The sequence below is a fragment of the Pseudomonas sp. L7 genome (assembly GCF_046605565.1).
In the GTDB taxonomy this organism is placed as follows: Bacteria; Pseudomonadota; Gammaproteobacteria; order Pseudomonadales; family Pseudomonadaceae; genus Aquipseudomonas; species Aquipseudomonas wayambapalatensis.
The window spans coordinates 3893811-3949535 of record NZ_CP176784.1 but is presented as its reverse complement, the minus strand read 5'-3'; the positions used below and the strand labels follow the sequence as shown (position 1 = coordinate 3949535).

Genomic DNA, 55725 nt, shown 5'->3' with positions numbered 1-55725 from the left:
GCGTGGGGTCTTGAGTGTGAGCGATCCGTTGCGATACTCGCCTTCACCTTGCAAGAAGTCGCCGGATTGCACCGTGAGTCTTGTCATTGTGTCGTCCTGTCAGTGGAAGGGCTGTGACCAGCACCTACTGAGCGCCGCACCCCTCGGCAAGTCAACGAGCAGGCGACGGAGGGTCATGCGACCGGTTGTCGCGACATCCGCGCCAATAACGAATGGCCTCATTGAAACACCAGCACTCCGTCGCCTTTTCATAATAAAACTTCCCCGTCCTGAATATTAAACCGATCAGTCATTATCTGGATTGGGGGTATTCACTAATGCAATTGATCGATAACAGTTTGCGCAAATAACAGCGATACAGCAGATGATGATTCACGCAGAAAAAATGACGTCAAAAAACACTGGACAGAAAGTTTCAGGATGTGTCAGTTTTTTTGCGCCTCACAAGGGCGAGTTACAGGATGCTCTCGCCGAAAGTTTGAGCGTTCCTGTCGAACATCAACTATTCCGCAAACAAGGAAGTGTCTGCATGTCGAAAGTCAAAGCAAATGCTGTTGTTTCCGCCGCCTCGGTGTTGCAGCCGAACGGGCCGAGTTCGGCCTTCGGGCTGATCAACAACTTCGCCCACCAGTACGATCGCGGTGGCGCGAACATCAATGGCAAACCTTCGTTCACCGTCGACCAGGCAGCCACCCAGCTGCTGCGCGACGGGGCGTCCTGGAAGGACTTGAACAAGGACGGCACCATCAGCCTCACCTACACCTTCCTGACCAAGGCACCGGCGGACTTCGTCAGCCGTGGCCTGGGCAGCTTCAGCCAGTTCAACAACCAGCAGAAGGCCCAGGCCAAGCTGGCCATGGAGTCCTGGGGCGATGTGGCCAAGGTGACCTTTACCGAAGCCGCTTCGGGCGGCGACGGGCACATGACCTTCGGCAACTTCAGCGCCAGCAATGGCGGGGCGGCATTTGCCTACCTGCCGTTCGATGGCCGGGGTTCGCACAAGGGTGAGTCCTGGTACCTGATCAACAGCGGCTATCAGGTGAACATCAACCCGGACACCGGCAACTACGGCCGCCAGACCCTGACCCACGAGATCGGTCACGTACTCGGGCTGTCCCATCCCGGCGACTACAACGCCGGCGAAGGCAATCCGAGCTATCGTGACGCTTCGTATGCGCAGGACACCCGTGGCTACAGTGTCATGAGCTACTGGAGCGAGAGCAACACGGCGCAGAACTTCGTCAAGGGCGGCGGGCAGTACTATGCCTCGGCCCCGCTGATGGACGACATCGCCGCCATCCAGAAGCTCTACGGCGCCAACTACGCCACCCGCTCGGGCGATACCGTGTATGGCTTCAACTCCACCGCCGACCGCGATTTCTACTCGGCTACCTCGGCGTCGTCGAAGGTGGTGTTCAGCGTGTGGGATGGTGGTGGCAACGACACCCTGGATTTCTCCGGGTTCACCCAGAACCAGAAGATCAACCTCAACGAGGCTTCGTTCTCCGATGTTGGCGGCATGATCGGCAACGTCTCGATCGCCAAGGGCGTGACGGTGGAGAACGCCATCGGCGGTTCGGGCAACGACCTGCTGATTGGCAACGCGGTGGCCAACGTGCTCAAGGGCGGTGCCGGCAACGACATCATCTACGGCGGTGGCGGGGCTGACACCCTCTGGGGGGGAAGCGGTGCGGATACCTTCGTCTATGGCGCCATCAGCGACTCCACGGTCAGTGCGCCGGATCGGATCATGGATTTCGTCAGTGGTCAGGACAAGATCGATCTGTCTGCGATCTCGGCGTTTTCCCAGGGCAAGCTGCCGTTGGAGTTCGTCAGCGCCTTCACCGGACATGCCGGCGAGGCGGTCCTGAGCTATGACCAGGCGACCAACCTGGGCAGTCTGTCCATCGATTTCACCGGAAACAGCCTGGCTGACTTCCTGGTGACCACGGTGGGTCAGGCCGTCGCCACGGATATCGTGGTCTGATGGGCCGGGAGCGGCTCACGCTGTATTGCATGGGTCGCTCCCAGCCACGTGAGGTGGGTGGATGCGAGCAATCAAACGAATGATCGCGCTGGCCGCGATTTCCCTGATGTCGATGACCGAGGTAGGTATGGCGAGCAGCCTGCTACTCCCCAACGCCGCGCAACTGGCCGGGCGCTGGCAGCTTTATGCGCAACCGCAGCAGGCCAGCGCCTGCAGCCTGAACCTGGCCGCCAGCGAGGGCGCGCTGGACGGCGACCTGGCCTGCGCCGAAACCTTGCTCGGCGTGCGCCCGGGCAGTTGGCTGGTGACCCCCGACACCTTGGCCCTGGTGGGCAGCGATGGCAGCACGGTGGTGCATTTCAGCCGCCAGGGCGCCGGTCGCTATACCTGGACGTCTGCTGCCGGCAGTGCAGTGGTGCTGGAGCGTGTGGACAACTAATTACCCGGCCAGGTTATAACGGCCATAAGGGCGAAACATGAAACTTCCGAGCAACAGGCCCGGCGCACTTCTGTGGGCGGCACTTGGCGAATTCAAATCGACGTTGATCAGCGTCGGTTGTTTTACTGCGTTGATCAATATTCTCATGCTCGTGCCATCGATATATATGCTGCAAGTGTACGACCGTGTACTGACTTCGCAGAATGAAACCACCTTGTGGATGTTGACCCTGATGGTGGTGGGTTTCTTCGTCTATATGGGCGTACTGGAGGCGGTGCGCAGTTTCATTGTGATTCGAGTCGGCCATCGACTGGAGCAGCGCTTCAACCTGCGGATTTATCGCGCCGCGTTCGAGCGTCACTTGCGCCAAGGTGATGGCGCCGCTGGCCAGGCTTTGAACGACATGACCCAAGTGCGTCAGTTCGTCACCGGCCCCGCGTTGTTCGCCTTCTTCGATGCACCGTGGTTTCCGGTGTATCTGGCGGTGATCTTCCTGTTCAACGTCTGGCTGGGTGTGCTCGCCAGTGCCGGAGCCTTGCTGTTGGTGCTGCTGGCTGTGCTCAACGAACGCCTGACCCAGCGCCCGTTGGCCGAGGCAAGCAGCCTGCAGCAGCAGTCGAGCAGCCTGGCCGGCAGCCAACTGCTCAACGCCGAGAGCATCCAGGCCATGGGCATGCTCGGTGCGCTGCGTCAGCGCTGGTTTGCCTTGCACGGACGCTTTCTCGAGTTGCAGAACCGTGCCAGCGACACGTCGGCAGTGATCACGGCCACCAGCAAGTCCCTGCGCTTGTGTTTGCAGTCGCTGGTGCTGGGCCTTGGGGCGTTGCTGGTGATCGAGGGCCAGATGACGCCGGGCATGATGATTGCCGGCTCCATTCTCATGGGCCGGGTGCTGGCGCCAATCGACCAGCTCATCGCGGTGTGGAAGCAGTGGAGCGGTGCCCAGTTGGCCTACAAGCGTCTGGAAACCCTGCTGCAGGAGCACCCTGAACCGGCGCTACCAATGCCGCTACCGGCGCCTGGCGGCCAGTTGTCCATCGAGCAGGTCAGCGGCGGGCCACCGGGGCGCAGGGTGGCTACCGTGCAGCAGGTCAGTTTTGCCCTGGCACCCGGTGAGGTGCTGGGGGTGCTGGGGGCTTCGGGCTCTGGCAAGTCGACCCTGGCCAGGCTGCTGGTTGGCGTCTGGCAACCACTGGCGGGCCAGGTGCGCCTGGATGGCGCCGAGCTTTGCCAATGGGACCGCGATGCGCTTGGTCCGCATATCGGCTATCTGCCGCAAGGCATCGAGCTGCTGCGCGGCAGCATCGCCGAGAATATCGCCCGCTTCGGCGAACTTGATGGCCACAAAGTGGTGGAAGCGGCGCGCCTGGCAGGTGTGCATGAGTTGATCCTGCGCTTGCCGCAGGGTTACGACACACGCCTTGGCGAGGGCGGCGGCGACCTCTCCGGAGGCCAGAAACAACGCATTGCCCTGGCGCGTGCGCTCTATGGCAACCCGTGCCTGATCGTGCTCGACGAACCCAACTCCAACCTCGACAGCCTTGGCGAGGCGGCGCTGGCCAATGCCATCGTTCAGTTGAAGGCGCTGGGACGCACTGTGGTGCTGGTGACCCATCGCAGTGCGGCGCTGGCCCAGGCCGACAAGCTGCTGGTGATGAACGACGGGCGTGTGCAGGCGTTTGGCCCTGCGCGGGATATTCTCCAGGCGCTGGGCCAGGGCACCACGCAGCGGCCGCTGCAAGCCGGAGGTGGCGCATGAGCCGCACGACAAGCGATGCGCGTTTTTATGTCCGCCTTGGTTGGCTGCTGACCCTGCTGGGGTTTGGCGGGTTCATGGCCTGGGCCAGCCTTGCGCCGCTGGATCAGGGCGTGGCGGTGCAGGGCACCGTGGTGGTGTCGGGCAAGCGCAAGGCAGTGCAGTCCATGGCTGCCGGGGTGGTCAGCCGGATTCTGGTCCGCGAAGGGCAGACGGTGCGTCAGGGTGAGCCGCTGTTCCGTCTCGACCGTACCCAGGTACAGGCAGATGTCGAGGCGCTGCAGGCCCAGTACCGCCTGGCCCTGGCCAGCCTGGCGCGTTGGCGCGGTGAGCGTGACAACGCGGGGCAGGTGCAGTTTCCTGCTGAGCTGATGGATGAGTCCGACGCGCAACTCGGCCTGGTTCTTGAAGGTCAGCGCCAGTTGTTCGACAGCCGTCGCCAGGCCCTGGCCCGTGAACAGGGCGCGGTGTCGGCCAGCATCGAAGGCTCCCAGGCCCAACTGGCCGGCATGCGCCGGGCACGGGGCGACCTGCAGGCCCAGGCCGACTCCCTGCGCGAGCAGTTGGACAACCTGCGCCCGCTGGCTGGCGAGGGCTACATCCCGCGCAATCGGGTGCTCGAATACCAGCGTCAGTTGTCCCAGGTGCAACGTGACCTGGCGCAGAACGCGGGCGACAGCGCGCGCCTGGAACAGGGCATCGTCGAGGCTCGGCTCAACCTGCAGCAGCGCCGTGAGGAATACCAGAAAGAGGTGCGCACCCAACTGGCCGAGGCCCAGGTCAAGGCCGCGACGCTGGAGCAGCAGCTCAACTCGGCGCGCTTCGAGTTGCGTCACAGCGAGATCCTCGCGCCAGCCGACGGCATCGCCGTCAACCTGGGGGTACACACCGAAGGTGCAGTGGTGCGGGCAGGCGACACGTTGCTGGAGATCGTGCCGCAAGGTACGGCGCTGGAGGTGGAAGGGCGCCTGCCGGTGAACCTGGTGGACAAGGTCGCGCCGCAGTTGCCGGTCGATATCCTGTTCACAGCCTTCAACCAGAACAGCACGCCACGGGTCACCGGCGAAGTGGCGCTGGTGTCGGCCGACCAGTTACTCGACGAGCGCAGTGGCCAGCCGTACTACGTGCTGCGCAGCACCGTCAGCGAAGAGGCGCTGGCGCGTTTGCAGGGCTTGGCGATCCGCCCGGGCATGCCAGCCGAACTGTTCGTGCGCACTGGCGAGCGCTCGCTGCTCAACTACCTGTTCAAGCCCCTGCTCGACCGTGCAGGCAGCGCCTTGACCGAACAATAAGGACGCGCTGATGAACACATCTGCAACCAGGCTGCTGCTGGCCTTCGTGCTGCTGCCGACACTGGCCCAGGCCAGCATGGGGCCGTTCCAGGTCTACGAGCAGGCGCTGCGCCGCGATCCGACCTACCTTGCAGCCTTCAAGGCCCGTGAGGCGGGCCAGGAGTACCGGGCCATCGGCCGCGCAGGCTTGCTGCCCAACCTTTCCTACAGCTACAACAAGGGCCGTAACGATTCGAAGGCCAGCTACCTCGGTGATTCGCGTCGCTCCAGCGAAGACAGGCGCTATGACAGCTATGGCTCGACCTTCATCCTCCAGCAACCGTTGTTCGACTACGAAGCCTATGCGGCCTATCGCAAAGGGGTGGCCCAGGCGCTGTTCGCCGACGAAAGCTTTCGCGACCAGAGCCAGCAGTTGCTGGTGCGAGTGATGACCAGCTATACCCAGGCCCTGTACGCCCGAGACCAGATCGCTATCAGCGTGGCAAGCAAGCAGGCCTACCGCCAGCAATTCCAGCAGAACCAGCGCCTGTTCCAGGCCGGCGAGGGGACGCGCACTGACATTCTCGAGGCCCAGGCGCGTTTCGAACTGGCCGATGCCGAGGAAATCCAGGCACGTAACGACGAGGATGCCGCCCTGCGTGAACTCGGCGCGTTGATTGGCGAACCGGCGGTGCAGATCGACATGCTCGCCCCCCTGCGCAGCGGCTTTGCCTTGCCGCAGGTGATGCCCAGCGGTTACGAGGCCTGGCAATCGCTGGCCCTGGCCAGCAACCCGCAGCTCGGCTCGCAGCGCCATGCGCTGGAAGTGGCGCGTTACGAGGTCGAGCGCAATCGTGCCGGGCACCTGCCCAAGGTCAGCGCCTTCGCGACTTCGCGGCGCCAGGAGTCGGACAGCGGTAACACCTACAACCAGCGCTACGACACCAACACCGTCGGTATCGAAATCAGCGTGCCGCTGTTTGCCGGTGGTGGCGTCAGCGCCTCGACGCGCCAGGCCAGCCGGCATCTGGAGCAGGCCGAGTACGAGCTCGACGGTAATACCCGCAGCACCTTGATCGAGCTGCGCAAGCAGTACAACGCCTGCGAGTCCGGTGCCAGTCGCCTGCGCGCCTACGAAAGGGCGCTGCAGGCGGCCGAGGCTCTGGTGGTGTCGACGCGCAAGAGTGTGCAAGGGGGCGAGCGGGTCAATCTGGATGTGCTCAATGCCGAACAGCAACTGGCGACCACCCGGCGTGACTTGGCGCGGGCGCGCTACGACTACCTGCTGGCCTGGATCAAGCTGCATTACCAGGCGGGGACCTTGAGCGAAGCGCAGCTGGCGCGGGTGGACGAAGCCTTCGTGGCGGCCGGCGGATAGGGGCGGCCATTGGGCCGCTCCCTGTCGCCATGGCCTCAGGCGGCGAACCCGCCATCGGCCAGCAGGCTGGCACCGGTGATGTAGCCAGCTTCCGGGCCGGCCAGATAGGCGACGAAGCTGGCGATTTCATCGGCATGCCCGTAGCGTCCGATCGCCATCAGCGGGATCAGGCTGTCGGCGAACTCGCCGTTGGCCGGATTCATATCGGTGTCCACCGGGCCAGGCTGCACATTGTTGACGGTGATGCCCTGGGGCCCGAGGTCGCGGGCCATGCCGCGGGTCAGGCCGACCAGCGCCGACTTGCTCATGGCGTAGGGCGCGCCGCCTGCGAACGGCATGCGTTCGGCGTTGGTGCTGCCGATGTTGATGATCCGGCCGCCCTGGCCCATGTGCCGGGCCGCAGCCTGGCTCGCTACGAACACGCTGCGCACGTTGATCGCCAGCATGCGGTCGAAGTCGTCGAGGTCGAATTCGGTCACTGGCGCCACGGCCAGTACACCGGCGTTGTTGACCAGGATGTCGAGGCGGCCGAAGGCTTTGACGGTATCTTCCACCGCTTGCTGCACCGCACTGGCATCAGCGCTGTCGGCGCGCAAGGCCAGGGCGCGGCCCCCCTCGGCGTTGATGGCATCAGCCAGGGCCTGCGCGGGGGCAGCGGAGCTGACATAAGTGAAGGCGACTTGCGCGCCTTCGCGGGCCAGGCGCCGGACGATGGCGGCGCCGATGCCGCGGGAACCGCCCTGGACCAGGGCGACTTTGCCTTCGAGGTTCGATACGTGGGACATGCTGCTCTCCTGAAGCGAGCAAGGCGGTGTGCCTTGGATGAGCCCAGTATCGGCTGGGTATTACCTGCTGATAAGATGGCAATCGCTATCGTCAGAGTGAACTTCTGGTTGGGAATCGCCCATGGAATCCTTCAGCAGCCTCGAGTGCTTCATCACCAGTGCCGAGGTCGGCAGCTTCGCCGAGGCCGCCCGGCGCTTGTCGATCACGCCTGCGGCGGTGGGCAAGAACGTCGCCCAGTTGGAGTCCCGCCTGGGTGTGCGCCTGTTCCAGCGCAGTACGCGCAAGTTGACCCTGACCGAGGCCGGGCAACGCTTTCTCGGTGAAGTGAGCGAGAGTTTTCGCAGCATCCAGTACGCCGTCGCCAACCTGGCCAGCAGCGAAGGCCAGCCGGCCGGGGTGCTGCGGGTCAGCATGGGCATCGTGTTCGGGCGTTTGTACGTGCTGCCGTTGCTGGGGGAGTTCCTGCGCCGATACCCGGCAATCACCGCGGACTGGCATTTCGACAACCGCCAGGTCGATCTCATCGGCCAAGGGTTCGATGCCGCTATCGGCGGCGGCTTCGACCTGCCGCCGGGTGTCGTTGCGCGCAAGTTGGCGCCTGCACACCGGGTCTTGGTAGCGGCGCCTGAGTACCTGCAGCGGCACGCGCCGATCCAGATGCCGGAACAACTACCCCAGCACGACGGCATCCTGATCCGTTCGCCGCAGACTGGGCGAGTGCGTTCCTGGCCCCTGACCAGCCGCGGCCAGGAGCAGCGCCCGCTGCAATTGCGCCAGGCGATGACCATGAGCGACTCGGATGCAGCCTGTGCTGCGGCGGAGCAAGGGTTGGGGATTGCCTTGGTGAGCATGCCGTTCGCTTTGCCGTACTTTGCCAGCAAACGGCTGTGCAGGGTGTTGCCGGACTGGTATGTGGACGATGGCAGCGTCAGCGTCTACTACGCCGAGCGCAAGCTGCTGCCGGGCAAGACCCGCGCGTTCATCGACTATCTGGTGGCGTGTTTCGAGGCGCAGGGGTTGGCGAATCAGTTCGATGCGATGGCAGGCGTCTGAATCCTGCCGTCAGTCGACTTCGACTACGAACTGCACCTGCGCCACCCCGGCGAGCATCAGGCTTACTTCGTCATCGAGTTTCTTGCCGATCAACTGCTTGCCAAGCGGCGAGCGCGGGGTGATCACGGTCACCAGTCCAGGGCCTTCGCCGATTTTCAGTCCGGCGCCCTCGGGGCCGAGAAACAGCAACTGCTGGCGACCTTGCTCGTCTTCAAGCGTTACCCGGTTGCTGAGCTGGATCCCCCGCGCCGGATCGTAGTCGCGCAGCAGCAACTGCTGGTAGCTCAGCAGCGCTTGGCGGATTTCCGCGGTACGGCGCGCCTGGCCGGTGGCGAGGTAGGAAGCTTCGAGCCCCAGGGTGTCGTACTTGTTCTCGGCGATGTTCTCTTCGGCAGTGGCGGTTTCGTAGGCGGTCTGGGCGGCGCGTCGCAGCACCTCCATGTCGTGCACGAGGGTGTCGATGATGCGTGCGAGCAGGGTTGGCTTGTCCATGGTCAGCGGCAGAACTCCAGCACGTTGGCCTGGCTCTTGTCGGTCGGTGCATTGCGGTTCTGCTGTAGCCAGAACTGGCATTTGGGGTTGTTCAGGTTGCGCGGGTTGGCCTCGATGGCCTGTTGGGCCTGCTGTGTATTCAGGATTTCCTTGTAGCGCTCGAACATCGCCTGCTGCGCGTCGGCCGGTTGCGGCGGGGCAACCGGGGCGGGGGCGGTGCGTGCCGGGGCCACTGCCTGGGCCAGTGGTGCGACCTGCTGCGGCCACAACTGCCAGGCCAGCCACAGGCTCAGGGCGATGGCCACGGCGCCGAGCCACAGGCCGATGGCCACGCAGACAATCAACTGCAAAGGGTTCAGGGTGATCTTCAGTTCGCGGCGACGGGGCATCGTGGCCTCCTGGCAGGGGTCGATTAAGGGGCCATTGTCGCATGGCTGTGCGATTTGTTTTATTGCCGGGTTCGGGTAGCGCTTTTGTCGGTGCCGGTTTATCCGCACAATCCATGGTTTTCTGCGCTGCGAGGGGAGTGGTCGTGAAAGCCACCTGGGACATTTTCTGCACGGTCGTCGACAACTACGGCGATATTGGCGTCACCTGGCGCCTGGCGCGCCAGCTCGCCGATGAGCATGCGTTGACCGTGCGGCTTTGGGTGGACGACCTGCAGGCGTTCGCACGCCTCTGCCCGGAGGCTGATCCACAGGCCGAGCGGCAATATCAGCAAGGCGTCGAGGTATGCCATTGGCCGGTCGATTGGCCCGCATGCGAAACCGCCGAGGTGGTGATCGGTGCCTTCGGTTGCCAACTACCGGCGGCCTATGTCGAAGCCTTGGCCGAGCGCTCGACACCGGCATTGTGGCTGAACCTCGAATACCTGAGCGCCGAGGACTGGGTCGAGGGTTGTCATGGGCTGCCTTCGCCACAACCCAATGGCCTGCGCAAAGTGTTTTTCTTCCCAGGCTTCACCGCCAATACCGGCGGCTTGCTGCGTGAAGGCGAACTGCTGGGCAAGCGTGCTGCGTTCGAGGAGGATGCTGCCGCGCGCAAGGCATTCCTTGCCGGCCTCGGCGTGAAACCTGCGCCCGAGGCGCGACTGATGTCGTTGTTCGCCTACGAGAACGCACAGTTGGGCCATTGGCTGGAAGCCCTGGCGGCAGACGATCAGCCCACCCACCTGTTGGTCCCCGAAGGTCGAATCCTGTCCGACCTGCATGCGTGGCTGGGTGAACGACTGGCCGTGGGCGAGGTGCGCCAGCGCGGGGCGCTGACCTTGCAGGTGCTACGATTCGTCAGCCAGGACGACTACGACCGTATCCTCTGGTGCTGCGACTTCAATGCCGTGCGCGGCGAGGATTCCTTCGTGCGTGCCCAGTGGGCCGGGCGCCCTCTGCTGTGGCACATCTACGTGCAAGAGGAGAATGCTCACTGGGAAAAGCTCGAGGCTTTTCTCAAGATCTATCGACAGGGGCTGTCGGACGATGCCGCAGATGCGCTGGTGGCGTTGTGGCGTGCCTGGAACATGGATCGTGACATGGGCGAGGCCTGGCGCGGGGTGCTCAAACACTGGCCGCAACTGCAGACGCACGCCCGGCAATGGTGTCTGGAACAGGCCACTCGGCCGGACCTTGCCACAGCGCTGGTACAGTTTTACCGAAATTGGATATGATATGCGGCCTCGATTTTTATAAATCCATCCAGATTCGGATACTTCGTAATGAAAACTGGTAAAGAGCTGAAACCCGGTACCGTACTGCGGATCGACAACGACCCGTGGCTGGTCCAGAAAGCGGAATTCACCAAGTCGGGCCGTAACAGCGCGATCATGAAGACCAAGCTGAAGAACCTGCTGACCGGCTACAAGACCGAAACCGTCTACGGTGCGGACGACAAGCTGGACGACGTGATCCTGGATCGCAAAGAAGCGACCCTGTCGTTCATCAGCGGTGACTCGTACACCTTCATGGACACCACCGACTACACCATGTACGAGCTGAACGCCGAAGACATCGACGCCGTTCTGCCGTACATCGAAGAAGGCATGGAAGATGTCTGCGAAGCCGTCTTCTTCGAAGGCCGCCTGGTATCGGTTGAACTGCCGACCACCATCAGCCGTCAGGTTGTCTACACCGAGAACGCTGCTCGCGGCGATACCTCGGGCAAGGTCATGAAGCCTGCCAAGCTGAAGAACGGTACCGAGATTTCGGTAGCTGACTTCATCCAGATCGACGAGTGGATCGACATCGACACTCGCGACAACAGCTTCAAGGGCCGTTCCAAGAAGTAATCTTCTTGCGACCCACAAAAAACCCGGCCTTGGCCGGGTTTTTTGTGTCTGGCGTTTACTCAGACCGTCACGTGCAGGCGCACATCGACGTTGCCGCGGGTGGCGTTGGAGTATGGGCAGACTTTGTGCGCCTTCTCCACCAGGCCTTCGGCATCTGCCTGGGCCAGGCCCGGCAGGTTGATGTGCAGGTCGATGTCCAGGCCGAAACCACCGGGGATCTGGCCGATACCGACCTTGGCGGTGATCGAGGCGTCGGCAGGCAGGGCTTTCTTCTCCTGGCCGGCGACGAACTTCAGCGCGCCGATGAAGCAGGCCGAGTAGCCGGCAGCGAACATCTGCTCGGGGTTGGTGCCTTCACCGCCAGCACCGCCCAGTTCTTTAGGGGTGCTCAGCTTGACTTCGAGCTTGCCGTCGCTGGAGCGGGATTTGCCGTCGCGACCACCAGTGGAGGTTGCTTCTGCGATGTACAGGGGAGTGACCTTTTGCATCTTGAGCCTCGCTTGTGTGCTGTGCGCCTTGGCGCTGGGTGGGTGTGGGTTTAAATTAGCGCGCAATTATTTAGTGCGCAAGATAAATTTTCGACCATTCGTCCGACAGGCTTTCACAGCATAGTCCTCAGAGGCTTTTTTGCAGGCTGTCGCGCAGGTCGAGCAGTTCGGCCTGCAGCTTCTGCAAGCGTTCCACCGTGCGCCCGGAGGCTTCCAGGATGCAGTGCGGCACCTTGCGGGCCTCATCGCGCAAATCACGGCCCTTGTCGGTCAGTTGCACCAGCACCACGCGCTCATCGTCGCGGCTGCGGGTGCGCTTGAGCAGGCCTTCGCTTTCCAGGCGCTTGAGCAGCGGGGTGAGCGAACCGGGGTCGGTCAACAGGCGCTGGCTGATTTCGCCTACGGTCAGGCCGTCCTCCTCCCACAGCACGAGCATGGCCAGGTATTGCGGGTAGGTGAGGCCCAGGGCCTGCAACAAGGGTTTGTAGACCTTGGTCATCAGCAACGAGGTGGAGTGCAGGGCGAAGCACACCTGGTTGTCCAGCAGCAGCTCGTCGCAGGGGGCTTTGGTGTCGGCGTTCATGCAAGTCCTTGAATGAGTTCAGTTAAGAATCTAGCACGCAGATCGTTAGCGCGCTCATCAACCACGCAGTCCACTGCGTAGCGCCAGGTCCCAGGGAGGGACCGGGCTGAAGCGGCTCTTGAGGAATTCGAGCAGCAAGCGGCTGCGAGAGTTCGTTTCATGTTCGAGCCGCAGTGCATAGATACCGGTGGTTTCCGGTCCGGGCAGGCCGTTTTCGCAGAATAGCGGCAGCAGTTCACCCCGTAGCAGGTATTCGCTGACCAGCCAGGTGGGCAGATGGGCGATGCCGAGGCCGGCGAGGGCGCCGAACAGCAGGGTTTCGGCGTTGTTGGCGGTCATACGCAGGCGTGCCGGGCGGTACAGGCGCACCTGGCCATCGACGGCGAAGCGCCAGGCGAACGGTGGTGCAAGGCCATCCCAGTCCAGGCCGTCGTGCTGCGGCAGCTCGCTGGGGCAGGTAGGCACACCTCGCGCGGCCAGGTAGGCCGGGCTGGCGCAGGCGATGCGCACCATGTAGGCCAGCGGTGTGGCGACCAGTCGTGTGTCGGCCAGAGTGCCTGCGCGCAGCACCAGGTCGACCTCGCCCAGGTGGCTGCCGTGCATGTCGACGAAACTGTCGATCAGGCGCAGTTGCACATCGAGCCCGGGGTAGGCCACCAGGAAGTCGGCGATCGCGGGTGCCAGGTGACGGCGTCCGAAGGCTGCCGGGGCATCCATGCGGATCAGGCCTTCCGGTGCATTGCTCAGGGATACCGCTTCAGCGCGTGCCAGGCGCAGTTCCTCGATGATGCGCCGGGCGCGTTCGGCGAAGGCATTGCCCGCTGGGGTCGGGCGCACGGCATGGGTGCTGCGCACGAACAGGCGGCTGCCCACGGCGTTTTCCAGGTTGTCGATGCGTCGTGCGACTGCCGAAGGCGTCAAGGGGTGACGACGCGCGGCGGCAGAGAAGCTGCCGGTTTCCAGCACGTCGAGAAACAGACTCAGTTGTTCGGTGAGGATATCTGGACTCATGACCCTTTCCATGCTTTTGCGTAAAACGCAAAGCCATTGTGCGCTGCTGTGCGTTTCCCCGCCAGCCTGCACTGGGTAGCATGCCTGGATTGAGAATGCTGTCGGATGAGGCACTGATGATCGAGTGGGTGATGTACATCGTTTTAGGCGCGGCGCTGGGCACCATGGGTGGCCTGTTCGGCATCGGCGGCGGGTTGATTGCTATTCCTGCGCTGGGAGTGCTGTTCGGTCTCGACCAGCAACTGGCCCAGGGCACGGCGTTGGTGATGGTAGTGCCCAACGTGCTGCTGGCGCTGTGGCGCTACCATCAACGCAACCGCATCGAACTGCGCCATGCGGTGCCGCTTTCGCTGTGCAGTTTCATTTTTGCGTGGCTGGGGTCGATCTGGGCGGTCGGGCTCGATGCGCACTCCATGCGCCTGGGTTTCGTCGCGTTCCTGGTGGCGCTGGCGGTGTGGAACGTGGCACGCATGTTCATGAAGGTCAGCCCGCCGAGCAGCCAGTTGCGTTATCCCTGGCCTTGGCTGGGTGTGCTGGGTTGCTTCGCCGGTAGCATGGGCGGGCTGTTCGGTGTTGGCGGCGCGGTAGTGGCCACGCCGATCCTGACCAGCGTGTTCGGTACCACCCAGGTGGTGGCCCAGGGACTGTCGCTGGCGCTTGCGGCGCCGAGCACCATGGTGACACTGCTCACCTATGGCGTTCATGGCAGCGTTGACTGGCATGCCGGTATTCCACTGGCGGTGGGCGGTCTGCTCAGCATCAGCTGGGGCGTGAAGCTGGCCCATGCGTTGCCCGAGAAAGTGCTGCGTACGCTGTTCTGCGTGTTTCTGATTGTCTGTGCGGTGATGCTGGGCCTGGAGCTGTAATCGCGTTTACCTGAAGCCGTCGATCACGTAGTCGGCCATGCAGTCGGTGATCGGCGAGTGGCTTTGCGCATTGCGCAGCAGCATCACATTGGCCACCGGTAACTGCGGCAGGCCCTGGTCTTCGCCGAGGATGCACAGAGGGTCGCTGATGAGGCTCTGCAACTGGGCTGTAACCGCCAGGCCTGCGCCGACGATGGCAAAGATGGCCGCCAGGCTTGGGCTTGTGTAGGCGATGCGGTAATCGATCCCCTGATGGTCCAGGGCGTTGCAGGCCCAGGTGCGGCAGAAACAGTCGGTGTTGAACATCGCCAGGGGCATCGGGCTCTGTTCGTGGGGGCAGAAGCCCTTGGCGGCTGCCCATACCAGGCGCTCCTGACGCAGCAGCTGGCCCACCTCGGCACCTGGCTCGCGGGTGATGATGGTCAGGTCCAGGTCCTGGCGCTGCATCAACTGCTTCGATGGCTCGCAATGCACCTCCACCTGGATCAGCGGATAGCTGCAGGCGAAGCTGGCGAGAATCGCCGGCAGAAAGCGCATGGCGTAGTCGTCTGGAGTGCCGATGCGCACCACGCCGACCATGTGCGGCATGCGCAAGGTGTTGAACACCTCACCGTGCAGCTTGAGGATGCGCCGGGCGTAACCCAGCAGCACCTGGCCCTCGGCGGTCAGGCGCACCTGGCGTCCGTCGCGTTCGAACAACTGGCGCTGGAGGATGTCTTCCTCCAGGCGTTTCATCTGCATGCTCACTGCCGACTGGGTACGGTTGACGACCTCCCCGGCGCGGGTGAAGCCGCCTTGTTCGGCGATGGCGACGAAGGTGCGCAGGACCTCGGCGTCGAGACTCTGGTAGGTGGACATTGCATCAATTCTCCAGATGCAAGACATAAGAAACATTCGTTGGATTGATCCTAAGCCCAGCGCGAGACTGAAGCCACTCACACGGAGGGCTTCACGATGAAAGGTCATTTCGGCGTCACGCACACCCCCTTCTCCTTGGGCCAACTTCTCGCACAGGCGCTTCAGCGACTGCTGCGCTGGCAACAGCTGTACCGCCAGCGGCGGCAATTGGCCAGCCTCAGCGACGATGCGCTGCACGATCTGGGGTTGAGTCGGGCGGATACCCTGCAGGAGGTGGAGCGCCCGTTCTGGGACGATCCATTGCGCAAATGAAGGTGTCGCTGCGGGGCAGGGCCGCCCCGCGGCGTTTACAGGCTGTAGTAGTAGCCGCGGCTGCGCAGGGCGACGATGCGGGGGCGGCCATCGGCGTGGGGGCCGATCTTCTTGCGCAGGTTGCTGACGTGCATGTCCAGGCTGCGGTCATAGAGCGTCAGTTTGCGGCCCAGGCCGATCTGTGCAAGCTCCTGCTTGTCCAATGGCTCGCCGGGTTGACGCAGCAGGGCTTCGAGGATGCGGCTCTCGGAGAGTGTCAGGCTCATCTCGCGCTGATCGATGCTGACCACCCCGCGCACGGGGCTGAAGGCCAGGTCGCCGATCTCGATCTGGGTGCTGGGCGCCGCCGGGTGGCTGCGGCGCAGCACGGCACGCAAGCGAGCGGTCAGCTCACGCGGGTCGCAGGGTTTGGCCAGGTAATCGTCGGCACCCAGCTCCAGGCCCAGGATGCGGTCCAGCGGTTCGCCACGGGCCGACAGCATCAGTACCGGCAGTTCGGCGTGGTCGCTGCGCAGTTGCTTGAGCAGTTCCAGACCGCTGCCATCGGGCAGCATTACATCCAGCACCACCGCCGCCGGGGCGTGGGCGGCCAGGGCCTGGCGCGCGCTCTCGCCGTCGTGGCAGGCGCGGACCGCAAAGCCTTCCTGGGTCAGCCAGCTGCCGAGCAGCTCGCACAACTCCTGGTCATCATCAATCAGTAACAGCTCGCTCATGACTCACTCAATTCAACCATTGTCGGCGTCTTCTGTGTCCGCCGCTGGCTAAGATACCGCAGACTGCCGACAACAGTGCAACGACCGATCCGATCAGGAACCATTGCTGCTGGTCGGTAAGCAGGTGCAGGGGGCTGCTGGCCTGCAGTTTTTCCACCGCAGCCTGCAGGCGCTGGTTGTCCTGGCGCAGGCGTTCGAGTTGGGTGCTTTCCCGGGCGCTGTCGGCATCTTGCAGCTGTTTGCTCAGCGCAGCGCGCTGTTTCTCGCTGTCTTCCAGGCGCTGCTGCAGCTCGGTGATGCGCGCGCCAGCTTCCAGCGACAGAGGCTGTTCGGCGAGAGCGAGGGGAGAGAGCAGCAACAGCCAGAAAAGCAGCAGGGACATCGGACCTTGGCGCATCGGAACTCCTGATTCTTGTTCGATTCAGAAGGTTGTCGGCAGTAGGTCGCAATAGATGAATCCGTGGATTGCCTGGGCCTGTTCGCGTGCAAGTCGTCGTCACGGCTTGCACGCGAACAGAAACGATCGGGCTCAGGGCAGCACTTGCTTGAACGGTTTGACCACCACCTTCTCGTACACGCCTGCCGCGATGTACGGGTCGGCGTCGGCCCAGGCCTGTGCGGCGGCAAGGGAGTCGAACTCGGCGACGATCAGGCTGCCAGTGAAACCTGCAGCGCCCGGGTCGTTGCTGTCGATGGCCGGATGCGGGCCGGCCAGGATCACTCGACCTTCGGCCTTGAGTTGCTGCAGGCGCTCGATGTGCGCAGGGCGGGCAGCCAGGCGTTTTTCCAGGGAGTTCGCGACGTCGCTGGCGATGATGGCGTAGAGCATGTCAATCCTTGGGTTTGGAGGTGGAAGGGTCGGCGTCGTGCAGATGGCGCGACAGGTACACGCCCTGGGCCACCAGGAAGATCACGGTCATGCCCAGGCTGCCGAAGACCTTGAAGTCGACCCAGAACTCCTGGAACGTGAAGGCGACGAACAGGTTGGCTGCGCCGCAGACCAGGAAGAACAGGATCCAGGCGACGTTCAGGCGGTTCCAGATCGTTTCGGGGAGTGTCAGTGCGTGCCCCATGATGCGCTTGATCAGAACCCGGTCGCCGATGAAGTGGCTGCCGGCGAAGGCCAGGGCGAACAACCAGTTGACCACCGGCGCCTTCCATTTGAGGAAGGTTTCGCTGTGGAAGGCCAGGGTGAGGCCACCGAAGACAAGGCACGCGACCAGTGTCAGCAACTGGCCTTTTTCGAGCTTGCGATGGCGCAGGAACAGCGCGCCGTAGACCACCACGGAGCTGAGGATGAGCATCGCCGTGGCGCTGTAGATACCGCCGAACTCGAAGCTTTGACCGGCGAATTCGACCGGGCGCGGGTCCAGCTTGTAGACGATGAAGAACAGCAGCAGCGGGATGAAATCGATGAATTGTTTCACAGTGGCAGCCAGAAGCGGGATGTGACGGCATAATAACAAACATCGATTCCGGCGAAAGCGCTCCTCCATGAATGTTGATCTGCACTGTCACAGCACGGCCTCCGACGGCGCCCTGTCGCCCACGGCACTGGTCGCCCGCGCCCACGAGTACGGGGTGCGCACGCTGGCGCTGACCGATCACGACACCCTCGAAGGGCTCCCCGAGGCGCGCCAGGCGTGTCTTGACCTGGGCATGCAATGGGTCAGCGGGGTGGAGCTGTCATGCACCTGGGGTGGGGCGACCATCCATGTGCTGGGTTACAACTTCCCCCTCGATGCGCCGCCCCTGCTGGAGGCCATCGAGCAATTGCACCGTGGTCGCTGGCTGCGCGCCGAGGATATCGCCAGGCGTCTGGCGGGCAAGGGCATGCCGGATGCGCTCGAGGGCGCGCGTGCCGTACAGCAGGAGCTGGGTGACAGTGGCAACGCCCCGGCGCGCCCGCACTTCGCCGAGTTCCTGGTGCGCGCCGGGCACGTCAAGGACCGCGGTGAGGCGTTCCGCAAATGGCTGGGTGCCGGCAAGCTGGGCGACGTCAAGCTGCATTGGCCGACGCTCGAGGAAACTGTCGGGACCCTTCGCCAGTCCAACGCTTGGGTGAGCCTGGCCCATCCCATGCACTACGAACTGACTCGCAGCAAGCGCAGACGCCTGATCGCCGACTATATTCAAGCGGGAGGGCAGGCGCTTGAAGTGGTCAATGGCATGATGCCGCCCGAGCAAGTGGGCACGATGTCCATCCTTACCCGTGAGTTCGGCCTGCTGGCAAGCGCTGGCAGTGACTTCCACGGCCCCGGCACCTGGGGCGAGATCGGTGCCTACCGGCCATTGCCCGAGGACCTGCCACCTCTGTGGCGCCGATTCAGCCATGAACAGCCTATGGCGGTATGAACAGGACGATTACGTGAGTCAATTCTTCCAGATTCATGCGGAGAACCCGCAAGCGCGCCTGATCAAGCAGGCCGTGGAGATCATCCGCAAGGGCGGGGTGGTGGTCTATCCGACCGATTCGGCATACGCCCTGGGTTGTCAGATCGGCGATAAGGCGGCGATCGAGCGGGTCCGGCGCCTGCGCGGCCTGAATAAAACGCACAATTTCACCTTGATGTGCTGCGACATGTCGCAGCTGGGGTTGTATGCCAAGGTCGATACCGGCACCTTCCGCCTGCTCAAGGCCCATATCCCCGGCCCTTACACCTTCATTCTCAACGGGACCCGCGAGGTGCCGCGCCTGTTGCTGCATGAAAAACGCCGTACCATCGGCCTGCGCGTGCCGGACCATGGCATCACCCTGGCGCTGCTCGCGGAACTGGGCGAGCCGTTGATGAGCGTCAGCCTGATCCTGCCCGGCGACGATGAGCCGATGACCGATCCCTACGAAATCCGCGAACGCCTGGAGCACCACGTCGATCTGGTCATCGACGGTGGCTTCGGCGACCTGAAGGCGTCCACCATCATCGACCTGTCCGGTGACGAGCCACAGCTGATCCGCGCAGGCTGCGGCGACCCCACGCCCTTCTTGGTCAACGCGTGAGCCAGGTGCAGGCCCCCGAAGCGCCGCAGCAACTGCAGTTGGCGCTGGTCTACGGTGAAGCCCTCACCGAAATGCCGGTTGATCTGTACATTCCCCCGGATGCCCTGGAGGTCTTCCTCGAAGCCTTCGAGGGCCCGCTGGACCTGCTGCTGTACCTGATCCGCAAGCAGAACATCGACATCCTCGACATCCCCGTGGCCGAGATCACCCGGCAGTACATGGGCTACGTCGAGCTGATGAAGTCGGTGCGACTGGAGCTGGCTGCCGAGTACCTGGTGATGGCCGCGATGCTCGCCGAGATCAAGTCGCGCATGCTGCTGCCGCGCTCCAGTGAAGTCGAGGAAGAAGAGGGCGATCCGCGCGCCGAACTGATCCGCCGCCTGCAGGAGTACGAGCGTTTCAAGGCTGCCGCCGAGGGCATCGACGAGTTGCCGCGGATCGGTCGCGAAGTGCTGGTGCCGCAGTTGGAGGCGCCGCAGGCCAAGGTACGTAAGCTGCTGCCGGAAGTCGCGCTGGAGGAGATCCTGCTGTCCATGGCTGAGGTCATGCGTCGCAACGATCTGTTCGAAAGCCACCAGATCACCCGCGAGACCTTGTCGACCCGCGAGCGCATGAGCGAGGTGCTCGAGCGTCTGAAGGGCGGCGGCTTCGTACCCTTCATCGAGCTGTTCAGCGTCGAGGAGGGCAAGCTCGGCGTGGTGGTCACCTTCATGGCGATTCTCGAGCTGGTGAAGGAATCGCTGATCGAACTGGTGCAGAATGAGCCTTTCACCCCGATCCATGTCCGTGCCCGGGCCGAGTGACAGTTAAGAGCGCCGATGAACCTGAACGAACCCCGCGACCTGGCGTCGCTGATCGAGGCCTTTCTGCTGGCCTCTGGCAAGCCGCAGTCCCTGGAGCGCCTCTTCGAGTTGTTCGAGGAGGCAGAACGTCCGGCGCCGGCCGTGTTCAAGAAGGCCCTGGAGGTGCTTGGCAAGTCGTGCAACGGTCGCGCCTTCGAGCTCAAGGAAGTGGCCAGCGGCTACCGCTTGCAGATTCGCGAGGACTTCGCGCCCTGGGTCGGTCGCCTGTGGGAGGAGCGCCCGCAGCGCTATTCCCGTGCGCTGCTCGAAACCATGGCCTTGATCGCCTACCGCCAGCCGATCACTCGGGGCGAGATCGAGGACGTGCGCGGGGTGGCCGTCAACAGCAACATCATCAAGACCCTGATGGAGCGCGAGTGGATCCGCATCGTCGGCTACCGCGAGGTGCCGGGCCGTCCGGCGATGTTCGCCACCACCAAGGCGTTTCTCGATCATTTCAATCTCAAGAGCCTCGATGAGTTGCCGCCGCTGGCCGAACTGCGCGAGATGGAGCCAGAGCCTGTGCTCGACGACCTGGACGATGCGCCTGTGCCCGCGCACCTGCAGGCGTTGGCCGATGCCAGCTTGGGCGAGGATGAGCTGGAGGGCGAGGGTGAGCCGAAGGAGGAAACCAGCTTCCGCAGCCTGCTGGTGGAGCTGGATGCCATGGAAGAGGGGCTCAAGATCGACTTTGATGATTTACGCGAGGAAGAGGATGTGGTCGAGGACGAGGACAAGCCTTGATCTGCGCTGGCGTTTTGCGGGCTAACCGCCGAGCAGAAAAACTTCATCACCCCGATGCACCCGCCCCATGAACCGCGTACAATGCGCGCCCCCTTGGTGCATTCGCCGCCAAACCGCTTTCACTACACCGTACACCGGGAGGTGCCCAGATGAGTGACAAAGACCTGCAAGAAACCCAGATCACCCCGCCGTCCGGCGAAAAGCTGCAGAAAGTGCTGGCACGCATCGGCGTGGGTTCACGCCGTGACGTCGAAGCCTGGATCAGCCAGGGTCGCATCAAGGTCAACGGCGTCGAGGCCACCCTCGGCCAGCGCGTCGACCTGCACGATGCCATCGCTGTCGACGGCAAGCTGATCAAGCGCGAGGAAGCCGCCGAGGCGACCCGCCGCGTCATCATGTACAACAAGCCAGACGGCGAGATCTGCACCCGTGACGACCCGGAAGGCCGTCCGACCGTGTTCGACCGCCTGCCGCGCCCGAAAGAAGGCCGCTGGATCAATATCGGTCGTCTCGATATCAACACCACGGGCTTGCTGCTGTTCACCACCGACGGTGAACTGGCCAACCGCCTGATGCACCCCTCCTACGAGATGGACCGCGAGTACGCGGTGCGTGTCCGTGGCGAGGTCGACGACGAGATGATCGAGCGCCTCAAGGCGGGCGTGATGCTCGAGGACGGCCCGGCCAAGTTCACCGATATCCAGAAGGCGCCGGGCGGTGAAGGCTTCAACCATTGGTACCATTGCGTGGTGATGGAAGGCCGCAACCGTGAGGTGCGTCGCCTGTGGGAGTCCCAGGGCATGGTGGTCAGCCGCCTGAAGCGCGTGCGTTTCGGCCCGGTGTTCCTCAACTCCGACCTGCCGATGGGCCGCTGGCGTGAAATGAGCCAGGGCGAGATCGACATCCTCGCTGCCGAAGTCGGGCTGCAGCCGGTGGCGCTGCCGACCCTCAACCTCAAGGCCAAGGACAAGCTCGAGCGTCTGCAGCGCAAGTCCACGCGCCCCATGGGTCGTGGCGAGCGCGTGCGTGACCTGCGCCCCGCCAAGGACGCCGGCGAGCGTCAGCCACGCGCGGCCAGCGAGCGCCCGGCGCGTCCGGCACGTGAGGAAGCGCCGCGCAAGGGTAGCCGCGGCAGCGCCGTTGCCGAACGTCCTAGCGAGATGCGCAAGCGTCCTGCGCGTGCGGAAGGCGACAAACCAGCCGGCCGTGGTCGCGGTAAACCGCGTGGTTGATCGCATGCGGCGGTGAAAGGGCCAGCCTTCGGGCTGGCTTTTTTGTGCCTGGTCGAAAAGTGCGAGCCTTCAAGCTGCTGAACAGGAAGCGTTTTTCGTCATGCTGGAAAGTATTTGAACCATCTTGTAACGAAACTTATACGGAATCTGCCGGGATTACCGTTCGGTTTCCTGCTTTCCAGGCTGGTGTAAACAGATCTTGCCGCATGCCGCGCCGCAGAGCCTTCCATCGGCCATTCGCGCTATTGCCCAAAGCCCCGTCCCGCGCTGATATGACGGACATTGCCAAGTGCATCAGCCCACTCCTGCAGTCGGGCCTACACAACAACAAATGGAGGCGCCATGTACGCCGATCACTACGCCATTGATGGCCCTTGCCCCAGGACCGCTGCGTTTTTTCTCGAGGAAACGACGCAACGCGTTGACGCCTGCGCGCTCGCAGGGGTATACAATGCGCCGCGTTTTACCTGTGACCCCCTCGCGTACCACGCATTCTCGCCGACTCCCGGCTGATCCGCCCCAGGCTCCGTGCCAGGCGCGGCGCCAGGGTCCGGGAACCCAAGGTAACCACCTTGCCTCATTCCGCTGTGCCACGAGCGCGGCGGGTCCGATTCCGTCACAGATAAAAACAAGCAGGTGACTTCGTTCATGAGTGGACACAATTCGCAGCCGTCAGGCGAACTCAAGCGTGGCTTGAAGAACCGCCATATCCAGCTGATCGCCCTGGGGGGCGCCATCGGTACCGGCCTGTTCCTCGGCTCGGCCGGGGTGATGAAATCCGCCGGGCCCTCGATGATCCTTGGCTACGCCATCTGCGGCTTCATCGCCTTCATGATCATGCGCCAGCTCGGCGAGATGATCGTCGAAGAGCCCGTGGCCGGCTCCTTCAGCCACTTTGCCCACAAGTATTGGGGCGGCTTTGCCGGGTTCCTGTCGGGCTGGAACTGCTGGGTGCTTTACATCCTGGTGGGCATGTCGGAGTTGTCCGCCGTCGGCAAGTACGTCCACTACTGGTGGCCGGAAATCCCGACCTGGGTGACGGCGGCGGGCTTCTTCCTGCTGATCAACGCGATCAACCTGATGAACGTCAAGGTGTTCGGCGAGGCCGAGTTCTGGTTCGCGATCATCAAGGTGGCCGCCATCGTCGGCATGATCGCCCTGGGCGCGTACCTGCTCACCAGCGGCAGTGGCGGCCCGGACGCCTCGGTGGCCAACCTGTGGAGCCATGGTGGTTTCTTCCCCAATGGCGTGAGCGGATTGGTGATGGCGCTGGCGATCATCATGTTCTCCTTCGGTGGCCTGGAAATGCTCGGCTTCACCGCCGCCGAGGCCGACAAGCCCAAGACCGTGATCCCGAAGGCGATCAACCAGGTCATCTACCGCATCCTGATCTTCTACATCGGCGCCTTGGTTGTGCTGCTGTCGCTGACCCCGTGGGACAGCCTGGTTGCCAGCATCGATGCGTCGGGTGGTAGCTATGGCAGCAGCCCGTTCGTCCAGGTGTTCTCGCTGCTGGGCAGTGATGTCGCGGCGCACCTGCTGAACTTCGTGGTACTGACCGCGGCGCTGTCGGTGTACAACAGCGGCACCTACTGCAATGCGCGCATGCTCTACGGCATGGCCGACCAGGGCGATGCCCCGGCGGGCCTGGCGAAGATCGACCGTCGTGGCGTGCCGGTGCGGGCGATCCTGGCGTCGGCAGCGTTCACCCTGATTGCCGTGCTGCTCAACTACTTCATGCCGCAGCATGCCCTGGAGTTGCTGATGTCGCTGGTGGTCGCGGCGCTGGTGATCAACTGGGCGATGATCAGCTACTCGCACCTCAAGTTCCGCCAGCACCTTGACCGTACCGGCCAGAAGCCGCTGTTCAAGGCGCTGTGGTACCCGTATGGCAACTACCTGTGCCTGGCCTTCGTAGTGCTGATCCTGGGCATCATGCTGCAGATCCCGGGGATCCAGATTTCGGTCTACGCGATTCCGGTGTGGCTGGTGGTGATGTATGTGTTCTATGTGATCAAGAGCAAGCGCATGGCGCAGGCCGGTACTGCGGCGGGTAGCGTGGCCAAGTAAGCCGGTAGCTTGATTCGGGAAACCCGGTGCCAGGGGCTGGTGCCGGGTTTTTTGTTGTCTGCTCGGGCCCTGTGGGAGCGGGCTTGCCCGCGAAAGCGCCCAACCAGGCAACCGCTAAATCTGCTCCAACAACCACCCGCGAAACGCCCTCAGCGAGGGCAGCGCCTCGTTGCGCGGCGGGTAGATCAGGTAATAGCTGCGCTGGCTGGCGAACGCCTCGCCCGGGCTGAACAGCTCGCCCTTGGCCAACTCCTCGGCCACCAGAATCCTCGGCACCAGGCCGATGCCGATCCCGGCGCGTACTGCCTGGATCAGGTGCGATGTCAGCTCGAAGCTCGGCCCCAGCCGCATGGCGCGGTGCGCCAGGCCGTGATGAGAAAACCATTCGCCCCAGGCATGCGGGTTGTTGGCGACATTGAGCAGCAACTCTTCGCTGATCCGTGCCGGCGTCCATGTGTCCGCTGCGCCCGCAGCCTGCGGCGGCAGGATCACCACCAGTTCCTCGGCATGCAATCGATGGCAGATCAGGCCGGGCAGGTCGTGGCTGGCCACGCCGATGGCGGCATCGATCTCGCTGGTGTCGAAGTTGATCGCCTCGATGCGTGAATGGATGTGCACCAGCATCCCGGGATGCGCGCTGTAGAACGCGTTCAGGCGCGGCAGCAGCCATTTCGAACCGAAGGTGGGCAGTGTCGCCAGGCGCAGGGTGCCGACCCCGGACTGATAGGCGAGGGCCTGCAGCGTGGCGCTGCGAATGCGCCCGAGGGCTTCGCTCAACTCGCGCTGGTACAGGCGCCCGACATCGGTCAATTGCACCTGGCGCCCCTCGCGGCGGAACAAGGTCAGGCCCAGTTGCTGCTCCAGCGCCTGGACCTGGCGGCTGACGGCGCTCTGGGTCAGTGACAGCTCGACGGCCGCGCGGGTGTAGCTTTCATGCCGGGCAGCGGCCTCGAACGCCAGCAGCAAGGACATCGATGGGGTCAGGTGGCGGTAATTCATTCATGAAACTCATCGATAGCGGCAGGATTATCCGTTTGCCCTCGGCTGGAAAGTACAGGAACATTGGCCTACTCGTCATCCGGCTCTGAGTTATTCATGCCGGATGAGCAACAGAGCGTCGCCCGCCGGGTGATGCCAGACCGTGAACCTGCCCATACAAGAGGCCATCCTTCGATGATCGCCCAGTTGCCTGTCCGTGCGCCTGCCGCCGGCTACCCCGAATTCCTCGAAGCCCTGAGCGCCAGCGGCTTCCGTGGCCAGATCAGCGCCGACTACGGCACCCGTACGGTGCTGGCCACCGACAACTCGATCTATCAGCGCCTGCCCCAGGCGGCCGTCTTCCCGCTCGACGCTGACGACGTGGCACGCGTCGCCACGTTGATGGCCGAGCCGCGTTTTCGCCAGGTCAAACTGACCCCGCGCGGCGGTGGTACAGGGACCAACGGCCAGTCATTGACCGACGGCATCGTCGTCGACCTGTCGCGGCACATGAACACCATCCTCGAAATCAACACCCAGGAGCGTTGGGTGCGGGTGCAGGCCGGTGTGGTGAAGGATCAGCTCAACGCTGCGCTCAAGCCGCACGGGCTGTTCTTCGCCCCTGAGCTGTCGACCTCCAACCGCGCCACGGTCGGCGGCATGATCAATACCGATGCCAGCGGCCAGGGCAGTTGCACCTACGGCAAGACCCGTGACCATGTGCTCGAGCTGCACAGCGTGCTGCTCGGCGGTGAGCGCCTGCACAGCCTGCCGATCGACGACGCTGCGCTGGAGCAGGCCTGCGCCGCCCCTGGCCGGGTCGGCGAGGTCTATCGCATGGCCCGCGAGATCCAGCAGACCCAAGGCGAGCTGATCGAGAACACCTTCCCCAAGCTAAACCGTTGCCTGACCGGTTACGACCTTGCGCACCTGCGCGACGAAGAGGGCCGCTTCAACCTCAACAGCGTGCTGTGCGGCGCCGAAGGCTCATTGGGCTACGTGGTCGAGGCCAAGCTCAATGTGCTGCCGATCCCGAAATACGCGGTGTTGGTCAACGTGCGTTACACCAGCTTCATGGACGCCCTGCGCGACGCCAATGCGTTGATGGCGCACAAGCCACTGTCGATCGAGACCGTCGACTCCAAGGTACTGATGCTGGCGATGAAGGATATCGTCTGGCACAGCGTCGCCGAGTACTTCCCCGCCGACGCCGAGCGCCCGACCCTGGGTATCAACCTGGTCGAGTTCTGTGGCGACGAGCCGGCTGAGGTCAATGCCCGTGTCGAGGCGTTCGTCGAACACCTGCGCAGCGATACCAGCGTCGAGCGGTTGGGCCACACCCTCGCCGAGGGCGCCGAGGCCGTGACGCGCGTCTACACCATGCGCAAGCGTTCGGTCGGTTTGCTCGGCAACGTCGAAGGCGAGGTGCGGCCGCAGCCGTTCGTGGAAGATACCGCGGTACCGCCGGAGCAGTTGGCCGACTACATCGCCGAATTCCGTGCGCTGCTCGATGGCCATGGCCTGGCCTATGGCATGTTCGGTCATGTCGATGCCGGCGTGCTGCACGTGCGTCCGGCGCTGGACATGAAAGACCCCGCCCAGGCCGCGTTGGTCAAGCCGATCTCCGATGCGGTGGCGGCGCTGACCAAGCGCTATGGTGGTTTGCTCTGGGGCGAGCATGGCAAAGGGTTGCGTTCGGAATACGTGCCGGAGTACTTCGGTGAGCTGTATCCGGCCCTGCAGCGGCTCAAGGGTGCATTCGACCCGTACAACCAGCTCAATCCGGGCAAGATCTGCACGCCGCCAGACAGCGCCGAGGGCCTGACGCCGGTCGATGGTGTCACCCTGCGTGGCGACCTGGACCGAAACATCGACGAGCGCGTGTGGCAGAGCTTCGGCAGCGCCGTGCACTGCAACGGCAACGGCGCCTGCTACAACTATGACCCCAACGACGCCATGTGCCCGTCGTGGAAGGCCACCCGCGAGCGCCGCCATTCACCCAAGGGGCGCGCTTCGCTGATCCGTGAGTGGCTGCGCCTGCAGGGCGAGGCCAACATCGATGTGCTGGCCTCGGCGCAGCGCAAGCCGTCGTGGATCAAGGGCCTGCCCAAGCGCCTGGGCAACCTGCGGGCCCAGCGTCAGGGCCAGGAGGACTTCTCCCACGAGGTGTACGACGCCATGGCCGGCTGCCTGGCGTGCAAGTCGTGCGCGGGGCAGTGCCCGATCAAGGTCAACGTACCGGACTTCCGTTCACGCTTCCTCGAGCTCTACCACGGTCGCTACCAGCGCCCGCTGCGTGATTATCTGATCGGCTCGCTGGAGTTCACCATTCCGTACCTGGCCCATGTGCCGGGCGTGTATAACGCGGTGATGGGGTCGAAGTGGGTCAGCCGTCTGCTGGCTGACAAGGTCGGGATGGTCGACAGCCCACTGATCAGCCGCTTCAATTTCCAGTCCACCCTGACCCGCTGCCGTGTGGGTGTGGCCAGTGTGCCCGCCCTGCGCGAGCTGACCCCGGCCCAGCGCGAGCGCAGCATCGTGCTGGTGCAGGACGCTTTCACGCGGTACTTCGAGACGCCGCTGCTGGCTTCGTTCATCGAGCTGGCCCACCGGCTGGGCTACAAGGTGTTCCTGGCGCCCTACAGCGCCAACGGCAAGCCGCTGCACGTGCAGGGTTTCCTTGGCGCCTTCGCCAAGGCGGCGATTCGCAATGGCCGGCAGCTCAAGGCCCTGGCGGATTGCGGTGTGCAGTTGGTGGGGCTGGACCCGGCGATGACCCTGGTCTATCGCCAGGAATACCAGAAGGTCGACGGCCTGCAAGGCTGTCCGACGGTGTTGTTACCGCAGGAATGGCTGATGGAGGCGTTGCCCGAGCAGGCCGCAGGGCAGGGCGGCAGCTTCCGCCTGATGGCGCACTGCACCGAGAAGACCAACGTCCCGGCCAGCACTCGGCAGTGGGAGCAGGTGTTCGCGCGGATGGGGCTCAAGCTCTCGACCGAGGCCACCGGATGCTGCGGGATGTCTGGCACCTACGGTCACGAGGCACGCAACCAGCAGGCTTCGAAGACCATCTTCGAGCAGTCGTGGGCGACCAAGCTGGACAAGGAGGGTGAGGCGTTGGCAACCGGTTATTCGTGCCGCAGCCAGGTCAAGCGCATGACCGAGAAGCAGCTGCGCCATCCGCTGGAGGTGGTGTTGCAGTACGTGGTGCGCTGATCTCGCGGCCTCTTCGCGGGCAAGTCCGTGAAGAGGCCAGCGCAACCTTCAGCCGTGCTGCTCCCGTCCGAGCCGTGCCTGGCGGTACAGGTACAGGCTCAATACCAGCCCGCACATCGCCGCCCCGGCGGCAAACAGGAAGATCGACCTGAAGCCGAACCCTGAGGCCACCGCGCCCACCAGTGGCCCGGTGATCCCCAGCGACAGGTCGATGAACAGCGAATAGGCGCCGACCGCCGCGCCACGGTTGGCTGCCGACACCTGGTTCACCGCTTCCACCCCCAGTGCCGGGAACACCAGCGAGAAGCCGAAGCCGCTCAAGGCCGCGCCCACCAAGGCCAGCTGGGCGTTGGGTGCCAGCCACAGCATCAACAGCCCCAGGGTTTCCACCGACAGGCAGGCGATGGCCACGCGAAAACCGCCGATGCGGTTGATCAGGTTGCCGAACAGCAGGCGTGCGCAGATGAAGCTGGCGCCGAACAGGCTCAGGGTCAGCGCCGCATCTGGCCAGTTGCGGCTGGCGTAGTAGAGGGTGATGAAGGTCGCGATGGTGCCGAAGCCGATCGAGCCCAGCGCCAGCCCCGAACCATGCGGGAACACCTTGCCCAGCACCTGCCGGAAGGGCAGGCGCTTGCCCGCCACCACCGGTGCGGCCTGCTTGGGCCAGGCCAGTGCCAGGCCCAGAAGGCCCAGCAGGATGATGCTCACACCCATGCTCCACAGCCCCAGGCCCTTGACCATCAGCACCCCCAGCGGTGCGCCGACGGCCAGCGCACCATAGCTGGCGATGCCATTCCAGGAGATGACCTTGGCGGTGTGTTCGGCGCCGACGCGGCCGATGCCCCAGCCGATCGAACCCGAGCCCACGAGGCTTTCCGCGCTGCCCAGTACCAGGCGCCCGATGAGCAGGCAGGTGAGGCTCAGCCAGGGCAGGTGGGTGAGGAAGCTGCAGGCCAGCATGAACACCCCGCTCAGGCCGCAGCCGAACAGGCCCCACATTACCGCCTTCTTGCTGCCGAGGTTGTCGATGATACGGCTGGCGGTCGGGCGGCTGAGCAGGGTTGCCAGGTACTGCACGCTGATGACCAGGCCTGCGAGCACGGCGCTGAAACCCAGGTCGTTGTGCACATAGCTGGGCAGTACGGCAAGGGGGATGCCGATGTTCAGGTAGCCGATGAAGGTGAAGAGAACGATGGAGACGACTTGCAGGGTGACCGCAAGAGGGCGCGGTGAGTCGGGCATGGGGGCCTTCGAGGTTCTGGACTGTGTGAAAACGCGATGACGGGGGGGAGCCGCAGGTCAGCCGTTTTCACACGGTCGGTGGGGATGCGCGGTTATTCCTGATCGGCGCTGGATTGATCGTCACCTTCCTGCGAAGCAGGTGCCGGCTCGGCGGCGTGGGCGGTAACGGTTTGCTCTTCGGGGTTCAGGCTTGGGAAGGGAAGATTCGGGATTTCATGCATCTCGTCGTTCCTCGCAAGTGTGAGTGAAAAGGCGGCGCGTAGCGCAGTGGAAGCTTTTGCAAAGCCGGGGCAGGATACAGCAGTCTGGATGACAGTTTATAAATTTTCCTGTTCGCCGGTCGATTTGCGGGCGAATAGCGGACGATGTTCGCTTGGGTTCTGCCGGGAATGCATTCGCGCCGAACCGCTGCGGACGGTTCGGCGCGATCTGCCGGGCGTTACTTGCGCCCTTCAGCCGTCTCGGCCACCTTGTCGGTGCGTGCGCACATGATGAAATCGTTGCGGTGCAGCCCCTTGATCGAGTGGCTCCACCAGGTCACGGTGACCTTGCCCCACTCGGTGAGCAGGCCAGGGTGATGGCCCTCGGCTTCGGCGATTTCGCCGACCGCGTTGGTGAACGCCAGGGCGTGCTTGAAGTTCTTGAACAGGAACACGCGCTCCAGTTCCATGTGACCGTCGCGCACTTCAACGCTCCAGTCCGGGATCTCGCGGATCAATTCGGCCAGCTCTTCGTCGCTGACCTTCGGGGCGTCGGCGCGGCAGGCTTCGCAGTGGGCTTGGTTCAAGGCATTCATGGAGGTTTTCCGCTTTCGAGTTGTTGTCGGTAAGGCGGCTCAGGCCGCCTTGGGTGGGAATTTCGGCGCGTGCAGACCCAGCTGCATGGCGTGCTGGACCATGCCCATGATGTCTTCGTGGGCCAGGTCGAACAGGCGTTTCATGTTCGGCAGGACAAAGTACACCGGCTGCAGGATATCGATCCGGTAGGGCGTACGCATGGCTTCGATCGGGTCGAACACCTGGTGCTCGGGCTCGCTGGACAGGCTGTAGACGGTCTCTTTCGGTGACGAGAGGATGCCGCCGCCATAGATCTTGCGGCCCTGGGCGGTTTCCATGAGGCCGAACTCGATGGTCATCCAGTACAGGCGCGCCAGGTACACCCGTTGTTCCTTGGTGGCTGCCAGGCCGAGCTTGCCATAAGTGTGGGTGAATTCGGCGAACCAGGGGTTGGTCAGCAGGGGGCAGTGGCCGAAGATCTCGTGGAAGATGTCCGGTTCCTGCAGGTAGTCCAGCTCCTCCGGGGTGCGGATGAAGGTGGCGACCGGGAAACGCTTGCTGGCCAGCAGTTCGAAGAAGGTCTGGAAGGGGATCAGCGCCGGCACGCGGGCGACCTGCCAGCCTGTGGTGGCGCCCAGTACCTTGTTGACTTCGCCCAGTTGCGGGATGCGGTCATGGGGCAGCTTGAGCTGGTCGATACCGTCCAGGTATTCCTGGCACGCGCGGCCCTCGATCACTTTCAGTTGGCGGGTGATCAGAGTGTTCCACACGGCGTGCTCTTGCTGCGGGTAGTCGATAAAACCCTGCGCATCGGGCTCGCGGGCCACGTATTGCGTCTGTTTCATGGAGCTCTCCTGGTGAGGGCTTTCTTGTTATGGGTGGGGCGTGCCCTAGGAATAGCCCTCCGGCGGCGGTTTTGCACTGGCCTACCTGACAGGGAAGAAGCAGGAGGTAGAGTGTTTATGTAACGATAATTTTACAATTTTAGGGTTATCCCGGAAAATCAAGGGAATCACGCTGATAGCCAAGGTATTTCTGTCAGCTTATCTTTACGAATTTTCTGCGCACCGATGAAAAAGTCGGCTGCCTCGGGGCCTTCCATGCGTATCAAAGTCCATTGCCAGAACCGCATCGGCATCCTGCGCGACATCCTCAACCTGTTGGTGGAGTACGGCATCAACGTGTTGCGTGGCGAGGTCGGCGGCGACCATGGCAACGCCATCTACCTGCACTGCCCAAACCTGATCAACCTGCAGTTCCAGGCTTTGCGTCCTAAATTCGAGGCCATCGCCGGGGTGTTCGGGGTCAAGCGCGTCGGCCTGATGCCCAGCGAGCGGCGGCACATGGAGCTCAATGCGTTGCTCGGGGCGCTGGAGTTTCCGGTGTTGTCGGTCGACATGGGAGGCAGCATCGTCGCAGCCAACCGTGCTGCAGCCCATTTGCTCGGGGTGCGCGTCGATGAGGTGCCGGGGCTGCCGCTGGCGCGCTATGTCGAGGATTTCGACCTGCCGGAGCTGGTCCGGGCCAACAAATCGCGGATCAACGGATTGCGCATCAAGGTCAAGGGTGACGTGTTCCTGGCCGATATCGCGCCCTTGCAGTCCGAACATGACGACAGCGAAGCCCTGGCCGGCGCGGTGCTGACCTTGCACCGCGCCGATCGCATCGGCGAGCGCATCTACAACGTGCGCAAGCAGGAGCTGCGTGGTTTCGACAGCATCTTCCAGAGTTCACGGGTGATGGCCTCGGTAGTGCGCGAGGCGCGGCGCATGGCGCCGCTGGATGCGCCGCTGCTGATCGAGGGGGAAACCGGCACCGGCAAGGAGTTGCTGGCCCGTGCCTGTCACCTGGCCAGCCCGCGTGGCCAGGCGCCACTGATGGCACTCAACTGCGCAGGGTTGCCGGAGTCGATGGCCGAGACCGAGCTGTTCGGCTATGGCCCTGGTGCGTTCGAGGGGGCGCGGGCCGAGGGCAAGCTGGGGCTGCTGGAGTTGACCGCGGGCGGCACGCTGTTTCTGGACGGGGTGGGGGAGATGAGCCCGCGCTTGCAGGTGAAGTTGCTGCGCTTTCTGCAGGACGGCTGTTTTCGTCGGGTCGGCAGCGATGAGGAGGTCTATCTGGATGTGCGAGTGATCTGCGCCACCCAGGTCGATTTGTCGGAGCTGTGCGCGCGGGGCGAATTCCGCCAAGACCTCTATCACCGGCTCAACGTGCTGTCGTTGCACATTCCGCCACTGCGTGAGTGCATGGATGGGCTGGAGGGGCTGGCGCAGCACTTCCTCGACCAGGCCAGTCGGCAGATCGGCTGTGCGTTGCCACGTCTGGCGCCGGCGGCGATGGACAAGTTGAGTCAATATCACTGGCCGGGCAATGTCCGGCAACTGGAAAACGTATTGTTCCAGGCTGTGTCGTTATGCGAGGGCGGCGTGGTCAAGGGCGAACATATACGTTTGCCGGATTATGGGGCGCGACAACCCCTGGGTGAGTTTTCGCTGGAAGGGGAACTTGCGCAAATCGTCGGGCGCTTTGAAAAAGCGGTGTTGGAAAGTTTGATGGCGGAGTTTCCAACTAGTCGGGCGCTGGGGAAAAGACTGGGTGTTTCCCATACCACGATTGCCAACAAGTTGCGGGAGTATTCGTTGGGCAAGTCGGTGGATTGAAGAAGGTCCGGGTAAAGAATATTTAATCGACGGTGTTGTTTTCGCGGGCAAGCCCGCTCCCACAGAAGTATCGAGATCGGCCGAAGGGAGCGGGCCTTGGCGTTAGCCGTTGGAGCAACCGTTGCCCATCACGCGGTATTCGAGAATGTGCTTCTGGCCCTTGGAGTCTTCGTAGGTCATGCGCGCCGGCACCACTTCACAGACATTCGGGACTTCGCTCATGGACAGCACCTTGGCAATGTCCAGGTGTTGCGAGTAACTGTACTGTTCAACCGGAATCTGCTCGGCGTTCGTTGCAACATCATCGGCCATTGCCGCGCTGCAAACACTGCCAAGTACCAATACCAGTAACGCTTTCATTTTCAATTTACCTGTCTAAGGTCGTGAGGGGGCACGCGGCACTTGTGGTGCCGCGAGTACATCCAGAGTCTTACTGTCGAATTAGAGCGGGATTAACGTGCCTTCGTGGGGGCTGTTACAAGAAGTTAATCGCCTTGCCGTTGCTGGCGAGGTGAATTCTAGGAGTGCACCTTGAATTGAAAAAGACCCGGTTTTGATAAAGTTTTTCGGGCTTTTGACAGAATCGGTAACAATCATCGGTACGAACGTACCGGATTCTTCAGTGATGGCCTTATGCACCGCATGCTAGAGCGCCTCGATGAAATTTCGCCGTGGCGCATGCTGTTCGTTACTACCAACGTCGAATGGTCATGGCCGCTCTGGTACAGTTAAAACCGTCTCATACAAAAACAACTATTACACCGAGGTAACACAGATGAGTGCGGCTCCACTGTATCCCGTTCGTCCCGAGGTTGCGGCAAACACCCTGACCGACGAGGCCACCTACAAGGCCATGTACCAGCAGTCGGTGATCAACCCGGATGGCTTCTGGCGTGAGCAGGCCCAGCGCCTGGACTGGATCAAGCCCTTCACCAAGGTCAAGCAGACCTCGTTCGACGACCACCATGTCGATATCAAGTGGTTCGCCGACGGCACTCTGAACGTTTCCTACAACTGCCTGGACCGCCACCTCGCAGAGCGCGGCGACCAGCTGGCGATCATCTGGGAAGGCGATGACCCTTCCGAACACCGCAACATCACCTACCGCGAGCTGCACGAGCAGGTCTGCAAGTTCGCCAACGCCCTGCGTGGCCAGGACGTACACCGTGGTGATGTGGTCACCATCTACATGCCGATGATCCCGGAAGCCGTGGTGGCGATGCTGGCCTGTGCCCGTATTGGCGCTATCCACTCCGTGGTGTTTGGTGGTTTCTCTCCCGAAGCCCTGGCCGGGCGCATCATCGACTGCAAGTCCAAGGTCGTCATCACCGCCGACGAGGGGCTGCGTGGTGGCCGCCGCACGCCACTCAAGGCCAACGTTGACCTGGCGCTTACCAATCCGGAAACCAACAGCGTGCAGAAGATCATCGTGTGCAAGCGCACCGGTGGTGACATCGCCTGGCACCAGCACCGCGACATCTGGTACGAAGACCTGATGAAGGTCGCCTCCAGCCATTGCGCGCCCAAGGAGATGGGGGCCGAGGAAGCACTGTTCATCCTCTATACCTCCGGTTCCACCGGCAAGCCCAAGGGCGTGCTGCACACCACGGGTGGCTATCTGGTCTATGCCGCGCTCACCCACGAGCGCGTATTCGACTACCGCCAGGGCGAGGTCTACTGGTGCACCGCCGACGTGGGTTGGGTCACCGGTCACAGCTATATCGTCTATGGTCCGCTGGCCAATGGCGCGACCACACTGCTGTTCGAGGGTGTGCCGAACTATCCGGACATCACCCGCGTGTCGAAGATCGTCGACAAGCACAAGGTCAACATCCTCTACACCGCGCCGACTGCCATCCGCGCGATGATGGCCGAAGGTCAGGCGGCGGTCGCCGGTGCCGATGGCTCGAGCCTGCGCCTGCTGGGTTCGGTGGGCGAGCCGATCAACCCTGAAGCCTGGAACTGGTACTACAAGACCGTCGGCAAGGAGCGCTGCCCGATCGTCGACACCTGGTGGCAGACCGAGACCGGCGGCATCCTGATCAGCCCGCTGCCGGGCGCCACCGGCCTCAAGCCGGGCTCGGCGACCCGTCCGTTCTTCGGTGTGGTGCCGGCACTGGTGGACAACCTGGGCAACCTGATCGATGGCGCGGCCGAGGGCAACCTGGTGATCCTCGATTCCTGGCCGGGGCAGTCGCGTTCGCTGTATGGCGATCACGATCGCTTCGTCGACACCTACTTCAAGACCTTCCGTGGCATGTATTTCACCGGTGACGGTGCGCGCCGCGACGAAGATGGCTACTACTGGATCACTGGTCGGGTAGACGATGTGCTCAACGTTTCCGGCCACCGCATGGGGACTGCCGAGATCGAGAGCGCGATGGTCGCCCATTCGAAGGTTGCCGAAGCCGCGGTGGTGGGTGTGCCGCACGACATCAAGGGGCAGGGCATCTATGTCTACGTCACCCTCAATGCAGGCGAGGAGTCCAGCGAGCAATTGCGCCTCGAGCTGAAGAACTGGGTGCGCAAGGAAATCGGCCCGATCGCCTCGCCGGATGTCATCCAGTGGGCGCCGGGCTTGCCCAAGACCCGCTCGGGCAAGATCATGCGGCGTATCCTGCGCAAGATCGCCACGGGTGAGTACGATGCGCTGGGGGATATCTCCACCCTGGCCGACCCGGGTGTGGTGCAGCACCTGATCGACACGCACAAGGCCATGAGCCTGGCGACGGCGTGATGACTCTCGCGGGGTAAACCCACAGGCTCTGCTCAAGCAAACCCCGCCGTATATCGGCGGGGTTTTTGCATTCTGTTACCCGACATTCATCGGTAACCCGCTGCTGTCACCGTGATTGCACTGAAACGGGGCCAGAGGAAACATTTCTGTGCCTTCGGAGTGCGTTCTTGTAGCCATTTCTTGCAGCCTTGCACCCTGCACTTGCCGGATTACAAGGCTTTGCCAATAATAGGCCCGCTTATTGCTTCGTCTAAAGGTTGTTTTCCTTTTGCGCTTGCATGTTTCGCAAGAGCTGTCAATATCGCCGCCCGCAGCTTCAGGCGCTTCTGTACGTAGTTGTCGCTTTGAAGAAATATCGACTACCGGGCTGTCGTTAAAATGCCACTCACTCGCTCGTGGTCTGCGACCTTGGTCGAACCCTGCGCGGCTCGCGTTGTACTCATTCGCATATCCGGCAATCGTGTCCCTGCCGGGTATTGCCCCGTACCGATGGAGTTACCTGATGAAGAAGCTTGCACTGCTTGGCGCCCTGGCGCTGTCTGTGTTTTCCCTGGTCTCGCAGGCCGACGAGAAGCCGTTGAAGATCGGTATCGAAGCCGCCTACCCACCCTTCGCCTTCAAGCAGCCTGATGGCAGCATCGCTGGTTTCGACTACGACATCGGCAACGCCCTGTGCGAAGAGATGAAAGCCAAGTGCACCTGGGTCGAGCAGGAGTTCGATGGCCTGATCCCGGCGCTGAAAGTGCGCAAGATCGACGCCATCCTGTCGTCGATGTCGATCACCGAAGATCGCAAGAAGTCCGTCGACTTCACCAAGCGCTACTACCTCACCCCGGCGCGCCTGGTAATGAAGGAAGGTATCACCGTCAGCGACAGCCTCGACGAGCTCAAGGGCAAGAAGATCGGCGTGCAGCGCGGCTCTATCCACGACCGTTTCGCCAAGGAAGTGCTGGCACCCAAGGGCGCCACTGTCGTGCCTTACGGCACCCAGAACGAAATCTACCTGGATGTCGCCGCAGGTCGCCTCGATGGCACCGTGGCCGATGCTACCCTGCTCGAAGACGGCTTCCTGAAAACCGACGCCGGCAAGGGCTTTGCCTTCGTAGGTCCGTCCTTCACCGACGTGAAGTACTTCGGTGACGGCGTCGGCATTGCCGTGCGCAAGGGCGACAAGGCCAACGCCGATCGCATCAACGCTGCCATCGACGCCATCCGCGCCAATGGCAAGTACAAGCAGATCGAGGCCAAGTACTTCAACTTCGACATCTACGGCCCCGAGTCGAACTAAATCGTCGAGTTTCACCTGTGCAATGGTGCAAACAGCAGAATCTCTGAGGTTTGCACCATTTTTCATTCCCAAGTCCTGAGGAATCCCAATCATGTTGAAAGGCTACGGGGCAGTCATCCTCGAGGGGGCGTGGCTGACGTTGCAGCTCGCCCTGTCGTCGATGGCCCTGGCCATCGTTCTCGGCCTGATCGGCGTGGCCTTGCGGCTGTCGCCGGTGCGCTGGCTGGCCTGGCTGGGCGACCTGTACTCCACGGTGATCCGTGGCATTCCGGACCTGGTGCTCATCCTGCTGATCTTCTACGGTGGCCAGGACATCATCAACCGGGTCGCACCACTGGTCGGCTACGATGACTACATCGACCTGAACCCGATGATCGCCGGCATCGGCACACTGGGCTTCATCTTTGGCGCGTATCTGTCGGAAACCTTCCGCGGCGCCTTCCTCGGCATTCCAAAGGGGCAGGCCGAAGCTGGTGCGGCCTATGGCATGAGCAGCCGGCAGGTATTCTTCCGCATCATGGTGCCGCAGATGATCCGCCTGGCCATTCCGGGCTTCACCAACAACTGGCTGGTGCTGACCAAGGCCACTGCGCTGATTTCCGTGGTCGGCCTGCAGGACATGATGTTCAAGGCCAAGCAGGCGGCGGATGCCACCCGCGAACCCTTCACCTTCTTCCTGGCGGTGGCGGCGCTGTACCTGGTGCTGACCAGCGTCTCGCTGCTGGCGTTGAAGTATCTCGAGAAGCGCTACTCGGTGGGCGTAAAGGCGGCTGAACTATGATCTTCGACTACAACGTCATCTGGGAGGCCATGCCGCTGTACATCGGCGGTTTGCTGACCACCCTCAAGCTGCTGGCGCTGTCGCTGTTCTTCGGCCTGCTGGCGGCCATCCCGCTGGGGTTGATGCGGGTGTCGAAGCAGCCGCTGGTAAACATGACCGCATGGCTCTACACCTACGTGATCCGCGGCACGCCGATGCTGGTGCAACTGTTCCTGATCTACTATGGCCTGGCCCAGTTCGAGGCGGTGCGCGAGAGCATCTTCTGGCCGTGGCTGTCGAGTGCGACCTTCTGCGCCTGCCTGGCGTTCGCCATCAACACCAGCGCCTACACCGCCGAAATCATTGCCGGCAGCCTCAAGGCCACGCCTCATGGCGAGATCGAGGCGGCCAAGGCCATGGGCATGTCGCGCTTCAAGATGTACCGCCGCATCCTGTTGCCTTCGGCCCTGCGCCGGGCGCTGCCGCAGTACAGCAACGAAGTGATCATGATGCTGCAGACCACCAGCCTGGCGTCGATCGTCACCCTGATCGACATCACCGGTGCTGCGCGCACGGTCAACGCCCAGTACTACCTGCCTTTCGAGGCCTACATCACGGCGGGCGTGTTCTACCTGTGCCTGACCTTCATCCTCGTGCGCCTGTTCAAGATGGCCGAACGTCGCTGGCTCAGCTACCTGGCGCCGCGCAAGCACTGACCGCTCTGTGAGAATCGACAGCATGTACAAACTCCAAGTCCAAGACCTGCACAAGCGCTACGGCAGCCACGAGGTGCTCAAGGGCGTCTCGCTCGAAGCCAAGGCAGGCGATGTGATCAGCATCATCGGCTCGAGCGGTTCGGGCAAATCCACCTTCCTGCGTTGCATCAACCTGCTCGAACAGCCGCATGCCGGCAAGATCCTTCTCAACAACGAGGAGCTCAAGCTGGTCGCCGGCAAGGACGGCGCGCTCAAGGCCGCCGACCCCAGGCAGCTGCAGCGCATGCGCTCGCGCCTGTCGATGGTGTTCCAGCATTTCAACCTGTGGGCGCACATGACCGCACTCGAGAACATCATCGAGGCGCCGGTGCATGTGCTGGGCATGAGCAAGAAGGAGGCGCTGGAAAAGGCCGAGCACTACCTGGCCAAGGTGGGTGTGGCGCATCGCAAGGATGCTTTCCCCGGGCACATGTCCGGCGGTGAGCAGCAGCGCGTGGCGATCGCTCGCGCCCTGGCCATGGAGCCTGAGGTGATGCTGTTCGACGAGCCGACCTCGGCGCTCGATCCTGAACTGGTGGGCGATGTGCTCAAGGTCATGCAGTCGCTGGCCCAGGAAGGCCGCACCATGGTGGTGGTCACCCACGAGATGGGCTTTGCCCGCGAGGTGTCCAACCAGCTGGTGTTCCTGCACAAGGGGGTGGTCGAGGAGCGGGGCAATCCGCGTGAGGTGCTGGTCAATCCGCAATCCGAGCGTCTCAAGCAGTTTCTCTCCGGCAGCCTGAAGTAAAGGCTGCATTCCTGCACCAGAATAGGGCATGCTGCGCAGCGAGCGCGGCATGACCCGTGCCTCACTCGACCTCAGGTTTCGGACCTAGCCTATGACCACCCAGCGAATCGGATTTCTTATCTGGCCCGGCACCAAGCCGCTGACCCTGGCCCTGGCCGAGGAAGTGCTGCAGGTGGCCCAGCGGGTGCATCCTGATGTGGTTTACGAGCTGGCGTACCTGCAGGCCGAGCCAGCCGAGGAGGGCGCCTGGCGCTTGCCGGGCGAGCCCTGGAACGGGCGCCTGGAGGGCTTCCAGAAGCTCCTGCTGCTTGCTGACGAGCCGCCGCTGGCGGTGGGTTCGGCGCTGTCGGCGGCGCTCAAGCACCTGGCCCGCAGTGGCTGCATGATCGGTGGGTTGTCGGCGGGCGTGTACCCGCTGGCCTTGCTGGGCCTGCTCGATGGTTACCGGGCCGCGGTGCACTGGCGCTGGCAGGACGACTTTGCGGAGCGTTTCCCCAAGGTCATCGCCACCAGTCATCTGTTCGACTGGGATCGCGATCGTCTGACCGCCTGTGGCGGCATGGCGGTGACCGACCTGCTGCTGGCGGTGCTGGCCCGTGACCATGGCGCGGAGCTGGCCGGGGCGGTGTCCGAGGAGCTGGTGGTCGAGCGCATTCGTGAAGGCGGGGAGCGTCAACGTATTCCGTTGCAGAATCGCCTGGGCTCCAGCCACCCCAAGCTGACCCAGGCCGTGCTGCTGATGGAGGCCAACATCGAGGAGCCGCTGACCACCGACGAGATCGCCCAGCATGTCTGTGTCTCGCGCCGGCAGTTGGAGCGGATCTTCAAGCAGTACCTCAATCGCGTGCCCAGCCAGTACTACCTGGAGCTGCGGTTGAACAAGGCGCGGCAGATGCTGATGCAGACCAGCAAGTCGATCATCCAGATCGGCTTGTCGTGCGGGTTCTCCTCCGGGCCGCATTTCTCCAGCGCTTACCGCAACTTCTTCGGCGCCACGCCGCGGGAAGACCGCAACCAGCGGCGCAGCAGCAGCCCGTTCGAGTTGAGTTCGGCGCCGGCCGAGCGCGGGTGAGGTCGGGGCGAGTCCGCTCCCATAGCTGCCCCGCTGATTCTGAGTTCGGCGGGGTAGCTGTGGGAGCGGGCTGATCCCGCGATAGGGCCGCCGCGGGCGCCTCCCTCTCCTGTGAACACCCGTTCTCTCAATTTCCCCGCCCCTCTCCCCGCCACCCCGCCCGCCCGTTACACTGCGCGATTGCGACACTGTTTGTCGCATTGCCGAAAACCCAGGTAAAACAGGGGTTGGCGCTGTAACAAGTTGTCGCCTGGCAGCAAGGACAGGCGCCGATCAGTCCTTACAATCCCCCCATCGCTCGCCACTTTCAGGCCAGCGTTCCTCTTCAGGAGACTCAGATGTCCGTTGAGCAAGCCCCGGTGCAACGTGCCGATTTCGACCAGGTCATGGTTCCCAACTACTCCCCGGCGGCCTTCATTCCTGTTCGAGGCGAGGGCTCCCGCGTCTGGGACCAGTCGGGCCGCGAGCTCATCGACTTCGCCGGCGGCATCGCGGTGAACGCCCTGGGTCATTGCCACCCGGCGCTGGTCAAGGCACTGACCGAACAGGCCAACACCCTGTGGCATGTGTCCAACGTCTTCACCAACGAGCCGGCCCTGCGCCTGGCCCACAAGCTGGTCGACGCCACCTTTGCCGACCGTGCCTTCTTCTGCAACTCCGGCGCCGAAGCCAACGAGGCCGCCTTCAAGCTCGCCCGGCGCGTCGCCCACGACCGCTTCGGCCCGGAAAAGCACGAAATCATCGCCACCGTGAACAGCTTCCACGGTCGCACCCTGTTCACCGTCAGCGTCGGTGGCCAGCCCAAGTACTCCGACGGTTTCGGGCCGAAGATCACCGGCATCAGCCATGTCCCGTACAACGACCTGGAAGCGCTGAAGGCACAGATCTCCGACAAGACCTGCGCCGTGGTGATCGAGCCGATCCAGGGCGAGAGCGGCGTGGTTCCGGCCGACAAGGCCTACCTGGAAGGCGCGCGCAAACTGTGCGACGAGCACAACGCCCTGCTGATCTTCGATGAAGTGCAGACCGGCGTCGGCCGTACCGGTTCGCTGTACGCCTACCAGCACTACGGCGTGACCCCGGATATCCTGACCAGCGCCAAGAGCCTGGGCGGCGGCTTCCCGATCGGTGCCATGCTGACCACCACCGAGCTGGCCAAGCACCTGGCCGTTGGCACCCACGGCACCACCTATGGCGGCAACCCGCTGGGCTGCGCCGTCGCCTGTGCGGTGCTGGACGTGATCAACACCCCTGAGACGCTGGCAGGCATCAAGACCAAGCACGCGCGTTTCAAGACCCGCCTGGAAAAGATCGGCCAGGACACCGGTCTGTTCACCCAGGTGCGTGGCGTCGGCCTGCTGATCGGCTGTGTGCTGAGCGAGGCCTGGAAGGGCAAAGCCAAGGACATCCTCAATGCCGCCGAGAAAGAAGGCGTGATGGTGCTGCAGGCCGGTCCTGACGTCGTGCGCTTCGCGCCGAGCCTGGTGGTCGAGGACGCTGACATCGACGAGGGCCTGGACCGCTTCGAGCGCGCTGTGGCCAAGCTGACCCAGGGCTGATCGCCCTGCGGTCCCATCGCCGGGGCGGCTCGTACTGCGCCGGCGATACCTGAATTCCAGTGCAGGTGCCTGCTTGTGCAAGCAAGGGTGTGCCCGCCGTTCTTCCGTGCCGACCGGGTCGGCCCGTATTCCAAAGGAGTGACACCATGCTGGTGATGCGCCCCGCGCAAATGGCGGATCTGAATGAAGTGCAGCGCATGGCTGCCGACAGCCCCATTGGTGTCACCTCGCTGCCCGATGACGCGGGCCGCCTGGGCGACAAGATCGCCGCCTCGGAAACCTCCTTCGCCGCCGAGGTGAGCTTCAACGGTGAAGAGAGCTATTTCTTCGTGCTTGAAGACAGCACCTCCGGCAAGCTCGCCGGCTGCTCGGCCATCGTCGCCTCGGCCGGCTATTCCGAGCCGTTCTACAGCTTTCGCAACGAAACCTTCGTGCACGCCTCGCGCGAGCTGAAGATCCACAACAAGATCCATGTCCTGTCGCTGTGCCACGACCTGACCGGCAACAGCCTGCTGACCAGCTTCTACGTATTGCCCGAACTGGTGAACAGCGGCTGGGCCGAGCTCAATTCGCGCGGTCGCCTGCTGTTCATGGCCTCGCATCCCGAGCGTTTTGCCGACTCGGTGGTGACCGAGATCGTCGGCTACAGCGACGATCAGGGCGAGTCGCCGTTCTGGGACGCCATCGGGCGCAACTTCTTCGACCTCAACTACGCCGACGCCGAGCGCCTGTGCGGGCTGAAGAGCCGGACCTTCCTCGCCGAGCTGATGCCGCACTACCCGATCTATGTGCCCCTGCTGCACGACGAAGCCCAGGAAGCCATGGGCCAGGTGCACCCGCGCGCGCAGATCACCTTCGACATCCTGATGCGCGAGGGCTTCGAGACCGAGCACTACATCGACATCTTCGACGGTGGTCCGACCCTGCATGCGCGCACCTCGGCGATCCGCTCGATTGCCCAGAGCCGCGTGGCGCCGGTCAGGCTTGACGATACGCCAGTCAAAGGCGGCCGCCCCTACCTGGTGTGCAACGGCCAGTTGCAGGACTACCGCGCCGTGCTGCTGGAGCTGGACTGGGTGCCGGGCAAGCCGGTGGCACTGAGCAATGAAGCTGCCGACGCCCTGGGCGTCGGTGAAGGTGGCAGCGTCCGTCTGGTTGCCGCCTGAGCCTGCGCGAAGCTGGCAAGCGCGATTCGCGGCAGGCAGAGGCCGCCGCACAAGGAGATAGTATGATCGTTCGTCCTGTACGCAGCAGCGATTTACCTGCGCTGATCGAATTGGCCCGCAGCACCGGTACCACTGGGCTGACCACGCTTCCTGCCAACGAGGAGCGACTGGCCCGCCGTGTCGGCTGGGCCGAGAAGAGCTTCAGTGGCGAAGCCGAGCGCGGCGACACCGACTACCTGTTCGTGCTGGAGAACGACGAAGGCCTGGTGGTCGGCATCAGCGCCATCGCCGGCGCCGTCGGTTTGCGCGAGCCTTGGTACAACTATCGGGTCGGTCTGACGGTCAGCGCTTCGCAGGAGCTGAACATCTACCGCGAGATCCCGACCCTGTTCCTGGCCAACGACCTGACCGGCAACTCCGAGCTGTGCTCGCTGTTCCTGCGCAGTGACTACCGCAGCGGGCGCAATGGGCACCTGCTGTCGAAGTCGCGCATGCTGTTCATCGCTGAATTCCCTGACCTGTTCGGCAAGAAGATCATCGCCGAGATGCGTGGCATGTCCGACGCTGCCGGTCGTTCGCCGTTCTGGGAAAGCCTGGGCCGTCACTTCTTCAAGATGGAATTCAGCCAGGCCGACTACCTCACCGGCGTGGGCAACAAGTCGTTCATTGCCGAGCTGATGCCCAAGTTCCCGCTGTACACCTGCTTCCTGTCGGAGGCTGCGCGCAGTGTCATCGGGCGTGTGCACACCGACACCGAGCCTGCGCTGGCGATGCTCAAGCGCGAGGGCTTCAACTATCAAGGCTACGTCGACATCTTCGATGCCGGCCCGGCGATCGAATGCGAGACCGCGAAGATCCGCGCCGTGCGCGAGAGTGAGACCCTGGTACTGGCGGTCGGTACGCCGGGTGACGACGCCACCCCTTACATCATTCACAACCGCAAGCGCGAAGACTGCCGCATCACCGCAGCGCCCGCGCGCCTGGCGGCCGGGACATTGGTCGTCGATCCGCAGACTGCCAAGCGCCTGCGCCTGGGCGTTGGCGATAACGTTCGCGCTGTGCCGCTGACTGCACCTCGGGAGGCCCAATAATGACCACGCATTACATCGCCGGAAACTGGCAGGCCGGCCAGGGTGACGCCCTGCAATCGCTCGACCCGGTCAGCCAGGCCGTGGTCTGGCAAGGGCAGGGCGCGGCGCCTGCTCAGGTCGACGCTTCTGTGCAGGCGGCGCGCAAGGCCTTCCCGGCCTGGGCGCAACTGAGCCTGGAGGCGCGCATCGCCGTACTAGAAGGCTTTGCCGACCAGCTCAAGGCCAACGCCGAGGAGCTGGCCCGCTGCATCGGTGAGGAAACCGGCAAGCCCTTGTGGGAGTCGGCCACCGAAGTCACCAGCATGGTCAACAAAGTGGCGATCTCAGTGCAGAGCTACCGCGAACGCACCGGTGAGAAGAGCGGCCCGCTGGCGGACGCGACCGCCGTGCTGCGCCACAAGCCGCATGGTGTGGTGGCAGTGTTCGGCCCATACAACTTCCCCGGCCACCTGCCTAACGGTCATATCGTGCCGGCATTGCTGGCGGGCAACTGCGTGGTGTTCAAGCCCAGCGAACTGACCCCCAAGGTCGCCGAGCTGACGGTCAAGTGCTGGATCGCCGCCGGATTGCCGAGCGGTGTGCTCAACCTGGTGCAGGGCGCGCGCGAAACCGGCGTGGCGCTGGCGGCCAACCCGGGTATCGATGGGCTGTTCTTCACCGGTTCCAGCCGCACCGGCAACCTGCTGCACCAGCAGTTCGCCGGTCGCCCGGACAAGATCCTGGCGCTGGAAATGGGCGGCAACAATCCGCTGGTGGTCGATGAGGTCAAAGACCTGGACGCCGCGGTCTACACCATCATCCAGTCAGCGTTCATTTCGGCCGGGCAGCGTTGCACCTGTGCCCGCCGCCTGCTGGTGCCGCACGGCGCCTGGGGTGACAAGCTGCTTGCGCGCCTGGTCGAGGTCAGTCGCAGCATCAGTGTCGGCGCCTTCGATCAGCAACCAGCGCCGTTCATGGGTTCGGTGATTTCGCTGCAGGCTGCCGCTGCCTTGCTGGCGGCGCAATCCGAACTGCAGGCCAAGGGCGCGCAGGCGCTGCTGGAAATGACCCAGCCAAAGGCCGGTGCGGCCTTGTTGACGCCAGGCATCCTCGATGTGACGGCAGTTGCCGACCGGCCCGACGAAGAGTTCTTCGGCCCACTGCTGCAGGTGATTCGCTACAGCGACTTCGACGCCGCGATCGATGAGGCCAACAACACCCAGTACGGCCTGGCAGCCGGGCTGCTGTCCGACTCGCGCGCCCGTTACCAGTACTTCTGGCTGCGCAGCCGCGCCGGTATCGTCAACTGGAACAAGCAACTCACCGGCGCCGCCAGCAGCGCACCGTTCGGTGGCGTGGGGGCCAGCGGCAACCATCGGGCCAGTGCCTATTACGCGGCGGACTACTGCGCCTATCCTGTGGCTTCGCTGGAGACCGCCAGCCTTGCCCTGCCGGCGACCCTGACGCCGGGCGTCACCCTATAACAACAGGTCTCGGAGCTAGCCGATGAAATCCTATGAAGTGAATTTTGATGGCCTGGTGGGGCCAACCCACAACTACGGCGGCCTCTCGTACGGCAACGTGGCCTCGCAGAGCAATAGCCAGCAGTGCTCCAATCCGCGAGAAGCGGCGCGCCAGGGCCTGGCGAAAATGAAAGCCCTGATGGAGATGGGCTTCAAGCAAGGCGTGCTGGCCCCGCAGGAACGACCGGATGTGGCTGCCCTGCGCCGCCTGGGCTTCACCGGCAGCGACGGCGAAGTGATCCGTCGCGCCGCCAAGGAGGCCATGCCACTGCTGGTCGCCAGTTGCTCGGCCTCGAGCATGTGGGTGGCCAACGCCGCCACCGTCAGCCCCAGCGCCGACACGGCAGACGGCCGGGTGCATTTCACTGCAGCCAACCTCAACTGCAAGTACCACCGCAGCATCGAACACCCGACCACCAGCCGTGTGCTGGCGGCGATGTTCGCTGATGAGCAGCATTTCGCCCATCATGAGGCGCTGCCGGCGGTGGCCCAGTTCGGCGACGAGGGTGCGGCCAACCATACGCGTTTCTGCCGTGCGTACGGCGAGTCGGGCGTGGAGTTCTTCGTCTATGGCCGCAGCGCCTTCGATGCGCGCTACCCGGCGCCACAGAAGTATCCGGCGCGCCAGACCCTCGAGGCCTCCCAGGCTGTGGCCCGGTTGCATGGCCTGGGCGAGCAGGGCGTGGTCTACGCTCAACAGAATCCGGCGGTGATCGACCAGGGTGTGTTCCATAACGACGTGATTTCGGTAGGCAACGGCGAGGTGCTGTTCTACCACGAGGACGCCTTCCTCGAGACCGACACGGTGCTTGGCCAGCTGCAAGCTAAACTGGCTGCAAAGGGCGGCAACTTCCAGGCCATCCGCGTGCCGCGTTCGGCCGTGACGGTGGAAGACGCAGTGCGTTCGTACCTGTTCAACAGCCAGTTGCTGTCGCGCGACGACGGCTCCATGCTGCTGGTGGTGCCCGAAGAGTGCCGCAACAACGAGCGGGTGTGGAGTTACCTGAACCAGCTGACCGGCCAGCAGGGCGTGGTGAAGGAGGTCAAGGTGTTCGACCTCAAGCAGAGCATGCAGAACGGCGGTGGCCCTGCCTGCCTGCGCTTGCGCGTGGCCCTGAAGGAAACGGAACTGGCGGCGGTCAACCAAGGCGTTATCATGACCGCCCCGCTGTACGACACCCTGGTGCAGTGGGTCGACAAGCACTACCGCGACCGCCTGGGCGAAGCTGACCTTGCCGACCCGCAATTGCTGGACGAATGCCGTACGGCACTGGATGAGTTGACCCAGATCCTGAAGTTGGGTTCGGTCTATCCGTTCCAACGCCAACCTTGATAGAGAGAATTGCAATGTCCGACGCCCTGCGCCTGATCCTGGAAGATGAAGACGGCACCCAGCTGGAAACCTCCTGCACCCGCTTTGCGGTGGTCTGGCAAGGCAAGGAGGTCTGGATTCAGCAGGATGGCCGCGGTCAACTGCTGATCGGTGTCGATGTCGAGGAAGGCGATACCGAGTACGCCAACCTGCTGCTGCGCCCGATGGCCACCAACCTGGTCAGCCTGCAACTGGAGATGGAGCCTGCCGAGGTCGGTGAAGACGACGATCACGTGCACGGTCCGGACTGCGGTCACCACCACTAAGGAAATACCCTATGCTCGCCCTCGGCAAACTGCTTGAGCTGACCCTGACCGATCACGAACCGGCCGAGAAGACCCAAGTGACCCCCAAGGGCGTGCGTTTGCGCTGGTTGGGGGAGGGCGCGCTGGAAGTGCGTCCGGCCGAGAGCGAGGATTGTGGGCTCGACCTGTTGTTGTCGGCCGGCATCCATGGCAACGAGACCGCGCCGATCGAGTTGCTCGAGCGGCTACTGCATGGTGTGGCCAACGGCAAGATCAAGCCGCGTGCCCGGGTGTTGTTCCTGTTCGGCAATCCAGCGGCGATACGCAAGGGCGAGCGCTTCATCGAGCAGGACATCAATCGCCTGTTCAACGGTCGTCATGAGCTTTCCAGTGGTTTCGAGGCGCTGCGCGCCGCGGAACTCGAGCAGTTTGCCCGGGTGTTTTTCAGCAAGCCCGAGCGCACTCGCCTGCATTACGACCTGCACACGGCCATTCGTGGTTCGAAGATCGAGCAGTTCGCGCTGTACCCGTTCAAGGAAGGGCGCAAGCACTCACGGCGCGAGCTGGCGCGCCTGGCGGCCGCCGGCATGGAAGCTGTGCTGCTGCAGAGCAAGTCGTCGATCACCTTCAGCGCCTTTACCTATGAGCAGCTCGACGCCGAAGCCTTCACCCTGGAGTTGGGCAAGGCCCGTCCGTTCGGGCAGAACGAGCAGGTCAACCTCGACAAGCTCGAGACGCGCCTGGTGCAGTTGATCGAGCATACCGAACCTGAGACCGAGCAGAGCCTCGATGGCCTGAAGCTCTTCAGTGTCGCCCGGGAAATCATCAAGCACAGCGACAGCTTCCACCTGCACCTGCCGGCGGATATCGAGAACTTTTCCGAGCTGAGCAAGGGCTATCTGCTGGCCGAGGACCTGGCCGAAACACGTTGGATCGTGGAAGAGGAGGGGGCACGTATCATTTTCCCCAACCCAAAGGTCAGGAACGGTTTGCGGGCAGGGATCCTGATCGTGCCGGATTCCGGGCAGCGCCTGGGATAGGTGTTCAGGGGTAGGTCAGTCTCGGTGGTAGGCCCAGTTCGTGTCGCAAGGCATTTTCGTTGAACGGCGCAGGATTGGTGTCGGTGTCAGGGGTCCTTGGGTCGTCGTCGAAATCGAACAAGGAACCTGGGTTTTCTAGTCCGACAGCCAAGCGTTCGATGTTGTCGTTTACGCTTCCGGTCGCGAAGTTCCAGACGTGACAGAGCTCATGGTAGAGCATCACCAGCGAGGGTGCATCGAGCCTGGAGGCTAGCGGGTTGTAGCCGACTTCGCAGTTCAGGATGCGGTCGCCTCGTGCGCCGTTTCGGATTGTCGGGTCCCCTTGGGCAGGATCAAATCGAGCATAAGCATTGTCCATCGCTGATGTCGGCGTAATGACGACTTTCACCTTGTGCGCCACCAACTGTTCCAGAAGCACCGAGGCACTCGGGCTGGCCCGTAGCATCACCAGTTGGCGCCTGACTTTGTCGGTGTACGCGGGATCACCCTGGATATCGAAGGTTTCGAGGTATTCCGCTGGTAGCTCTGCAGCGTATGCCTCGTAGAGCAGTGGTGCGTTGAAACCCTCCTCGACGAGAATGCTGGTGGCGTTGCCGTAGAGTCGATCGTCCAGTGGCCCTGTTGACAGGCGATTATGTCCGGCGAAGGCCTCGATGGTCGCATTGCCCGCGTTGACCCTGATGACATCGTCGCCAGCGCCAGCATACAGCGTGCTGTGGGCGGCGGCGCTGTGCAGGGCGTCGTTGCCCTTGCCGCCATCGATTTCCGCTTGCCGGACCCCCTCTACCACGATGTGGTCATCGCCTGCCCCGGCATCAATGAGCACCGAGCCGGCATTCAGGGGCTGGCCGTCAGGAGGCAATTGGCCCTCGATCCGGATGCTGTCGTTGCCATCACCGGTCTCTATCACGATGCGGCTGTCGAGGGTGGATTCGACAAATACGTTGTCGTCACCGGCGCCGGTGCGGATATGCAGCATCTCTGTTTTTGCCAGTGCCAGCGTATAGCGGGCGCCTTCGATGCGCAGCACGATGCCTTCGGGGCTTGGATGAACCGACAGTTCGGTGTCTGGGGCCAGTGCTTCGATCAGCAGCGTGTGGTCATGGCGACTGATCGCCAGTGGGCCGCTTCTGTATGGCAGTCGTTGTGTCAGCACAAGGCCGGAAGGGGTGTGGATCTTCAGGTCTTCGGGCGCCATGGGCGTCTCCTTTCATGGGGGAGATTGCATTCTGGCGTTGGTTCGGTGGTTCCAGTGGTACTCATGTACCGCCTGAATAATCAGCATGAGAAGGCGGATGAAGGGGATTTAATTTGCCGCCTATTCCCTTTTCCCTTCCTCTGGGCGGTAATTGGCTTGTCAGTGACGAAAGCCGCGATTTAGCATCCGCTTATGTCGTTTTTGCCCGTTCGCAACGGAAAAACTGTCCGATTGCCGGTTTCCATCGCATAAACACACTGCACCTCGATTGCAGGACCGATATAATGCGGCCCTTTGCCGTCGTTTCGTCGATCCGACGCGTTAGCCCAAACGGCCGCCGTTTCCGTGGAAGAACCTATGAAAAGCGCAGAAATCCGTGAAGCCTTCCTTCGCTTCTTCGAAGAGCAGGGACATACCCGAGTCGCCTCCAGTTCGCTGATCCCGAACAACGACCCAACCCTGCTGTTCACCAACGCAGGCATGAACCAGTTCAAGGACTGCTTCCTGGGTGCCGAAAAGCGTGCCTACACCCGCGCTGTCAGCAGCCAGAAGTGCGTGCGCGCCGGTGGCAAGCACAACGACCTGGAAAACGTCGGCTACACCGCGCGTCACCACACCTTTTTCGAAATGCTGGGCAACTTCAGCTTCGGTGACTACTTCAAGCGCGACGCGATCACCTTCGCCTGGACCTTCCTGACCTCCGACAAGTGGCTGAACCTGCCCAAGGAAAAGCTCTGGGTCACCGTCTACGCCACCGACGACGAAGCCTACGACATCTGGACCAAGGAAGTCGGCGTGCCGGCCGAGCGCATGGTGCGCATCGGTGACAACAAGGGTGCTCCTTACGCTTCCGACAACTTCTGGACCATGGGCGATACCGGTCCTTGCGGTCCGTGCACCGAGATCTTCTACGACCACGGCGCCGACATCTGGGGTGGCCCGCCCGGCTCGCCGGAAGAAGACGGCGACCGCTACATCGAGATCTGGAACAACGTCTTCATGCAGTTCAATCGCACTGCCGACGGCGTCCTGCACCCGCTGCCCGCCCCGTCGGTGGACACCGGCATGGGCCTTGAGCGCATCAGTGCGGTCATGCAGCACGTGCACTCGAACTACGAGATCGATCTGTTCCAGAGCCTGCTCGACGCCGCGGCCCAGGCCATCGGTTGCCGCAACGAAGAGCAGTCGTCGCTGAAAGTGGTCGCCGACCACATCCGTTCCTGCGGCTTCCTGATCGCCGACGGCGTACTGCCATCCAATGAAGGCCGTGGCTATGTGCTGCGCCGCATCATTCGCCGCGCCTGCCGCCACGGCAACAAACTTGGTGCCAAGGGCAGCTTCTTCCACAAGGTCGTGGCTGCACTGGTCAACGAGATGGGTGAAGCCTTCCCCGAGCTCAAGAACCAGCAGGCGCACATCGAGCGCGTACTCAAGACCGAGGAAGAACAGTTCGCCAAGACCCTCGAGCAGGGCCTGCGCATCCTCGAGCAGGACCTGTCGCAGTTGCAGGGCAAGGTCGTGCCGGGCGACGTGGTGTTCAAGCTGTACGATACCTACGGCTTCCCCATGGACCTGACTGCCGACATCGCCCGCGAGCGTGAGCTGACCATCGACGAAGCCGGCTTCGAGCGCGAGATGGACGCCCAGCGCGAGCGCGCCCGCTCGGCCAGCGCCTTCGGCATGGACTACAACAGCCTGGTCAAGGTCGATACCGCCACCGATTTCCTCGGGTACAGCACCACCGAAGGCCAGGGCAAGATCATCGCCCTGTACAAGGATGGCCAGTCGGTCGATCAGCTGGGCGAAGGCGAGGAGGGCGTGGTCGTCCTGGATCGCACGCCGTTCTATGCCGAATCTGGCGGTCAGGTCGGTGACAGCGGCTACCTGCAGGCTGGGGCTGGGCGCTTCGACGTGCGCGACACCACCAAGACCGGCGGTGCCTTCCTGCACCACGGCGTGGTCGCCAGCGGCGCGCTGCTGATTGGTGCCCCGGTCGAGGCTCGCGTGGATGCCGACGTGCAGCACGCCACCTCGCTGAACCACTCCGCCACCCACCTGCTGCACGCTGCACTGCGTGAAGTGCTGGGCGAGCACGTCCAGCAGAAGGGCTCGCTGGTCGACAGCCAACGCCTGCGTTTCGACTTCAGCCACTTCGAGGCGGTGACGCCTGCGCAGATCAAGGCCCTGGAAGACATCGTCAACCGCGAAGTGCGCAAGAACTCCGCGGTCGAAACCATCGAGACCGATATCGAGACCGCCAAGCGCAAGGGCGCCATGGCGCTGTTCGGTGAGAAATACGGCGACACCGTGCGTGTGCTGAGCATGGGCGGCGACTTCTCGGTCGAGCTGTGCGGGGGTATTCATGCCAAGCGCACCGGCGATATCAGCCTGTTCAAGATTATCAGTGAAGGTGGCGTAGCCTCCGGTGTGCGTCGTATCGAGGCGATCACCGGTGCTGCGGCGCTGGCCTACCTGAACGCTGCCGAGGAGCAGGTCAAGGAAGCTGCGCAACTGGTCAAGGGTAACCGCGACAACCTGATCGACAAGCTGTCGGCTGTGCTCGAGCGCAACCGTCAGCTGGAGAAGCAGCTCGAACAGCTGCAGGCCAAGGCCGCCAGCGCCGCAGGGGACGATCTCTCCAGTGCGGCCGTTGAGGTCAAGGGTGCCAAGGTGCTTGCCGCTCGCCTGGATGGGCAGGATGGCAAGGCGCTGCTGGCGCTCGTCGATCAGTTGAAGAACAAGCTCGGCCATGCAGTGATCCTGCTGGGCAGCGAGCATGAGGGCAAGGTCGTGCTGGTGGCCGGCGTGACCAAGGACCTCTCCAGCCAACTCAAGGCTGGTGACCTGATGAAACAGGCCGCTGCGGCGGTTGGCGGCAAGGGCGGTGGTCGTCCGGACATGGCCCAGGGTGGCGGCGTCGACGTCGCTGCACTGGATCAGGCCCTGGCACTGGCCGTGCCGTTCGCCGAGCAGGGGCTTTGAGATGACGCGCCCCGTAGTCTTGTTGCGGGGCGCGTCAGGAAGGATTGTTTACTGGGTGCCCTTCGTGGGCTGAGGCACTTTGAAATGGCGTTGATCGTACAGAAATTTGGCGGCACCTCCGTCGGCTCCATTGAGCGGATCGAGCAGGTGGCCGACAAGGTCAAGAAACACCGCGAGGCGGGCGATGACCTGGTGGTTGTGCTGTCGGCCATGAGCGGGGAAACCAACCGCCTGATCGACCTGGCCAAGCAGGTCTCCGATCAGCTGGTTCCGCGTGAACTGGACGTTATCGTGTCGACCGGCGAGCAGGTGACCATCGCGCTGCTGGCCATGGCGCTGATCAAGCGTGGCGTGCCGGCGGTGTCCTACACCGGCAACCAGGTGCGCATCCTGACCGACAGCGCGCACAACAAGGCGCGCATCCTGCAGATCGATGACCAGAAGATCCGCGCCGACCTCAAGGCTGGCACCGTGGTCGTGGTCGCAGGTTTCCAGGGTGTCGACGAGCACGGCAACATCACCACCCTCGGGCGTGGTGGCTCCGACACTACCGGTGTTGCCCTGGCGGCAGCGCTGGGTGCCGACGAGTGCCAGATCTACACCGACGTCGACGGCGTCTATACCACCGATCCACGCGTGGTGCCGCAGGCCCGTCGCCTGGAGAAGATCACCTTTGAAGAGATGCTGGAAATGGCCAGCCTCGGTTCCAAGGTGCTGCAGATCCGTTCGGTGGAGTTCGCCGGCAAGTACAACGTTCCGCTGCGCGTGCTGCACAGCTTCAAGGAGGGTCCGGGTACCCTCATTACCATCGATGAAGAGGAATCCATGGAACAGCCGATCATTTCCGGTATCGCCTTCAACCGTGATGAGGCCAAGCTGACCATTCGCGGCGTGCCGGACACCCCGGGCGTTGCTTTCAAGATCCTCGGCCCGATCAGCGCCGCGAACATCGAAGTGGACATGATCGTGCAGAACGTCTCGCACGATAACACCACCGACTTCACCTTCACCGTGCACCGCAACGAGTACGAGAAGGCTCTGAGCGTGCTCGAGAACACCGCGCGCGAAATCGGTGCCCGTGAAGTGATCGGCGATACCAAGATCGCCAAGGTGTCGATCGTCGGCGTCGGCATGCGCTCCCATGCGGGCGTGGCCAGCCGTATGTTCGAGGCCCTGGCCAAGGAGAGCATCAACATCCAGATGATCTCCACCTCCGAGATCAAGGTGTCGGTGGTGATCGAAGAGAAGTACCTGGAGCTGGCCGTACGCGCGCTGCATACCGCGTTCGAGCTCGATGCGCCTGCTCGACAGAGCGAGTGACGCATTGCCCTGGGGGGCGCGGCTCTGGCCGCGCCCTTCGCGTTTCTGGCGGTCATGCAGGTTACTGTCCTTTCCTGCCTGACCGCCGATAAAGAGGGCTGGGCCTTCGTCCCGAGCTGCCCTCTGTTTCCAACAGACTGTTGTCCCTGAATGAACTGCGTGAGGAGAAAGCTATGTTGATTCTGACTCGTCGGTGCGCCGAGAGCCTGATCATTGGTGATGGTGAGATCACCGTGACGGTCCTGGGTGTCAAAGGCAACCAGGTACGAATCGGTGTGAGTGCCCCTAAGGAAGTGGCTGTTCACCGCGAGGAAATCTACCTGCGGATCAAGAAAGAGAAGGACGAAGAACCAACCCTTTAATTTTTTTGAAGTTTTTTTCAAAAAAGGGTTTGCAAACGGGGAAGGGTCTGGTTAATATACGCCCCGTGTTGCGGTGAGGTGGCCGAGTGGCCGAAGGCGCTCCCCTGCTAAGGGAGTATACCTCATAAGGGTATCGGGGGTTCGAATCCCCCCTTCACCGCCATTCTTCGTGTAGGGCGCTGTAATCGGTCAAAACGCTTAAGTCGTTGAAATTAAACGAAAAAGTACTTGGCAAAACGATTTGGCGAACTATAATGCGCGGCAAGACACGGACTCATAGCTCAGCTGGATAGAGTACTCGGCTACGAACCGAGCGGTCGGAGGTTCGAATCCTCCTGAGTCCGCCATACAATGAGGCGGTTTTCTTTGGAAGACGCATCATTTCACCAGTGGTAATCTGGTCTAAAACTACCATCGACGGACTCATAGCTCAGCTGGATAGAGTACTCGGCTACGAACCGAGCGGTCGGAGGTTCGAATCCTCCTGAGTCCGCCACTTTCTGAAGTGGTTTTGCTTGTCAAGGCAGCTTCAAAAACCAGTGGTAATCTGGTCTAAAACTACCAACCACGGACTCATAGCTCAGCTGGATAGAGTACTCGGCTACGAACCGAGCGGTCGGAGGTTCGAATCCTCCTGAGTCCGCCACACCAAAAAGCCCGCTCCTGTAGCGGGCTTTTTCTTTTCTGCCGTTTCACGGATTTGTCAATGCCACACGGCTAGACTCCGTATGAACACCACTGCACATCGATGTGCTTTTTCGCTGCTGCCTGCCGTCGCACTGTTGGCTTCGAGCGTTGTCACAGCTTTATCGCGCAAACGATTGTTCCGGCCAAAAATTTAAGCGATCTGACAGCTTGAGCAGTGTATGATTGCGCCCGTCAGCCCCGCCGGGGCTTGTGGAATACCACCATGGACTTACCCAGTAGTTACCCCTTAATACGCGTTATCAAGCCAGATCTGACCGATTGATTCTCCCGGCGTGCTCCGCTGCTGGGAGTGGAGTTCGCCTATGACCGAAGTCGAAGTAAAGAAAGTCCAAGAGAGCCTGCAGGATCGCCTCGCCCAGGTGATCGAACTGCTGCAGCGCCAGCGCGTCGTTGAAGACCTGACTCATCGTCAGGAAGGTCAGCACAACGACCTGGTGGAAAACCTCGTCCACCGCCAGAACCTGGTCGAGCTGCAGCGCAAGCTCGATGATCTGCACCCCGCCGACATCGCCTACATCCTCGAAGCCTTGCCCCTGGAAGATCGCCTGACGGTCTGGCAACTGGTGCGCTCGGATCGCGACGGCGACATCCTCCTCGAAGTCTCCGACGCCGTGCGTCAGACGTTGATCGCCGACATGGACGATCACGAGCTGCTGGCTGCGGCCAAGGAAATGGACGCGGACGAACTGGCTGACCTGGCGCCTGAGCTGCCGCGTGACGTCGTCCACGAGCTGATGGAAAGCCTCGATGCCCAGCAGCGCGAACGCGTGCGTTCTGCCTTGAGCTAC

Annotated in this window: 54 protein-coding genes and 4 tRNA genes (2 of these 58 running past the window's edge); 39 read left to right on the top strand and 19 right to left on the bottom strand. The window is 62.9% G+C overall.

Annotated features, from left to right (window positions below):
• Positions 1–87, bottom strand: partial view of a hypothetical protein gene (locus ACK3BK_RS18195; protein WP_186666536.1) — the start only. It extends 288 nt beyond the left edge of the window; 87 of the gene's 375 nt are visible here — the first part of the coding sequence; its start codon is at positions 85–87; its stop codon lies beyond the left edge, outside the window.
• Between the two features lie 442 nt (positions 88–529).
• Here ACK3BK_RS18195 and ACK3BK_RS18190 point away from each other — a divergent pair, with 442 nt between their 5' ends.
• The 5 genes from ACK3BK_RS18190 (at position 530) to ACK3BK_RS18170 (ending at position 6831) form a co-directional block, all read left to right on the top strand.
• The gene (locus ACK3BK_RS18190; protein ID WP_186711675.1) at positions 530–1987 is read left to right on the top strand and encodes a serralysin family metalloprotease; all 1458 of its coding nucleotides are present in this window, start codon (positions 530–532) and stop codon (positions 1985–1987) included.
• A 61-nt stretch (positions 1988–2048) separates the two neighbouring features.
• Positions 2049–2426 carry an AprI/Inh family metalloprotease inhibitor gene (locus tag ACK3BK_RS18185; protein WP_186711674.1) on the top strand — a complete coding sequence of 126 codons (378 nt, stop codon included), beginning with the start codon at positions 2049–2051 and terminating at the stop codon, positions 2424–2426.
• 37 nt (positions 2427–2463) lie between these two features.
• Positions 2464–4185, top strand: coding sequence for a type I secretion system permease/ATPase (locus ACK3BK_RS18180; RefSeq protein WP_186666530.1), 1722 nt, complete (start codon positions 2464–2466; stop codon positions 4183–4185).
• Positions 4182–5474, top strand: coding sequence for an HlyD family type I secretion periplasmic adaptor subunit (locus tag ACK3BK_RS18175; RefSeq protein ID WP_186719081.1), 1293 nt, complete (start codon positions 4182–4184; stop codon positions 5472–5474). The genes ACK3BK_RS18180 and ACK3BK_RS18175 overlap by 4 nt, the downstream gene beginning before the upstream one ends.
• A gap of 10 nt (positions 5475–5484) precedes the next feature.
• Complete coding sequence (locus tag ACK3BK_RS18170; protein WP_411383013.1) at positions 5485–6831, top strand: TolC family outer membrane protein; 1347 nt, start codon at positions 5485–5487, stop codon at positions 6829–6831.
• A gap of 35 nt (positions 6832–6866) precedes the next feature.
• Here ACK3BK_RS18170 and ACK3BK_RS18165 read toward each other — a convergent pair whose 3' ends face one another.
• Positions 6867–7616, bottom strand: a complete 750-nt coding sequence (locus tag ACK3BK_RS18165) for a 3-oxoacyl-ACP reductase family protein (protein ID WP_186666524.1) — start codon at positions 7614–7616, stop codon at positions 6867–6869.
• Between the two features lie 121 nt (positions 7617–7737).
• Here ACK3BK_RS18165 and ACK3BK_RS18160 point away from each other — a divergent pair, with 121 nt between their 5' ends.
• Positions 7738–8670 (top strand): LysR family transcriptional regulator, encoded by a 933-nt coding sequence (locus ACK3BK_RS18160; RefSeq protein ID WP_411383012.1) that lies wholly within the window; start codon positions 7738–7740, stop codon positions 8668–8670.
• A 9-nt stretch (positions 8671–8679) separates the two neighbouring features.
• On the opposite strand, the gene ACK3BK_RS18155 is transcribed toward ACK3BK_RS18160, so the two are convergent.
• Both ACK3BK_RS18155 and ACK3BK_RS18150 read right to left on the bottom strand, forming a co-directional pair.
• Complete coding sequence (locus ACK3BK_RS18155; RefSeq protein ID WP_186711668.1) at positions 8680–9162, bottom strand: GreA/GreB family elongation factor; 483 nt, start codon at positions 9160–9162, stop codon at positions 8680–8682.
• Between the two features lie 2 nt (positions 9163–9164).
• Positions 9165–9551: a hypothetical protein gene (locus ACK3BK_RS18150; RefSeq protein WP_186711667.1), complete on the bottom strand. Its 387-nt coding sequence runs from the start codon at positions 9549–9551 to the stop codon at positions 9165–9167.
• Between the two features lie 143 nt (positions 9552–9694).
• Between ACK3BK_RS18150 and earP the strand changes: the two genes are divergently transcribed.
• Complete coding sequence (gene earP / locus ACK3BK_RS18145) at positions 9695–10825, top strand: elongation factor P maturation arginine rhamnosyltransferase EarP (RefSeq protein WP_411383011.1); 1131 nt, start codon at positions 9695–9697, stop codon at positions 10823–10825.
• 48 nt (positions 10826–10873) lie between these two features.
• Complete coding sequence (gene efp, locus ACK3BK_RS18140) at positions 10874–11443, top strand: elongation factor P (protein ID WP_028691737.1); 570 nt, start codon at positions 10874–10876, stop codon at positions 11441–11443.
• A 59-nt stretch (positions 11444–11502) separates the two neighbouring features.
• On the opposite strand, the gene ACK3BK_RS18135 is transcribed toward efp, so the two are convergent.
• From ACK3BK_RS18135 to ACK3BK_RS18125, 3 genes are all read right to left on the bottom strand, one after another.
• A complete protein-coding gene (locus ACK3BK_RS18135; protein ID WP_011532840.1) occupies positions 11503–11931 on the bottom strand; it encodes an organic hydroperoxide resistance protein in 429 nt (142 codons plus the stop codon).
• A 127-nt stretch (positions 11932–12058) separates the two neighbouring features.
• Positions 12059–12514, bottom strand: coding sequence for a MarR family winged helix-turn-helix transcriptional regulator (locus ACK3BK_RS18130; protein WP_411383010.1), 456 nt, complete (start codon positions 12512–12514; stop codon positions 12059–12061).
• A gap of 57 nt (positions 12515–12571) precedes the next feature.
• Complete coding sequence (locus tag ACK3BK_RS18125) at positions 12572–13525, bottom strand: LysR family transcriptional regulator (protein WP_411383009.1); 954 nt, start codon at positions 13523–13525, stop codon at positions 12572–12574.
• Between the two features lie 116 nt (positions 13526–13641).
• Between ACK3BK_RS18125 and ACK3BK_RS18120 the strand changes: the two genes are divergently transcribed.
• Positions 13642–14391, top strand: coding sequence for a sulfite exporter TauE/SafE family protein (locus ACK3BK_RS18120; protein ID WP_186666678.1), 750 nt, complete (start codon positions 13642–13644; stop codon positions 14389–14391).
• Positions 14392–14397: 6 nt separating this feature from the next.
• On the opposite strand, the gene ACK3BK_RS18115 is transcribed toward ACK3BK_RS18120, so the two are convergent.
• Positions 14398–15249 (bottom strand): LysR family transcriptional regulator, encoded by an 852-nt coding sequence (locus tag ACK3BK_RS18115; RefSeq protein WP_186666515.1) that lies wholly within the window; start codon positions 15247–15249, stop codon positions 14398–14400.
• 96 nt (positions 15250–15345) lie between these two features.
• Between ACK3BK_RS18115 and ACK3BK_RS18110 the strand changes: the two genes are divergently transcribed.
• Positions 15346–15561, top strand: coding sequence for a DUF1127 domain-containing protein (locus tag ACK3BK_RS18110; protein ID WP_186666513.1), 216 nt, complete (start codon positions 15346–15348; stop codon positions 15559–15561).
• Between the two features lie 35 nt (positions 15562–15596).
• On the opposite strand, the gene ACK3BK_RS18105 is transcribed toward ACK3BK_RS18110, so the two are convergent.
• The 4 genes from ACK3BK_RS18105 to ACK3BK_RS18090 form a co-directional block, all read right to left on the bottom strand.
• Positions 15597–16274: a response regulator transcription factor gene (locus ACK3BK_RS18105; protein ID WP_054891952.1), complete on the bottom strand. Its 678-nt coding sequence runs from the start codon at positions 16272–16274 to the stop codon at positions 15597–15599.
• A 7-nt stretch (positions 16275–16281) separates the two neighbouring features.
• Entirely contained in the window at positions 16282–16656 is a 375-nt protein-coding gene (locus ACK3BK_RS18100) for a translation initiation factor 2 (protein WP_411384492.1), read from the bottom strand.
• Between the two features lie 147 nt (positions 16657–16803).
• The gene (locus ACK3BK_RS18095) at positions 16804–17103 is read right to left on the bottom strand and encodes a YciI family protein (protein ID WP_186666509.1); all 300 of its coding nucleotides are present in this window, start codon (positions 17101–17103) and stop codon (positions 16804–16806) included.
• Between the two features lies 1 nt (position 17104).
• Positions 17105–17701, bottom strand: a complete 597-nt coding sequence (locus ACK3BK_RS18090; protein WP_186666507.1) for a septation protein A — start codon at positions 17699–17701, stop codon at positions 17105–17107.
• Between the two features lie 67 nt (positions 17702–17768).
• Between ACK3BK_RS18090 and ACK3BK_RS18085 the strand changes: the two genes are divergently transcribed.
• From ACK3BK_RS18085 to ACK3BK_RS18060, 6 genes are all read left to right on the top strand, one after another.
• Positions 17769–18629: a PHP domain-containing protein gene (locus tag ACK3BK_RS18085; RefSeq protein ID WP_411383008.1), complete on the top strand. Its 861-nt coding sequence runs from the start codon at positions 17769–17771 to the stop codon at positions 18627–18629.
• Positions 18630–18642: 13 nt separating this feature from the next.
• Positions 18643–19272: an L-threonylcarbamoyladenylate synthase gene (locus ACK3BK_RS18080; RefSeq protein WP_411383007.1), complete on the top strand. Its 630-nt coding sequence runs from the start codon at positions 18643–18645 to the stop codon at positions 19270–19272.
• 104 nt (positions 19273–19376) lie between these two features.
• The gene (locus ACK3BK_RS18075) at positions 19377–20075 is read left to right on the top strand and encodes a segregation and condensation protein A (RefSeq protein ID WP_402758576.1); all 699 of its coding nucleotides are present in this window, start codon (positions 19377–19379) and stop codon (positions 20073–20075) included.
• 15 nt (positions 20076–20090) lie between these two features.
• Positions 20091–20858 (top strand): SMC-Scp complex subunit ScpB, encoded by a 768-nt coding sequence (scpB, locus tag ACK3BK_RS18070; RefSeq protein WP_186719089.1) that lies wholly within the window; start codon positions 20091–20093, stop codon positions 20856–20858.
• 149 nt (positions 20859–21007) lie between these two features.
• Complete coding sequence (gene rluB, locus ACK3BK_RS18065) at positions 21008–22090, top strand: 23S rRNA pseudouridine(2605) synthase RluB (protein ID WP_186666501.1); 1083 nt, start codon at positions 21008–21010, stop codon at positions 22088–22090.
• 648 nt (positions 22091–22738) lie between these two features.
• Positions 22739–24160, top strand: coding sequence for an amino acid permease (locus tag ACK3BK_RS18060; RefSeq protein ID WP_186666500.1), 1422 nt, complete (start codon positions 22739–22741; stop codon positions 24158–24160).
• A gap of 114 nt (positions 24161–24274) precedes the next feature.
• Here ACK3BK_RS18060 and ACK3BK_RS18055 read toward each other — a convergent pair whose 3' ends face one another.
• Positions 24275–25159, bottom strand: a complete 885-nt coding sequence (locus ACK3BK_RS18055) for a LysR substrate-binding domain-containing protein (protein WP_186666499.1) — start codon at positions 25157–25159, stop codon at positions 24275–24277.
• A 174-nt stretch (positions 25160–25333) separates the two neighbouring features.
• On the opposite strand from ACK3BK_RS18055, the gene ACK3BK_RS18050 reads away from it, so the two are divergent.
• Positions 25334–28354, top strand: coding sequence for an FAD-binding and (Fe-S)-binding domain-containing protein (locus ACK3BK_RS18050; protein WP_411384491.1), 3021 nt, complete (start codon positions 25334–25336; stop codon positions 28352–28354).
• A gap of 48 nt (positions 28355–28402) precedes the next feature.
• Here the strand turns inward: ACK3BK_RS18050 and ACK3BK_RS18045 are convergent, their stop codons facing one another.
• The 4 genes from ACK3BK_RS18045 to phhA form a co-directional block, all read right to left on the bottom strand.
• Positions 28403–29596 carry an MFS transporter gene (locus ACK3BK_RS18045; RefSeq protein WP_411383006.1) on the bottom strand — a complete coding sequence of 398 codons (1194 nt, stop codon included), beginning with the start codon at positions 29594–29596 and terminating at the stop codon, positions 28403–28405.
• A gap of 92 nt (positions 29597–29688) precedes the next feature.
• A complete protein-coding gene (locus tag ACK3BK_RS18040; RefSeq protein ID WP_256093873.1) occupies positions 29689–29817 on the bottom strand; it encodes a hypothetical protein in 129 nt (42 codons plus the stop codon).
• 218 nt (positions 29818–30035) lie between these two features.
• Positions 30036–30392, bottom strand: a complete 357-nt coding sequence (locus ACK3BK_RS18035) for a 4a-hydroxytetrahydrobiopterin dehydratase (RefSeq protein WP_186666497.1) — start codon at positions 30390–30392, stop codon at positions 30036–30038.
• Between the two features lie 39 nt (positions 30393–30431).
• Positions 30432–31217: a phenylalanine 4-monooxygenase gene (phhA, locus tag ACK3BK_RS18030; RefSeq protein ID WP_186710978.1), complete on the bottom strand. Its 786-nt coding sequence runs from the start codon at positions 31215–31217 to the stop codon at positions 30432–30434.
• Between the two features lie 255 nt (positions 31218–31472).
• On the opposite strand from phhA, the gene ACK3BK_RS18025 reads away from it, so the two are divergent.
• Positions 31473–33032, top strand: a complete 1560-nt coding sequence (locus ACK3BK_RS18025; protein WP_186666494.1) for a sigma-54-dependent transcriptional regulator — start codon at positions 31473–31475, stop codon at positions 33030–33032.
• A 102-nt stretch (positions 33033–33134) separates the two neighbouring features.
• Here ACK3BK_RS18025 and ACK3BK_RS18020 read toward each other — a convergent pair whose 3' ends face one another.
• Complete coding sequence (locus tag ACK3BK_RS18020) at positions 33135–33392, bottom strand: DUF2790 domain-containing protein (protein WP_054891937.1); 258 nt, start codon at positions 33390–33392, stop codon at positions 33135–33137.
• A gap of 415 nt (positions 33393–33807) precedes the next feature.
• Between ACK3BK_RS18020 and acs the strand changes: the two genes are divergently transcribed.
• The 13 genes from acs (at position 33808) to astE (ending at position 48367) form a co-directional block, all read left to right on the top strand.
• On the top strand, positions 33808–35769 hold the full coding sequence (gene acs, locus ACK3BK_RS18015; RefSeq protein ID WP_186666490.1) for an acetate--CoA ligase: 1962 nt from the start codon (positions 33808–33810) through the stop codon (positions 35767–35769).
• A gap of 502 nt (positions 35770–36271) precedes the next feature.
• Positions 36272–37057 (top strand): ABC transporter substrate-binding protein, encoded by a 786-nt coding sequence (locus ACK3BK_RS18010; protein WP_411383005.1) that lies wholly within the window; start codon positions 36272–36274, stop codon positions 37055–37057.
• 91 nt (positions 37058–37148) lie between these two features.
• Positions 37149–37838: an ABC transporter permease gene (locus tag ACK3BK_RS18005; protein ID WP_054891934.1), complete on the top strand. Its 690-nt coding sequence runs from the start codon at positions 37149–37151 to the stop codon at positions 37836–37838.
• The gene (locus ACK3BK_RS18000) at positions 37835–38533 is read left to right on the top strand and encodes an ABC transporter permease (protein ID WP_186666486.1); all 699 of its coding nucleotides are present in this window, start codon (positions 37835–37837) and stop codon (positions 38531–38533) included. The genes ACK3BK_RS18005 and ACK3BK_RS18000 overlap by 4 nt, the downstream gene beginning before the upstream one ends.
• Before the next feature lie 22 nt (positions 38534–38555).
• A complete protein-coding gene (locus ACK3BK_RS17995) occupies positions 38556–39320 on the top strand; it encodes an ABC transporter ATP-binding protein (protein WP_186666484.1) in 765 nt (254 codons plus the stop codon).
• Between the two features lie 91 nt (positions 39321–39411).
• On the top strand, positions 39412–40392 hold the full coding sequence (gene argR / locus ACK3BK_RS17990) for a transcriptional regulator ArgR (protein ID WP_186666482.1): 981 nt from the start codon (positions 39412–39414) through the stop codon (positions 40390–40392).
• 338 nt (positions 40393–40730) lie between these two features.
• On the top strand, positions 40731–41951 hold the full coding sequence (locus ACK3BK_RS17985; RefSeq protein WP_186710980.1) for an aspartate aminotransferase family protein: 1221 nt from the start codon (positions 40731–40733) through the stop codon (positions 41949–41951).
• Positions 41952–42097: 146 nt separating this feature from the next.
• The gene (gene aruF, locus ACK3BK_RS17980) at positions 42098–43117 is read left to right on the top strand and encodes an arginine/ornithine succinyltransferase subunit alpha (RefSeq protein WP_186666478.1); all 1020 of its coding nucleotides are present in this window, start codon (positions 42098–42100) and stop codon (positions 43115–43117) included.
• A 62-nt stretch (positions 43118–43179) separates the two neighbouring features.
• Positions 43180–44208, top strand: a complete 1029-nt coding sequence (astA, locus tag ACK3BK_RS17975) for an arginine N-succinyltransferase (RefSeq protein ID WP_186666477.1) — start codon at positions 43180–43182, stop codon at positions 44206–44208.
• Positions 44205–45671: a succinylglutamate-semialdehyde dehydrogenase gene (astD, locus tag ACK3BK_RS17970; protein ID WP_411384490.1), complete on the top strand. Its 1467-nt coding sequence runs from the start codon at positions 44205–44207 to the stop codon at positions 45669–45671. The genes astA and astD overlap by 4 nt, the downstream gene beginning before the upstream one ends.
• 22 nt (positions 45672–45693) lie before the next feature.
• Complete coding sequence (astB, locus tag ACK3BK_RS17965; RefSeq protein ID WP_186666475.1) at positions 45694–47043, top strand: N-succinylarginine dihydrolase; 1350 nt, start codon at positions 45694–45696, stop codon at positions 47041–47043.
• Positions 47044–47057: 14 nt separating this feature from the next.
• Positions 47058–47348, top strand: coding sequence for a topoisomerase II (locus tag ACK3BK_RS17960; protein ID WP_186666473.1), 291 nt, complete (start codon positions 47058–47060; stop codon positions 47346–47348).
• Between the two features lie 11 nt (positions 47349–47359).
• Positions 47360–48367 (top strand): succinylglutamate desuccinylase, encoded by a 1008-nt coding sequence (astE, locus tag ACK3BK_RS17955; RefSeq protein ID WP_186666472.1) that lies wholly within the window; start codon positions 47360–47362, stop codon positions 48365–48367.
• A gap of 4 nt (positions 48368–48371) precedes the next feature.
• On the opposite strand, the gene ACK3BK_RS17950 is transcribed toward astE, so the two are convergent.
• A complete protein-coding gene (locus ACK3BK_RS17950; RefSeq protein WP_186710981.1) occupies positions 48372–49565 on the bottom strand; it encodes a M91 family zinc metallopeptidase in 1194 nt (397 codons plus the stop codon).
• Between the two features lie 357 nt (positions 49566–49922).
• Between ACK3BK_RS17950 and alaS the strand changes: the two genes are divergently transcribed.
• The 8 genes from alaS to mgtE form a co-directional block, all read left to right on the top strand.
• Positions 49923–52547, top strand: coding sequence for an alanine--tRNA ligase (alaS, locus tag ACK3BK_RS17945; RefSeq protein ID WP_411383004.1), 2625 nt, complete (start codon positions 49923–49925; stop codon positions 52545–52547).
• An 84-nt stretch (positions 52548–52631) separates the two neighbouring features.
• On the top strand, positions 52632–53867 hold the full coding sequence (locus ACK3BK_RS17940) for an aspartate kinase (RefSeq protein ID WP_054891921.1): 1236 nt from the start codon (positions 52632–52634) through the stop codon (positions 53865–53867).
• Between the two features lie 173 nt (positions 53868–54040).
• Positions 54041–54229: a carbon storage regulator CsrA gene (gene csrA, locus ACK3BK_RS17935; protein ID WP_043209419.1), complete on the top strand. Its 189-nt coding sequence runs from the start codon at positions 54041–54043 to the stop codon at positions 54227–54229.
• A 72-nt stretch (positions 54230–54301) separates the two neighbouring features.
• A tRNA-Ser gene (locus tag ACK3BK_RS17930) sits at positions 54302–54392 on the top strand.
• 107 nt (positions 54393–54499) lie between these two features.
• Positions 54500–54576: transfer RNA gene (locus ACK3BK_RS17925), tRNA-Arg, on the top strand.
• Positions 54577–54648: 72 nt separating this feature from the next.
• Positions 54649–54725 (top strand) — tRNA-Arg (locus ACK3BK_RS17920).
• A gap of 73 nt (positions 54726–54798) precedes the next feature.
• A tRNA-Arg gene (locus tag ACK3BK_RS17915) sits at positions 54799–54875 on the top strand.
• 364 nt (positions 54876–55239) lie between these two features.
• Positions 55240–55725, top strand: the 5' end (the start) of a protein-coding gene (gene mgtE, locus ACK3BK_RS17910) for a magnesium transporter (RefSeq protein WP_186666469.1). It continues 957 nt past the right edge of the window; 486 of the gene's 1443 nt are visible here — the first part of the coding sequence; it begins with the start codon at positions 55240–55242; the stop codon falls past the right edge of the window.

Bases quoted from the DNA above. Each gene is read 5' to 3' on its own strand.
- ACK3BK_RS18190 (WP_186711675.1), top strand. From the start codon at position 530: ATGTCGAAAGTCAAAGCAAATGCTGTTGTTTCCGCCGCCTCGGTGTTG.
- ACK3BK_RS18185 (WP_186711674.1), top strand. From the start codon at position 2,049: ATGCGAGCAATCAAACGAATGATCGCGCTGGCCGCGATTTCCCTGATG.
- ACK3BK_RS18180 (WP_186666530.1), top strand. From the start codon at position 2,464: ATGAAACTTCCGAGCAACAGGCCCGGCGCACTTCTGTGGGCGGCACTT.
- ACK3BK_RS18175 (WP_186719081.1), top strand. From the start codon at position 4,182: ATGAGCCGCACGACAAGCGATGCGCGTTTTTATGTCCGCCTTGGTTGG.
- ACK3BK_RS18170 (WP_411383013.1), top strand. From the start codon at position 5,485: ATGAACACATCTGCAACCAGGCTGCTGCTGGCCTTCGTGCTGCTGCCG.
- ACK3BK_RS18165 (WP_186666524.1), bottom strand. From the start codon at position 7,616: ATGTCCCACGTATCGAACCTCGAAGGCAAAGTCGCCCTGGTCCAGGGC.
- ACK3BK_RS18160 (WP_411383012.1), top strand. From the start codon at position 7,738: ATGGAATCCTTCAGCAGCCTCGAGTGCTTCATCACCAGTGCCGAGGTC.
- ACK3BK_RS18155 (WP_186711668.1), bottom strand. From the start codon at position 9,162: ATGGACAAGCCAACCCTGCTCGCACGCATCATCGACACCCTCGTGCAC.
- ACK3BK_RS18150 (WP_186711667.1), bottom strand. From the start codon at position 9,551: ATGCCCCGTCGCCGCGAACTGAAGATCACCCTGAACCCTTTGCAGTTG.
- efp (WP_028691737.1), top strand. From the start codon at position 10,874: ATGAAAACTGGTAAAGAGCTGAAACCCGGTACCGTACTGCGGATCGAC.
- ACK3BK_RS18135 (WP_011532840.1), bottom strand. From the start codon at position 11,931: ATGCAAAAGGTCACTCCCCTGTACATCGCAGAAGCAACCTCCACTGGT.
- ACK3BK_RS18130 (WP_411383010.1), bottom strand. From the start codon at position 12,514: ATGAACGCCGACACCAAAGCCCCCTGCGACGAGCTGCTGCTGGACAAC.
- ACK3BK_RS18125 (WP_411383009.1), bottom strand. From the start codon at position 13,525: ATGAGTCCAGATATCCTCACCGAACAACTGAGTCTGTTTCTCGACGTG.
- ACK3BK_RS18120 (WP_186666678.1), top strand. From the start codon at position 13,642: ATGATCGAGTGGGTGATGTACATCGTTTTAGGCGCGGCGCTGGGCACC.
- ACK3BK_RS18115 (WP_186666515.1), bottom strand. From the start codon at position 15,249: ATGTCCACCTACCAGAGTCTCGACGCCGAGGTCCTGCGCACCTTCGTC.
- ACK3BK_RS18110 (WP_186666513.1), top strand. From the start codon at position 15,346: ATGAAAGGTCATTTCGGCGTCACGCACACCCCCTTCTCCTTGGGCCAA.
- ACK3BK_RS18105 (WP_054891952.1), bottom strand. From the start codon at position 16,274: ATGAGCGAGCTGTTACTGATTGATGATGACCAGGAGTTGTGCGAGCTG.
- ACK3BK_RS18100 (WP_411384492.1), bottom strand. From the start codon at position 16,656: ATGTCCCTGCTGCTTTTCTGGCTGTTGCTGCTCTCTCCCCTCGCTCTC.
- ACK3BK_RS18095 (WP_186666509.1), bottom strand. From the start codon at position 17,103: ATGCTCTACGCCATCATCGCCAGCGACGTCGCGAACTCCCTGGAAAAA.
- ACK3BK_RS18085 (WP_411383008.1), top strand. From the start codon at position 17,769: ATGAATGTTGATCTGCACTGTCACAGCACGGCCTCCGACGGCGCCCTG.
- scpB (WP_186719089.1), top strand. From the start codon at position 20,091: ATGAACCTGAACGAACCCCGCGACCTGGCGTCGCTGATCGAGGCCTTT.
- rluB (WP_186666501.1), top strand. From the start codon at position 21,008: ATGAGTGACAAAGACCTGCAAGAAACCCAGATCACCCCGCCGTCCGGC.
- ACK3BK_RS18060 (WP_186666500.1), top strand. From the start codon at position 22,739: ATGAGTGGACACAATTCGCAGCCGTCAGGCGAACTCAAGCGTGGCTTG.
- ACK3BK_RS18055 (WP_186666499.1), bottom strand. From the start codon at position 25,159: ATGAATTACCGCCACCTGACCCCATCGATGTCCTTGCTGCTGGCGTTC.
- ACK3BK_RS18050 (WP_411384491.1), top strand. From the start codon at position 25,334: ATGATCGCCCAGTTGCCTGTCCGTGCGCCTGCCGCCGGCTACCCCGAA.
- ACK3BK_RS18045 (WP_411383006.1), bottom strand. From the start codon at position 29,596: ATGCCCGACTCACCGCGCCCTCTTGCGGTCACCCTGCAAGTCGTCTCC.
- ACK3BK_RS18040 (WP_256093873.1), bottom strand. From the start codon at position 29,817: ATGCATGAAATCCCGAATCTTCCCTTCCCAAGCCTGAACCCCGAAGAG.
- ACK3BK_RS18035 (WP_186666497.1), bottom strand. From the start codon at position 30,392: ATGAATGCCTTGAACCAAGCCCACTGCGAAGCCTGCCGCGCCGACGCC.
- phhA (WP_186710978.1), bottom strand. From the start codon at position 31,217: ATGAAACAGACGCAATACGTGGCCCGCGAGCCCGATGCGCAGGGTTTT.
- ACK3BK_RS18025 (WP_186666494.1), top strand. From the start codon at position 31,473: ATGCGTATCAAAGTCCATTGCCAGAACCGCATCGGCATCCTGCGCGAC.
- ACK3BK_RS18020 (WP_054891937.1), bottom strand. From the start codon at position 33,392: ATGAAAGCGTTACTGGTATTGGTACTTGGCAGTGTTTGCAGCGCGGCA.
- acs (WP_186666490.1), top strand. From the start codon at position 33,808: ATGAGTGCGGCTCCACTGTATCCCGTTCGTCCCGAGGTTGCGGCAAAC.
- ACK3BK_RS18010 (WP_411383005.1), top strand. From the start codon at position 36,272: ATGAAGAAGCTTGCACTGCTTGGCGCCCTGGCGCTGTCTGTGTTTTCC.
- ACK3BK_RS18005 (WP_054891934.1), top strand. From the start codon at position 37,149: ATGTTGAAAGGCTACGGGGCAGTCATCCTCGAGGGGGCGTGGCTGACG.
- ACK3BK_RS18000 (WP_186666486.1), top strand. From the start codon at position 37,835: ATGATCTTCGACTACAACGTCATCTGGGAGGCCATGCCGCTGTACATC.
- ACK3BK_RS17995 (WP_186666484.1), top strand. From the start codon at position 38,556: ATGTACAAACTCCAAGTCCAAGACCTGCACAAGCGCTACGGCAGCCAC.
- argR (WP_186666482.1), top strand. From the start codon at position 39,412: ATGACCACCCAGCGAATCGGATTTCTTATCTGGCCCGGCACCAAGCCG.
- ACK3BK_RS17985 (WP_186710980.1), top strand. From the start codon at position 40,731: ATGTCCGTTGAGCAAGCCCCGGTGCAACGTGCCGATTTCGACCAGGTC.
- aruF (WP_186666478.1), top strand. From the start codon at position 42,098: ATGCTGGTGATGCGCCCCGCGCAAATGGCGGATCTGAATGAAGTGCAG.
- astA (WP_186666477.1), top strand. From the start codon at position 43,180: ATGATCGTTCGTCCTGTACGCAGCAGCGATTTACCTGCGCTGATCGAA.
- astB (WP_186666475.1), top strand. From the start codon at position 45,694: ATGAAATCCTATGAAGTGAATTTTGATGGCCTGGTGGGGCCAACCCAC.
- ACK3BK_RS17960 (WP_186666473.1), top strand. From the start codon at position 47,058: ATGTCCGACGCCCTGCGCCTGATCCTGGAAGATGAAGACGGCACCCAG.
- astE (WP_186666472.1), top strand. From the start codon at position 47,360: ATGCTCGCCCTCGGCAAACTGCTTGAGCTGACCCTGACCGATCACGAA.
- ACK3BK_RS17950 (WP_186710981.1), bottom strand. From the start codon at position 49,565: ATGGCGCCCGAAGACCTGAAGATCCACACCCCTTCCGGCCTTGTGCTG.
- alaS (WP_411383004.1), top strand. From the start codon at position 49,923: ATGAAAAGCGCAGAAATCCGTGAAGCCTTCCTTCGCTTCTTCGAAGAG.
- ACK3BK_RS17940 (WP_054891921.1), top strand. From the start codon at position 52,632: ATGGCGTTGATCGTACAGAAATTTGGCGGCACCTCCGTCGGCTCCATT.
- csrA (WP_043209419.1), top strand. From the start codon at position 54,041: ATGTTGATTCTGACTCGTCGGTGCGCCGAGAGCCTGATCATTGGTGAT.